Source organism: Flavobacterium pectinovorum (genome assembly GCF_006438875.1).
GTDB classification, from domain to species: Bacteria; Bacteroidota; Bacteroidia; order Flavobacteriales; family Flavobacteriaceae; genus Flavobacterium; species Flavobacterium pectinovorum_A.
Window position 1 is genome coordinate 1 of record NZ_RCZH01000012.1, and the last position, 57,671, is coordinate 57,671.

The 57,671-nt window shown below is 33.2% G+C and carries 54 protein-coding genes, 1 tRNA gene and 2 pseudogenes (1 of these 57 running past the window's edge); 22 read left to right on the forward strand and 35 right to left on the reverse strand.

Features of this window, described 5'->3' with window-relative positions; translation table 11 throughout:
• The 10 genes and pseudogenes from EAH81_RS27750 to EAH81_RS27485 form a co-directional block, all read left to right on the forward strand.
• Window positions 1-189 (forward strand): hypothetical protein (locus EAH81_RS27750; RefSeq protein ID WP_206669089.1); only part of this gene is annotated, 189 nt, incomplete at its 5' end.
• Window positions 190-335: 146 nt separating this feature from the next.
• On the forward strand, window positions 336-1,124 hold the full coding sequence (locus EAH81_RS28065) for an RHS repeat-associated core domain-containing protein (RefSeq protein WP_410501110.1): 789 nt from the start codon (window positions 336-338) through the stop codon (window positions 1,122-1,124).
• Window positions 1,114-1,455: a DUF6984 family protein gene (locus EAH81_RS17245; protein WP_206669090.1), complete on the forward strand. Its 342-nt coding sequence runs from the start codon at window positions 1,114-1,116 to the stop codon at window positions 1,453-1,455. Before EAH81_RS28065 ends, EAH81_RS17245 begins: the two co-directional genes overlap by 11 nt.
• Window positions 1,456-1,817: 362 nt before the next feature.
• A complete protein-coding gene (locus EAH81_RS17250; protein WP_140509403.1) occupies window positions 1,818-2,516 on the forward strand; it encodes an IS1 family transposase in 699 nt (232 codons plus the stop codon).
• Window positions 2,517-2,607: 91 nt separating this feature from the next.
• A pseudogene (locus tag EAH81_RS17255) lies at window positions 2,608-2,802 on the forward strand (RHS repeat domain-containing protein); the annotation flags it as partial.
• 543 nt (window positions 2,803-3,345) lie between these two features.
• Entirely contained in the window at window positions 3,346-3,855 is a 510-nt protein-coding gene (locus tag EAH81_RS17260; protein ID WP_140509405.1) for a hypothetical protein, read from the forward strand.
• Window positions 3,856-4,143: 288 nt separating this feature from the next.
• Entirely contained in the window at window positions 4,144-4,842 is a 699-nt protein-coding gene (locus EAH81_RS17265) for an IS1 family transposase (RefSeq protein WP_140509407.1), read from the forward strand.
• Between the two features lie 96 nt (window positions 4,843-4,938).
• Window positions 4,939-5,748, forward strand: a pseudogene (locus tag EAH81_RS28070) (RHS repeat-associated core domain-containing protein); the annotation flags it as partial.
• A gap of 11 nt (window positions 5,749-5,759) precedes the next feature.
• On the forward strand, window positions 5,760-6,155 hold the full coding sequence (locus EAH81_RS17275; RefSeq protein WP_017495735.1) for a hypothetical protein: 396 nt from the start codon (window positions 5,760-5,762) through the stop codon (window positions 6,153-6,155).
• Window positions 6,156-6,370: 215 nt separating this feature from the next.
• Window positions 6,371-6,790, forward strand: a complete 420-nt coding sequence (locus tag EAH81_RS27485; protein WP_035746320.1) for a hypothetical protein — start codon at window positions 6,371-6,373, stop codon at window positions 6,788-6,790.
• A gap of 69 nt (window positions 6,791-6,859) precedes the next feature.
• Here EAH81_RS27485 and EAH81_RS17285 read toward each other — a convergent pair whose 3' ends face one another.
• The 14 genes from EAH81_RS17285 to EAH81_RS17350 all read right to left on the reverse strand — a co-directional run bounded on the left by EAH81_RS17285 (window position 6,860) and on the right by EAH81_RS17350 (window position 20,828).
• Window positions 6,860-7,138 carry a hypothetical protein gene (locus EAH81_RS17285; RefSeq protein ID WP_140509413.1) on the reverse strand — a complete coding sequence of 93 codons (279 nt, stop codon included), beginning with the start codon at window positions 7,136-7,138 and terminating at the stop codon, window positions 6,860-6,862.
• 82 nt (window positions 7,139-7,220) lie between these two features.
• The gene (locus tag EAH81_RS17290) at window positions 7,221-7,820 is read right to left on the reverse strand and encodes a DUF4240 domain-containing protein (protein WP_140509415.1); all 600 of its coding nucleotides are present in this window, start codon (window positions 7,818-7,820) and stop codon (window positions 7,221-7,223) included.
• Between the two features lie 173 nt (window positions 7,821-7,993).
• A complete protein-coding gene (locus EAH81_RS17295; protein ID WP_140509417.1) occupies window positions 7,994-8,929 on the reverse strand; it encodes a phospholipase D family protein in 936 nt (311 codons plus the stop codon).
• Between the two features lie 180 nt (window positions 8,930-9,109).
• Complete coding sequence (locus EAH81_RS17300; protein WP_140509419.1) at window positions 9,110-9,715, reverse strand: RES domain-containing protein; 606 nt, start codon at window positions 9,713-9,715, stop codon at window positions 9,110-9,112.
• Between the two features lie 439 nt (window positions 9,716-10,154).
• A complete protein-coding gene (locus tag EAH81_RS17305) occupies window positions 10,155-10,490 on the reverse strand; it encodes a hypothetical protein (protein ID WP_140509420.1) in 336 nt (111 codons plus the stop codon).
• On the reverse strand, window positions 10,477-10,797 hold the full coding sequence (locus EAH81_RS17310) for a hypothetical protein (RefSeq protein WP_140509422.1): 321 nt from the start codon (window positions 10,795-10,797) through the stop codon (window positions 10,477-10,479). Before EAH81_RS17310 ends, EAH81_RS17305 begins: the two co-directional genes overlap by 14 nt.
• A gap of 2 nt (window positions 10,798-10,799) precedes the next feature.
• Window positions 10,800-11,540, reverse strand: a complete 741-nt coding sequence (locus EAH81_RS17315; protein WP_140509424.1) for a hypothetical protein — start codon at window positions 11,538-11,540, stop codon at window positions 10,800-10,802.
• A gap of 229 nt (window positions 11,541-11,769) precedes the next feature.
• Window positions 11,770-15,819 carry a hypothetical protein gene (locus tag EAH81_RS17320; RefSeq protein WP_140509426.1) on the reverse strand — a complete coding sequence of 1,350 codons (4,050 nt, stop codon included), beginning with the start codon at window positions 15,817-15,819 and terminating at the stop codon, window positions 11,770-11,772.
• Between the two features lie 73 nt (window positions 15,820-15,892).
• The gene (locus tag EAH81_RS17325) at window positions 15,893-16,153 is read right to left on the reverse strand and encodes a hypothetical protein (RefSeq protein ID WP_140509428.1); all 261 of its coding nucleotides are present in this window, start codon (window positions 16,151-16,153) and stop codon (window positions 15,893-15,895) included.
• Window positions 16,154-16,522: 369 nt separating this feature from the next.
• Window positions 16,523-17,077, reverse strand: a complete 555-nt coding sequence (locus tag EAH81_RS17330; protein WP_140509430.1) for a hypothetical protein — start codon at window positions 17,075-17,077, stop codon at window positions 16,523-16,525.
• 18 nt (window positions 17,078-17,095) lie between these two features.
• Complete coding sequence (locus tag EAH81_RS17335; protein ID WP_140509432.1) at window positions 17,096-18,106, reverse strand: PD-(D/E)XK nuclease family protein; 1,011 nt, start codon at window positions 18,104-18,106, stop codon at window positions 17,096-17,098.
• 24 nt (window positions 18,107-18,130) lie between these two features.
• Window positions 18,131-19,324 (reverse strand): hypothetical protein, encoded by a 1,194-nt coding sequence (locus EAH81_RS17340; RefSeq protein ID WP_140509434.1) that lies wholly within the window; start codon window positions 19,322-19,324, stop codon window positions 18,131-18,133.
• Between the two features lie 60 nt (window positions 19,325-19,384).
• Window positions 19,385-20,356: a hypothetical protein gene (locus tag EAH81_RS17345; protein WP_140509436.1), complete on the reverse strand. Its 972-nt coding sequence runs from the start codon at window positions 20,354-20,356 to the stop codon at window positions 19,385-19,387.
• Between the two features lie 223 nt (window positions 20,357-20,579).
• Window positions 20,580-20,828, reverse strand: coding sequence for a helix-turn-helix domain-containing protein (locus tag EAH81_RS17350; protein WP_140509438.1), 249 nt, complete (start codon window positions 20,826-20,828; stop codon window positions 20,580-20,582).
• Window positions 20,829-21,440: 612 nt separating this feature from the next.
• On the opposite strand from EAH81_RS17350, the gene EAH81_RS17355 reads away from it, so the two are divergent.
• The 3 genes from EAH81_RS17355 to EAH81_RS17365 are packed head-to-tail and all read left to right on the forward strand — an operon-like array spanning window position 21,441 to window position 28,566.
• The gene (locus EAH81_RS17355; protein WP_140509440.1) at window positions 21,441-24,467 is read left to right on the forward strand and encodes a SusC/RagA family TonB-linked outer membrane protein; all 3,027 of its coding nucleotides are present in this window, start codon (window positions 21,441-21,443) and stop codon (window positions 24,465-24,467) included.
• A gap of 18 nt (window positions 24,468-24,485) precedes the next feature.
• Window positions 24,486-25,916: a RagB/SusD family nutrient uptake outer membrane protein gene (locus tag EAH81_RS17360; RefSeq protein ID WP_241676580.1), complete on the forward strand. Its 1,431-nt coding sequence runs from the start codon at window positions 24,486-24,488 to the stop codon at window positions 25,914-25,916.
• Between the two features lies 1 nt (window position 25,917).
• Complete coding sequence (locus tag EAH81_RS17365) at window positions 25,918-28,566, forward strand: S9 family peptidase (RefSeq protein ID WP_140509442.1); 2,649 nt, start codon at window positions 25,918-25,920, stop codon at window positions 28,564-28,566.
• 78 nt (window positions 28,567-28,644) lie between these two features.
• Here the strand turns inward: EAH81_RS17365 and EAH81_RS17370 are convergent, their stop codons facing one another.
• The 4 genes from EAH81_RS17370 to EAH81_RS17385 all read right to left on the reverse strand — a co-directional run bounded on the left by EAH81_RS17370 (window position 28,645) and on the right by EAH81_RS17385 (window position 33,167).
• On the reverse strand, window positions 28,645-28,926 hold the full coding sequence (locus tag EAH81_RS17370; RefSeq protein WP_140509444.1) for a DUF6520 family protein: 282 nt from the start codon (window positions 28,924-28,926) through the stop codon (window positions 28,645-28,647).
• A gap of 95 nt (window positions 28,927-29,021) precedes the next feature.
• On the reverse strand, window positions 29,022-30,533 hold the full coding sequence (locus EAH81_RS17375) for a DoxX family protein (RefSeq protein ID WP_140509446.1): 1,512 nt from the start codon (window positions 30,531-30,533) through the stop codon (window positions 29,022-29,024).
• 1,584 nt (window positions 30,534-32,117) lie between these two features.
• Complete coding sequence (locus tag EAH81_RS17380; RefSeq protein WP_140509448.1) at window positions 32,118-32,429, reverse strand: DUF6922 domain-containing protein; 312 nt, start codon at window positions 32,427-32,429, stop codon at window positions 32,118-32,120.
• Between the two features lie 48 nt (window positions 32,430-32,477).
• On the reverse strand, window positions 32,478-33,167 hold the full coding sequence (locus tag EAH81_RS17385) for a nucleotidyl transferase AbiEii/AbiGii toxin family protein (protein ID WP_140509449.1): 690 nt from the start codon (window positions 33,165-33,167) through the stop codon (window positions 32,478-32,480).
• A gap of 220 nt (window positions 33,168-33,387) precedes the next feature.
• Between EAH81_RS17385 and mobA the strand changes: the two genes are divergently transcribed.
• Together mobA and EAH81_RS17395 are read left to right on the forward strand one after the other, a co-directional pair.
• On the forward strand, window positions 33,388-33,825 hold the full coding sequence (gene mobA, locus EAH81_RS17390; protein WP_140509451.1) for a conjugal transfer protein MobA: 438 nt from the start codon (window positions 33,388-33,390) through the stop codon (window positions 33,823-33,825).
• Between the two features lie 396 nt (window positions 33,826-34,221).
• Entirely contained in the window at window positions 34,222-34,437 is a 216-nt protein-coding gene (locus EAH81_RS17395) for a hypothetical protein (RefSeq protein WP_140509453.1), read from the forward strand.
• 101 nt (window positions 34,438-34,538) lie between these two features.
• On the opposite strand, the gene EAH81_RS17400 is transcribed toward EAH81_RS17395, so the two are convergent.
• The 4 genes from EAH81_RS17400 to EAH81_RS17415 all read right to left on the reverse strand — a co-directional run bounded on the left by EAH81_RS17400 (window position 34,539) and on the right by EAH81_RS17415 (window position 37,387).
• Complete coding sequence (locus tag EAH81_RS17400) at window positions 34,539-34,817, reverse strand: helix-turn-helix domain-containing protein (protein WP_140509455.1); 279 nt, start codon at window positions 34,815-34,817, stop codon at window positions 34,539-34,541.
• A 222-nt stretch (window positions 34,818-35,039) separates the two neighbouring features.
• Complete coding sequence (locus tag EAH81_RS17405) at window positions 35,040-36,284, reverse strand: site-specific integrase (RefSeq protein WP_140509457.1); 1,245 nt, start codon at window positions 36,282-36,284, stop codon at window positions 35,040-35,042.
• Between the two features lie 300 nt (window positions 36,285-36,584).
• A tRNA-Pro gene (locus tag EAH81_RS17410) sits at window positions 36,585-36,659 on the reverse strand.
• 167 nt (window positions 36,660-36,826) lie between these two features.
• Complete coding sequence (locus tag EAH81_RS17415; RefSeq protein WP_206669091.1) at window positions 36,827-37,387, reverse strand: TetR/AcrR family transcriptional regulator; 561 nt, start codon at window positions 37,385-37,387, stop codon at window positions 36,827-36,829.
• Between the two features lie 91 nt (window positions 37,388-37,478).
• Here EAH81_RS17415 and EAH81_RS17420 point away from each other — a divergent pair, with 91 nt between their 5' ends.
• Window positions 37,479-38,066 carry an NAD(P)H-dependent oxidoreductase gene (locus EAH81_RS17420; RefSeq protein WP_140509461.1) on the forward strand — a complete coding sequence of 196 codons (588 nt, stop codon included), beginning with the start codon at window positions 37,479-37,481 and terminating at the stop codon, window positions 38,064-38,066.
• A gap of 230 nt (window positions 38,067-38,296) precedes the next feature.
• Window positions 38,297-39,244: a thioredoxin-disulfide reductase gene (gene trxB, locus EAH81_RS17425; protein WP_140509463.1), complete on the forward strand. Its 948-nt coding sequence runs from the start codon at window positions 38,297-38,299 to the stop codon at window positions 39,242-39,244.
• Between the two features lie 160 nt (window positions 39,245-39,404).
• On the opposite strand, the gene EAH81_RS17430 is transcribed toward trxB, so the two are convergent.
• The 5 genes from EAH81_RS17430 to EAH81_RS17450 form a co-directional block, all read right to left on the reverse strand.
• A complete protein-coding gene (locus EAH81_RS17430; RefSeq protein ID WP_241676582.1) occupies window positions 39,405-40,238 on the reverse strand; it encodes a GIN domain-containing protein in 834 nt (277 codons plus the stop codon).
• A gap of 86 nt (window positions 40,239-40,324) precedes the next feature.
• Entirely contained in the window at window positions 40,325-41,059 is a 735-nt protein-coding gene (locus EAH81_RS17435; protein ID WP_140509467.1) for a head GIN domain-containing protein, read from the reverse strand.
• Between the two features lie 3 nt (window positions 41,060-41,062).
• Window positions 41,063-42,790 (reverse strand): PspC domain-containing protein, encoded by a 1,728-nt coding sequence (locus EAH81_RS17440; RefSeq protein WP_140509469.1) that lies wholly within the window; start codon window positions 42,788-42,790, stop codon window positions 41,063-41,065.
• Window positions 42,791-42,793: 3 nt separating this feature from the next.
• Entirely contained in the window at window positions 42,794-43,126 is a 333-nt protein-coding gene (locus tag EAH81_RS17445) for a PadR family transcriptional regulator (protein ID WP_008464689.1), read from the reverse strand.
• Between the two features lie 226 nt (window positions 43,127-43,352).
• On the reverse strand, window positions 43,353-43,832 hold the full coding sequence (locus tag EAH81_RS17450) for a DUF4870 domain-containing protein (RefSeq protein WP_140509471.1): 480 nt from the start codon (window positions 43,830-43,832) through the stop codon (window positions 43,353-43,355).
• Window positions 43,833-44,063: 231 nt separating this feature from the next.
• On the opposite strand from EAH81_RS17450, the gene EAH81_RS17455 reads away from it, so the two are divergent.
• Window positions 44,064-44,516 (forward strand): DUF4442 domain-containing protein, encoded by a 453-nt coding sequence (locus EAH81_RS17455; protein WP_140509473.1) that lies wholly within the window; start codon window positions 44,064-44,066, stop codon window positions 44,514-44,516.
• 169 nt (window positions 44,517-44,685) lie between these two features.
• Here EAH81_RS17455 and EAH81_RS27490 read toward each other — a convergent pair whose 3' ends face one another.
• The 4 genes from EAH81_RS27490 to EAH81_RS17470 all read right to left on the reverse strand — a co-directional run bounded on the left by EAH81_RS27490 (window position 44,686) and on the right by EAH81_RS17470 (window position 51,068).
• Window positions 44,686-44,844 (reverse strand): hypothetical protein, encoded by a 159-nt coding sequence (locus EAH81_RS27490; protein WP_161595826.1) that lies wholly within the window; start codon window positions 44,842-44,844, stop codon window positions 44,686-44,688.
• A gap of 122 nt (window positions 44,845-44,966) precedes the next feature.
• A complete protein-coding gene (locus EAH81_RS17460; RefSeq protein WP_140509474.1) occupies window positions 44,967-46,118 on the reverse strand; it encodes a hypothetical protein in 1,152 nt (383 codons plus the stop codon).
• 150 nt (window positions 46,119-46,268) lie between these two features.
• Window positions 46,269-48,521, reverse strand: a complete 2,253-nt coding sequence (locus tag EAH81_RS17465) for a multicopper oxidase family protein (RefSeq protein WP_140509476.1) — start codon at window positions 48,519-48,521, stop codon at window positions 46,269-46,271.
• A 9-nt stretch (window positions 48,522-48,530) separates the two neighbouring features.
• Window positions 48,531-51,068 (reverse strand): heavy metal translocating P-type ATPase, encoded by a 2,538-nt coding sequence (locus EAH81_RS17470; protein ID WP_140509478.1) that lies wholly within the window; start codon window positions 51,066-51,068, stop codon window positions 48,531-48,533.
• 382 nt (window positions 51,069-51,450) lie between these two features.
• On the opposite strand from EAH81_RS17470, the gene EAH81_RS17475 reads away from it, so the two are divergent.
• Window positions 51,451-51,681: a DUF2683 family protein gene (locus EAH81_RS17475; protein ID WP_140509480.1), complete on the forward strand. Its 231-nt coding sequence runs from the start codon at window positions 51,451-51,453 to the stop codon at window positions 51,679-51,681.
• Window positions 51,657-51,938, forward strand: coding sequence for a Txe/YoeB family addiction module toxin (locus tag EAH81_RS17480; RefSeq protein ID WP_140509482.1), 282 nt, complete (start codon window positions 51,657-51,659; stop codon window positions 51,936-51,938). The genes EAH81_RS17475 and EAH81_RS17480 overlap by 25 nt, the downstream gene beginning before the upstream one ends.
• 195 nt (window positions 51,939-52,133) lie before the next feature.
• Here EAH81_RS17480 and EAH81_RS17485 read toward each other — a convergent pair whose 3' ends face one another.
• The 4 genes from EAH81_RS17485 to EAH81_RS17500 form a co-directional block, all read right to left on the reverse strand.
• Window positions 52,134-52,652 carry a helix-turn-helix domain-containing protein gene (locus tag EAH81_RS17485; RefSeq protein ID WP_241676583.1) on the reverse strand — a complete coding sequence of 173 codons (519 nt, stop codon included), beginning with the start codon at window positions 52,650-52,652 and terminating at the stop codon, window positions 52,134-52,136.
• Window positions 52,653-52,696: 44 nt separating this feature from the next.
• Window positions 52,697-53,227 (reverse strand): DUF3347 domain-containing protein, encoded by a 531-nt coding sequence (locus EAH81_RS17490; protein ID WP_140509486.1) that lies wholly within the window; start codon window positions 53,225-53,227, stop codon window positions 52,697-52,699.
• Between the two features lie 171 nt (window positions 53,228-53,398).
• Entirely contained in the window at window positions 53,399-53,785 is a 387-nt protein-coding gene (locus EAH81_RS17495) for a hypothetical protein (RefSeq protein WP_241676584.1), read from the reverse strand.
• Window positions 53,786-53,856: 71 nt separating this feature from the next.
• Window positions 53,857-54,690: an AraC family transcriptional regulator gene (locus tag EAH81_RS17500; protein WP_140509488.1), complete on the reverse strand. Its 834-nt coding sequence runs from the start codon at window positions 54,688-54,690 to the stop codon at window positions 53,857-53,859.
• A 102-nt stretch (window positions 54,691-54,792) separates the two neighbouring features.
• Here EAH81_RS17500 and EAH81_RS17505 point away from each other — a divergent pair, with 102 nt between their 5' ends.
• Together EAH81_RS17505 and EAH81_RS17510 are read left to right on the forward strand one after the other, a co-directional pair.
• On the forward strand, window positions 54,793-55,959 hold the full coding sequence (locus EAH81_RS17505) for an MFS transporter (RefSeq protein ID WP_140509490.1): 1,167 nt from the start codon (window positions 54,793-54,795) through the stop codon (window positions 55,957-55,959).
• Window positions 55,960-57,189: 1,230 nt separating this feature from the next.
• Window positions 57,190-57,671: the 5' end (the start) of a SusC/RagA family TonB-linked outer membrane protein gene (locus EAH81_RS17510; RefSeq protein ID WP_140509492.1), read on the forward strand. The gene runs 2,752 nt beyond the window's last position; the window shows 482 of its 3,234 coding nt (coding positions 1-482); its start codon is at window positions 57,190-57,192; its stop codon lies beyond the right edge, outside the window.

Here is a 57,671-nt window from a genome sequence, read left to right on the forward strand (position 1 = left end):
AATAAAATCAACGCTATGAATAATTTTACATTTTTTTTAGGTTTTATTCTGATAATAACCTCAATGTTTATGGCATTTCCAGAAAGAGCAAGAAAAGCTACTAAATGTCTAATCCAATTAGTCGGAGCTTTGTTTATCAGTAAAGCATTTCAAGCAATAACAGCTTATTTCAACCGAAATAAACCGTAATGATTATTTTTTATAAATGAAAAATATTACATTTGAATCGCTAGGATATAGAGAAAAGGACGTTCTTACTACATTATAGAAACTTTGCAGAACCTTATAAGTATAAGTATAATGGTAAGGAGCTCCAAGACGAGCTGGGACTTAACATGTATGACTATAGTGCCCGTAATTATGACCCTGCACTTGGTCGGTGGATGAACATTGACCCGCTGGCGGAGAAAAGTCGTAGATGGTCTCCATATAATTATGCAATGGATAATCCAGTTTATTTTCTTGACCCAGACGGAATGCTTTCGAAATCATTTATGGATGATTTAATAAAAAAATCAAATGCTGACGGAGAAACAAAGTGGACAAACAATGATGACGGGACTTTTTCAGGAAGTAATGGTAAAACTGCTGATACTGGAGAAAGTACTGAGGAAAGCGGTGGAGATAAGGAAGGTCAAGAAGGACCTGGTAAAGGAAAAATCGTTAATTTACCTAAAAAAGGCGACAAAGTTTTAGTTGATGTAACAGCCAAAACTCCCCTAGGGAAAATATGGTCATTTATCCAAGGAGATAGAGATTGGACTGATTCTACTACTGGTCTAACATATGTTGTAGGAGATGACGGTTCAATTTTAAGAATAAAACCATTAGGTGGTGCTGGAGGACTTGAATATATTAGCGGACTTGGTGAAGTAAAACTCGCAATTCAGTTTGGAAAAGACGCAAATCAAGTTTATCATGCTTTTCGACATGTAGAGGAAATGGGACTTGCACAGTCAGCTGTAAAAGCGGCAATAAAAGCTCACTTTCCTACTGTTGTCGCTAGATTAGAAGCTGGAAAACCATTAAATTCAATAATAGAAGTAGCAGGTCATAGAATACAATATACGGCATATAAACTAGCTGATGGAACAATAAATATTGGTAGAATTCATGGAATATAATAAAATGAGGAAACTTTTAAAAGATGAAGTAAGACTTCTAGAGTTATTAATAAAAAAATCATCAATTATAATATCTTATAATTTAGAAGAGGATTTAGAAGCAGAAATAATGAATGATGGTGGAATGGGAAGTTTAAAATTATTTCCAAAAGGCATTTCTTCTGATAATCGAGTATTTGGAAAACAAATTGCTGAATGTATGTTTCTAGATTCAGATGGAATTGATGTTATAGCATCACTTAATATTGATGACAAGGGAGAATTATTTGAATTAGACATTTGGAAGACAGATTTTAGTTCTTTGATTAGAATACCAGAAATAATTAGTTAAATTCAAAAGAAATGATAATATAATTCTTGATGTTTTTAATTACTTAGAATTGAAACCATTCCCTAAAGGAATGGTTTTTTGCTTTTATAACGCCATTTATAATCATTTAAACGTACCTAAAGTCTGAATTTTGTACCTATATTAGCCCGTATCCGCTGGGAAGCCCTAATTAAGAAGCAAATTAAGATTTAAGACTGTACCCTCCTGCCTGCATCGGCTATTCCGGTAGTGTTTCAAAGTTAGTGATATAAGATTTTAGATTTCTAACCTTTTGAAATTGAACAAATTTTAGAAATAAATAATTTTAAGATGAGCAGTGATGCTCATCTTTTTTGTTTTATTATTGCCTTAAATGTGCTAAAATGAATAAAAATTCGACATGGTGTTCCAAAGTTAGTGATGATGTAAATTGTCCAAAATGTAACGAGAAAAAGGTTATTAAAAATGGGAAGACTAAAAATTATAAACAGCAGTACTACTGTAAAATGTGCTGTCACCGTTTTATAGAAAGTTATACAAATCAAGCTTACAAATTAAATATCAATCAAAATATCATTCAATTAACCAAAGAGGGTTTGGGAATAAGAAGCACAGCAAGAATATTAAATATTTCTACTACAACATTATTGAAAAGAATTGTATCAATTGCCGGAAATATTAGCAAACCAATTATCAGTAAAGGTAAAACTTATGAAGTAGATGAACTGTGCACTTATATCAGACACAAGAAAAATTATATATGGCTGGTTTATGCATTGGAAAAGAATTCTAAGACAGTTGTGAGTTTTAATGTTGGGAAACGTACCAATAAAACATTAAGCCGTGTTCTGGAAACTTTAAAATTATCTGATGCTAAAAAGATATTTACGGACAGATTAAAAAACTACAGATATTTGATTGACGAGAAACTGCATTCGGTAAAACGTTTCGGGACAAACCATATTGAAAGGAAGAATCTGACACTCAGAACTCATCTGAAACGACTCAACCGCAGGACAATCTGCTTCAGTAAAAGTTTAGTGATTTTTACTGCTGTTTTGAAGATTTATTTTTGGATTTGAGCAATAAAACAGTAAGTTTATCTTCTAAAATCATGTTCTTAAAAATTTTGTATTTAACAGGTAAAACCTTGTAAAAATAGTCGAAAAACCTTATAAGTATAAGTACAACGGAAAAGAGCTGCAAGACGAGTTAAACCTGAATGTTTACGATTATGGAGCACGTAATTATGACCCTGCTCTTGGTCGTTGGATGAACATTGACCCGTTGGCAGAACAAATGCGCCGTCACAGTCCTTATAATTATGCTTTTAATAATCCTATCTATTTTATTGATCCCGATGGAATGAGTCCTGAAGAAGGGCCAGGACCAGGTCGTGGTGCTGCAATCATTGCTGCAGGCTTAGGTGGTGCAGGTGCAATAGCAATAGCTGGCGCAGGTCCACAAGGAATTGTTTTAGAGCCAGCAGCTGCTGTAGTTGCTGTTGGTTCTCTTGTAGTTGGTGGTTTAGTAATGATTTGGGATTCCGCAACAAGTCGTGATGAGTCTGCCAGTACACCTATCTACAATGCAACCGCTGGTAGCGTAAACAATAAAAGCACTTCAGAGCCTAGTAAAGCAGAAACCGATTCAAACGGAAAAGTGAAAGATGGCAATAATAAGCCTACAAAAAACGAAAGAGCACAAGCGAAAAAAAATAAAAGCAGTACTGATTCGGATTATGGAGTGGTTAATCCGCATACAACACAATCTAATGGTAATCGAAGACAAAAACATGAAAAAGGTGAGGCAACTAATCAAAGAAATCAAGGTGGTGAAAAAGCCGACAAAAATAGACAAAGAACTCAAGATTCGAAAAAAAGAAAATAATTAAATAAAAGTATGCACTTTATGAAAGATTATGTCGATAAATTAGTAGAAATTAAAATTAGAGGGTACGAATATTTTATAGGTGTGTTTATAAATTATGGAAAGGAGTGGGTTATTATTAGGAATATTTCAGGGGATTATATAATTGACGGATTCAAAATAATAAATAGAAAGTTCATTGTTTCTATTAGTTTAATTAATTCAGAACCATTGAAAACTATAGTCAAATTAAAGCATTTAAATTTTGTTTATAAATTGGATTATGATTTGAATAATACTGTAAGTTTAATTAGAGATATAAAAAAAAATGGGGATTTGATTTTTGTATTATTAGCCAATGAAGATATGGCCTTTGTAGGATTTGTTGATGAAATTCATCAAAAATCCTTAAATTTAAGAGATTTAACATCAAAAGGAGAGATGTCAGGATTTGTTAAAAATTATAAATTTGATAAAATAAGAATAATTGAAACTAAAACTGATTATTTAGATTCCTTGGAAATTTACTTAAAATATACTCAAAAAGGTTAATGCTAGATATTAGATATTTTTACAAAATAGTAATGTAACTAACTGAAAAAATTATCCCCGCTCCCGCACGAATCCTTTCGTGTGGCGCAAGAAATCGCTAGTGTTACAGATTAGGTGTTTTTATAATTTAACCACTTAACTAACTGAAAAGGTAGTGTTTCAAAGTTAGTGATATAAGATTTTAGATTTCTAACCTTTTGAAATTGAACAAATTTTAGAAATAAATAATTTTAAGATGAGCAGTGATGCTCATCTTTTTTGTTTTATTATTTTCTTAAATGTGCTAAAATGAATAAAAATTCGACATGGTGTTCCAAAGTTAGTGATGATGTAAATTGTCCAAAATGTAACGAGAAAAAGGTTATTAAAAATGGGAAGACTAAAAATTATAAACAGCAGTACTACTGTAAAATGTGCTGTCACCGTTTTATAGAAAGTTATACAAATCAAGCTTACAAATTAAATATCAATCAAAATATCATTCAATTAACCAAAGAGGGTTTGGGAATAAGAAGCACAGCAAGAATATTAAATATTTCTACTACAACATTATTGAAAAGGATTGTTTCTATTGCAAGAAGTATTTCCAAGCCAATTATCAGCAAAGGCAAAACTTATGAAGTCGATGAGCTGTGTACTTATATCAGACACAAGAAAAATTATATCTGGCTGGTTTATGCATTGGAAAAGAATTCTAAAAGAGTTGTGAGTTTTAATGTTGGAAAACGAACCAATAAAACTCTGAACTGTGTTCTGGAAACTTTAAAATTATCTGACGCTAAAAAGATATTTACGGACAGATTAAAAAACTACAGGTATCTGATTGATGAGAAAATGCATTCTATCAAACGTTTCGGAACAAATCATATTGAAAGAAAGAATCTGACACTCAGAACTCATCTGAAACGACTCAACCGCAGGACAATCTGCTTCAGTAAAAGTTTAGTGATTTTTACTGCTGTTTTGAAGATTTATTTTTGGATTTGAGCAATAAAACAGTAAGTTTATCTTCTAAAATCATGTTCTTAAAAATTTTGTATTTAACAGGTAAAACCTTGCGAAAATAGTCGCAAACCCTATAAGTATAAGTATAACGGAAAAGAGCTGCAAGACGAACTGGGGCTTGGGATGTATGATTATGGAAGCAGACTTTACGACCCAGCAAGAGCGGGTTGGAGTAATATTGACCCGTTAGCAGAGAAAATGAGAAGATACAGTCCATATAACTATGCGTTTGATAATCCGATGAGATTTACTGACCCTGATGGAATGGCTCCAAATGATGTTATAATTAAAGGACAAGGAGCAGATAAAACATTAGCGCAATTACAAAAGTCCACAAGTTTAAAATTGACAATGGATGATAAAGGAAAAGTAACTGCAACAGGCGAAGCAAAAACTAAAGCAGATAAAGAATTAAAAGCAGCTACAACAGATAAAAATGTAACAGTTAATTTAAATTCAACATTAGGACCTCAAATTATGGATGGTAGTGGCGATTATTTATCCAGTTCAGGTTCTTTTGATGGAAGTACTGTCAATGGAGACGGAACTGCTACTGCGAACCAAACTGTTAATCCAGATTATGCTAAAGCAGTTGATGAATTTGAAGGAACTCCTGAAGGAACAGGTGTTTTACACGAAACTCTAGAAGGATATCAAGAAGGAAAAAGAGCTCAAGAAACGCAAACCCCTTCTGGACCAGCAATACCAGGAACAGATGGTTATAAAAATTATGATGCAGCTCATAACAAAGCAGATGCAATAGACCCTAGGCATGTTAGAACTGCTGATTCATTTACTGGTAAAAACCCTAGGACTGGTGAACAAGCAAGAGTGCTACAGAAACCTAATGGACAAACAATGGTATTATATAAACTTCCAAAAAAATAATAAAAACGATTATGAAAAATATATTTTTAATATTTCTTTTTACACTTTCTTTCTCTTCATATTGTCAAGATTTTAGTGGTGTTTATTCCGTTACTAAAATTATAACCTCAGATGACGGTGACAAAATATTGTTTATTAAGAATGATAAAATCAAAGGAATAATTGTAATGGATAACGATGATTTAAAAGTTAATTCGTCATTTACAAAAATCAAAAAAGGCAAAGATTATTATTTTAATCTTGAAGTTGATGCTAAAAAGTACCGAGGACAAAATGACGGTTATGCAATAATATCATCAAGCGGAAAAATAAAACGAATTTGGGACGTTAAAAAAGACGGAGCAATGCCATTTATATTTACGGCAAAAAACTTAAAAGGTTTGTATGTAAAGAATAAAAGAGAATAAACTTTCCATTTCTTTTAGAAGAATCTCAACATCTGAAACAAATCAAAAAAGAGTAGTTAGTTATTGAATTCGAAAAATAAAACCTAATACTAGACAACAATCGAGTATTAGGTTTTTTGTTTTAAAAAACTTTATAAGTAATGAAAATCAGTATAATTACGTAGTGATTTAAATGAGTTTGTCGCTATATTTGAGAAATAACAAATGAGTCATAAATGAAACTATTCTTATTTTCAATATTTTCCATTTTAATGTTGAATTGCTCAGACATTAAAAAAGATAATCAAAGTGAGAAATATTTAGATTTTTTTTATTTCAAAGGGAATAAACTTTTTCCTTTTAGACTTAATTGTAAATCTATTCGAAGTGAAATGTTTAGAGATGATGTAAAATATAAAAAAATAGAAGATAGAGAGTACATCAAGAGATTCATAAAGGAATATGAAAAATTGAAAACTGAAAAAAAACAAAATGAGATAGATGTGCGTATGCAAATAATTTTTCATAATGGTAAAATCACAGATACCATTTGCATGGGAAGTCATTTTGGTATTAAAATTAATGGAGTAAAGAAAAATGATTCTAAGTCTTTTTTAAATTTAATTCAAGAAAAAATGTATGAATCAGAAAAATAGATAAAGGATGACGAGTATGAAAAAAATATAGATTTAGCTATATAAAGTACTTTAAAATTATTTTAAGAGTTATTTGTCACCGCATAAAGTTTTAAATTCTGCTCGAACATCTTCAAAAGTTGGTGCGCCAATATTCGAAATTTTATGGTAGGAATCTATTCCATTATCTGATGCCATTGCACTCCAAAAATATTGTCTAACTTTTTCTGCGCTTACTTGGTTATTTAATCTAGTTCTGGTTAAGTTAATTTTCCTCTTGATTGTTATGTCTGCGTCTGGGTTGGTTTCTGTCGGAGTCAGTACATTCTCTTCTAAAAATCTTATTAATTCTTCTTTTGTTGCGTTCATCTTATTCAATTTTTCTCGTTAAGATTTTGGTGTGACACTTGCTGCTAACGTTATAGTAGTTTGGTGATAACTGTTTTCTCTGTTAAATGTTATCCGGATATTTAGCATAAAGTTTAGGAAACAAATTTTTCAAGTCATTTCCATCTTCTTCCCATTCATTTCCAGTCGTATTATGGTTTTCTTGAAACGGATAAGGCATTTCTTGTCCCGTTAATTCTTTAAAAATTGTTCTTGGAATATAGCCTAAACCTTCCCAATCACAGTCTTCAATTTTTTCAGTTTCAACTTCTACAAGAGTTTCAGGATTTTTAATTGTTTTATTATAGAAGTCTTTACCCTGTCCAATTACCCATTCTCTAAAATCATTAAAACTATCATCTCCGCATCCACCGTGAATAATATAAATTGCCCCCCAAAGTTCCCAAGTGTTAGCTAAACCTCTATAACTTCTAAATCGGTTCCCAAATAAAATAATTTCCTCAGGAGTTAATTTGCGAAGTTCATTTGCTAATGCTACTTGCTGTAATTCAAAATTATCTTTTGAATTGTCTTTTGTTATTTTAATTATTGACCAAAATTTTTCTTCTTCCATTAATTCATCTGAGGATACAAAATTTGTAATTTTAGGCTTTTCAACTTTTACATTTTTTTTTCCTCCAAAGAGTTTGTCAAATATTCCCATAGATATTTTTTTAGTGTAATTTCTGTTTATAATGACCGTCAACGTTATGCGGCTTCACGCAGTAGCGGCTAGTTAATGGATTAGTTGTAAATATATGTAAATTTCCGGTTGAGTAATTCCGACTTAGAAAGATAAAACCAGCTATTGCGCGAACCCGCTATTGTGAGTAGTGTTCATTTTTTTGACTTTTCAATCGATGGTTTTAGTTTTTTAAAAACCTCATTTAAACCAAGGAAAAATTTAGAGTAGAATTCATCACTTTTATCTATGTTCCACAATTCATGGTGATTTAATGGATAAAGATAAATAGCCGATTTATGATAAGTCCAATACATTCTAAAACAGTAGACGACTTCAAAATCACCTTTATTTCTTTTTGTATTCAAAACATTAAATATCTCTTCGCAACGTTTTTCATCAAAGTTTAAATAAATAAGAGATCTTCGTCCCTCAATAACCAAATCTACCTTATCCAAAAAATTTTCGCATTTGGGGTACCAATCCTCTCCAGATTGAAATGGGACAAATTTTTTATTTTTTGAATACTTATTATACAAATTACATTTTTCTAATATTAAGTCATAATTAGTTTTTGCAATCTGAATTTCGAATCCTTTTTCTTTTGTTTTTTGACCTTCTTTTTCTACATCAGAACCATTAATTATACTTTTCATTTCAAGTATAGCATCTTGAAAAAAACTGTCGTCATCTTGCCCAGTTTTATAATCACTCAAACCATTTCTTTCTTCGTCTGTGCGACGAAAAAGAACTCCCATTTCGCGATTATTACGCTGAGAATAATCATAAAGATTTAAACTGGTAATAATAAGGTAAATTTCGTTGAAATAACATTTACTGTGTAGATTCGGATGAGATAAGAGATTTAGATTTTTAAACTTAATGAGTTTCTTTCTCTCAAAATCGCTTAGTTTACCTTCTTTGTAAACAATCGTAATAACCACTCCACGATTGTCAGCTTTTTCTAATTCCTCAAGCAATAAAGTATTTGTTTGTATGTAAGGGCTTATCAAAACTACTTCATCTTGAGCTGTTTCAATTATTTTGATAAGTTGTTCTCTTAATTTGTCAGTATTTAAGAATTCTGCCATTTATTATGATAATTTTTCGTTTTAGGATTTTAGCATTGCTCACAACGTTTCGCCGCTTTGCCCAGTCGCGGAAGAAAGCGAGCTGAATTCCTTCCGCCAAGATAATTATTTTTCGTGAAGAAAATCATGAAGGAACCAGAAAACCGCGATTAGGAGAAACGGCTGTTGGCAGCTGTGTATTTATTTTGACCAAAGAATTATGTTATCATTTCCTTGATGAAATTCAGATTCTATAAACTCAGTTTCAACATATTTTTTATTGCCAGCATATTCCATTTTTCGTCTGTTTGCAACTAAAAATTTTAATTTTTTGTTTGCTACTTCGGGTTTCAAAGCAAAGTTAAAACCTTTGTGAGTTACAACTGTACTTGGATAAAGTATACCATCAGCATTTTTAACGGAATCAAAAATATAATTTGTAAAAGCAGATGTGATTTTATAATGGTTTGAATTCCCTGCCATAGCCTGTGAAAACTCTCTTGATAAAAATTGCATTAATTGACTTACAGCTTGTGCACTTTCATCAGCTTGTGTTTTTACGATATATTCAAAATCTTTACTTAAGTCGTCAATTGCTTTGTGATTACCTCTTATATTGTCATTAGTTAGAACACTAGCAACTAAGATTTCTTCTGTGGAAATCCATAAACTAGTGGTAATATATTCTAGCGGTTGATTATCATTTTGCTTTGGAAGTTTGCTTGTTTCAAAAAGACTTAATGAATCATCATCTGAACAATAGAAAACTGACTGTCCTGGCTCGTTTGCTCTTCCAAAATTTTTTATATTTTGAACATCAGTTCTATAAGAAGATCAGTTATTTTATTGAAAAAAGGATTGAGTTCATCATTAACTCTGCATCGAACAAACTTTGAGCCTTTCGGATAAATTACACATGGAATAGCAAATTCTATTGTGTTAAGAATGTTTTTTATATAAATGTAGCTTTCAATCGAAACTTCATCTTTGGCATTTTTTAGAAGTCCTAAAAAATAACTTATTTCTTTTGTGTCGAAATTCTTATTCTGATTAGACAAAATTACAATCTTTAGATGTTAGATAATGATTTGGTTGGCGTTTGCATTGCTGCCAACGTTCTGGCGCTTGGCGAGGTTTGGACTAAATTAAGATTTATTTTTCGGTTAAACACAAAATTTCGAAATACAAGATCAACTTTAAATTAAGTCTAAAACCCAAATCTTGCGAAACCGCTGTTTGGCGGTAGTTATTTTATGTTCAATTTGTTGATTAGTAATATTTTGGGTGATTTTAGAGTCAATTTTATAAAACTTAAATCTTCACTAAATTCTTCTTCAGATAATAATTGGATTGATAATTCTAATTCAAAATTAGTGTAAAACTTTTGTTTTAGAACTTCATTCTCCATCCTCATTAATTTCCATAAGTCAGAGTTTGTTTGAAGCTTTGTAACTAACAATAAATCACAATCATTTGGGTTTTCAACATTTCTTACTACTGAACCAAAAACAAAGGCTAAAAGAAAATTTTCGCTATTTATATTATCAGAGATCCATTTAGTATAAATTTCAAAGTTCTTCATTCTTCATAATTTTTCTTATGAAAGTTTTCAAAGGATAAACGCTAATTTTTTGACCATTTTCAGCAGTTTTGTATCCTTCACCAGTTATTTGACACCAAGGTTCGCAAATCACCAAATTAGCACCTTTTTCAATAGCTTTTGTTACGACATCCGAACTAACAAGATATTCGCTACTCATTGGTGTGTAAATAGTATATTTTTTTGATGATGATTTTAGAGAAAAGCTAAGCATAAACTCACTTATTATCTCTACTTCTGAAATATTTTGTTTATCTGCTAATACTTCTTTTATATATTTTGCTGGCATCGTTAACTTTTTAGTTCGTTCAAAATAGTCTTTACATTATTTTCAATAGATTCAATTTCAGATATTATTTCTGCACGTCTTGTTGAAGTTGATTCCAATATTGTAGCTGGATAAGGAAATTCGGAATGTCTTTCACTTGGGTTTTTTATAAAATGTTCATATGAAGTTGAGTGTTTTATAAAGTTTAAATAAATATTTAAATCATCGTTGGATGAAATTAAATGAGAATGGCTCTTAATTATTTCATCAATCTTGGAATTGTTTTGTACAATTATTGATTCTCTCATTCCAAGCCATAGATTTGCCGCAACTTCTTTTTTAATATCCTCACTAGGAAAAGATTTTGGTCCAAATGAATTGAAAATACTTTCGTTAATTGATAAATATGCAATGATTGGGTCGTAATATTTTTCTAATTGCTCCTTCTTGTTTTTTATTAAGGTAATGATTAGTTCTTTTCTAATAGATTCTTTTGTTTCTTTTCTAATCTTACCTAATGTAACCAAGTTTGTAATGAAAAGAACAAATAACGGAATGAAAATAACTGCAAATGTTTTCCATTCTTCTAAAGTAAAACCTGCATATTTTTCAATTGGTTTAATTATTTCGGCTATTTTTGACTGCTCTATTTTTATTACAATTGTGTCATTTTTCGCTTCTTTCTTAATAACAATTGTACTGTCCTTTCCAGATGAGAAAGAAAAAAAAAGAAGTAGAAATAATATAAATGTCTTTTTTAGCACGATTTCTTAATAATTACTGCCAACTTGTTTATATAAATGATAAAACTAGATAAAATTATCGGAAATGAGTTAGATATGTATGACTTTTAATTTAATTCACAAAAGTCTAAACATCAAGAACAGAGATGCATTTATAAAAGATTCTATAGCTGATTCCAAAAAGCCTGCTTTTATTAACTAAATAGATAATATATCAAGTGATTGTAATGATTTCTGATATAGTTCATAATCAATTTAAAGAAATATTTTTATATTTATTAATATACTTACCATGTAATAAGATTAGAAATATCCCCCAGTTTTCGGTACATATTTTTAATCTTTCAACCCATTTAGATATTAGCTCTAAATTGATCAAAACCTGATAATCCTCTTCATCTGCTTTTGGTTCTGGAAATATATTATCTTTTATATTTATCATAGCTTTAAAATACTCTTGCTCTTCTTCATTATCAATGTAAGTCGTTTCATCGAATGGGAACATATTCATCCACATTACTAATGAATCCAGTACATTTTGAAAAGATTGTTGTAATTCTAAACTAACTTTTTCAAAGTGTTGCTGTACTCTCTTTTGATCTAACTCTTTCAATTTAATTTTATCAAGTAATCTTAAATCGTTAAGATGGTCAACTAAAAGAACCAATCTACTATAATTTTCTGAAGCCTTGCTGATCTCATTAAACTCAGGATACATCTTGGACCAGCTATCAATTTTAAGATTTTCGAGAATTTTATAATCTATCAATTGGGAGCCAAAGCCAATGATGTTTAAATTTTCATACGGATTATCCATAATGGTATAAAGCCTTACTTCATTCCAGTTCTTTTCGATAATTTTATTATCTGTAGTCTGAATAAAATAAATTCTGGAAAACCATAATTTCAGCATTAAGTATTTTAGGCTTGTATATTCTGGCTTGTTGATTACTTCATGGATAATATCATAAGCTGTTTTCATACCAAGTAGTGACCAAAAAGGACTTATGCCATCAGTGACTACTATCGGTTTTTCTTCATTTAGATTATTGTTAATATATTTAATAGTAAAGGAGTTAGATTTAGAGATAAGCTTAAATTCTTTAACAATTTTACTCTCAAAATCTTCTTTAAGTTTTAGTATTCGTTTATATGAATGGTCTGCTTTAGTACTGTTATTCAAAAAATCTTTCCAATAGGCTGCCGTAGTCAATAAAGTATTAAAGTCTATTTGGCTAGTATGATTTATATCTATATTGCCTAAGGTGTTTTTATATTGTGAATTATATTCCCTGAGTCTTTGAATCGCATCGTACAAATTAATTTGGGACACACGTTCTATATTTTCATCGTGTATATGCCCTTCATCAGTTGTTAATTGAATCCTTGATGTCAATGTTTGGGCAGATTGATTTATAAAACTCTCGATACTGGTTTTAAAGTCAGAAAAGCTTTTAAAGAATTTCTCATACTTTGACTCTAATCTCTTTTTTAATTGCTCTCTTTCATTTTCAGCATTTGAATCATTTTTCTTTCCTCCATATATACCTAAAGGATCCGTGATTGATTTTGGTTCTTTAATTTTATCAAATTTCTTAAATGATACATTCTGCATAACAGGAATCATAGGAGCATATGTTTTACTTCCTTTGAATAACTGATTAAACGAATCATTAATCTTATTAACTCTTTCTTTGATTAGAATCTCCCACTCATTTAATGCTTCGCAGTAATCATTCCAATCCGTCGGCCTATAGTTATATTCATAGAGTTTTACAATACTTGCGTTTATGCTTACCCATTCTTCTAGAGGCATATTTTCTAGGGGCATAGTTTTATGGGTGGAATCATGATCGATAGAAATTGTTTGTAATCTGTGACCATAACCTTGAGAATTGAATTGTTTTTTATCTGGAAGAGCAGATCTTATTATATTCAAAATGTTGACAATAAAATCATTGGTTGATCTTTTACTGTCAATCGTTAGAATATTTATAATGTAATGTAAATCCACTTCATCACCATTTACAGATAAATGAATAACATCAAAATCAGTTTTTATCCGGTCAACAAAATAATTGATGTTTTTTTTTCTTATCACATCTAATTCCGGTGAATATGTATACATTCCTAACATTAGTTTTGATAAATTTTTACTATCCAGTAATTTAAACGCTGATTCAAATTCACCGTCTGCAAATAATGGTATCTTTTCCTTCTTATTATCAATATTCTTTAACCAAAATAAGCTCTCCCCAAAAGATTTCCATTCAATTTCTGTAACAGGTATTTCTTTAGGAAAAGGAAGTTTATTTATGACATTGGATACTAAGTTGAAGACATACTGCTTATGTACTAATCTGTTATTAATATCATCAATTTTTTTTCTACGTTCTTCATCTATTTTAAGCAAGTCAAGTAACCCGCTTCTGTCATAATTACTGCCAAATAAAAAATCTGTAAACATTGTCCATGCTTCACCAAAAATCAATTTGCAGTCATCTATTACCTCCCGATTTTTTTCAACATATTCACGAGTGCCAGCCCATATAAAAGCTTTTAATATAGATATATATATTGACCAGTTACTAACAGAAATTTTATTATCTATATCTAAAATAAATTGGTCAGGCTTAAAGATTTCGAGATGAATCAACTGTAATAGAAATAAATACAAATCTTGTTCAGCTAATAAAGAAATGCATTTGTACCCATATTCTTCTTTGCTTTTGGTGAATTCATCAAAAAGTATCTCAACCAATTTTTGTGAACGAACGATATGCAATCCTTGTATATATTTTCTGTCGGGTGATTTTTTAACCAGATATTCGTTTGAAAGTTTTTCAATTATAAACTGATAATCAATACCGGAATCCAGTTTCGAAACATCTATTTTAGCTCCTAAAGAATCTGCAAGAGTAACGATTCTTAAAAATTCAATCTGTTGATTATTGCTTAATCCGTTTTCATTTAAAATTTGCCTGACTTGTTGCTTCAATTTATTATGTAAGGAATCTCCTTGAGTAAGAGAGTATACAAATTCTAATAATGGGGTATTACTGCCTAGTTGAATCCAAGCTTCTTCAAAATCTGTAAAATGACTGATCTTATTTCTTTCATGCAATCTGGAATAAATAATTTCCGCTTCTTCTTTTGAAAGAATTAAATCAATCTCCTTGTGTTCAAATTCAATTCCGATTGCAGAAGCTCTATACCAGTCTTCGTTTCTGATTGCTACCAAAAACTTTATGTGATTAATGTGTGCTGATTCTTTAATTACTTGTAACCAATCTGTTGTGTTTGGATTTACATTAATTATAAAGACTGTTGGAATGTCTAATTTTTTACTTATTGATGCAATAGACTGAATCGATTTTTGAGTACTGATTGGATCTTGTTGAATATTTAGCTCAAAGCAAAGCGAATTATTGATATATTTATATATGTAACTATATAGTAAGGCTGTCTTTCCTTGTCCAGATGCTCCTTTTATTATAACAGTATTATTTTTACTTATTTCTTCATTAATTATACCCAGTAGTTTATCTCTATTTATATCAAGTCCTAGTAAAATATGTTCATATCTTGTCAAAGTAGCATTGTAAAATTCTTTTTCTAATAATTCATGATTTAAATTCTCGATTGAAACTTTATGCAATGGTTTCAATACTAATCCATATTGCTCGCTTATTGCAATTCTTTCTGTTATATATTTTGCAAAATCTTCAACCTTATTGAAAAAATCATTTGAGGTGATAGGTTGTTGTTTCTCAGCAATGAACTGTAGCCAATTTAATAGAAAACCAATTGTTGGTAATGGGTCAATAAGTAGGAAATTATCCTTCATCATTTTTTCGACATCCTCGGCAATTTTCTCTTCATTAATTTCCTGAAATTGAGTTTTACTCTTAACTAACTTCCAATTTTCAATGGTTAACTTATACTTTTTTAAAAGATTTTTTTCTTTTCCATCAATACTATTATTTTGCTCTGCCCACTTTTTAAGATCACTACTTATTTCACCATAGGAAACAAGTATAGGAATTGCATCAGTATAATTATCCAAGAATCTTTTTATAAATGATGTTTTTTTATCAGATAAAATATCTGATAGTGTAATTCTTCTTCCTAGATTTTTTAATTGAATGGCATATAAAAGTTGTCCATTAGTATTTAAAATATCTAAATCTTCTTCTCCTTCTAAGCGAAATATAAGATTGTCCGTCATATTTGACAGAATGAAATGTAATGAATATAAAAACTGAGTTCTATAACCTTTTAAAGCTGCAATTGCTGACATATTAAAAATCGATATTATTATTGTTTTAAGTCTTTACCTTATTTTGAGAAATAACCAATTATGATTGATAGTTTTAGATATTTTTATCTCTAATAAGACTTTGTAAATCTTCCAAAATTATAATTTTAATCTGTCCTGTCAATTCATTCTTGTTGTAATAAATCAAATACATCTTATCAAGTTTGAAAAGAACTTTAAAGCCATAATCGGAGTCTAATTTAATAACTTCATGATATATCCGATTCCAGGATCTTAAATAATAGATTGCTTTAAGAAAATTAATTTCGTCTTTATCTAATTCTTTCCATAACTGATATTTAAAACTCAATCTCATCCATACATTTTTGGTTTGAGAGTCATCAAGGTTCTCACAAAATTTCTCCGCTCTCTTCCTGCATGCAAAACAAAAAAAATAGTAATGGAAATTTTCGAAAACTTGTTTTGCTCTTGTTCTATTTTCTACACAAGTATAGTTCATTCCGCTACATGCATTACAAACACCAAAATCAATATGGGAATTACTGTTAGAAACAATTGTAGTTATTTCATTTGAACTTAATTCAAATCTCTTTCTAATTTCATCTATACTTGAAGTAAATTTGCCAGTATGCTTCCAAAATTGAATGTGAAAGAACTGAAGTATAAGTTTCTTTATCAAAATAGATCTTGGGTTGTTTCATCTCTCTAGATTGATGATATATAATTAATTATGTTTTCCCAAAATTGGTTTCAATTCTTTTGCGAGCTTATGCTCTAAAACTCCCATATAGTCAGCCATTTCGTGCTCAAATTCAAATATATTCATTCTCAAAGAAACATTTGTTCCTTTCGTCCAATAGAAAAGTTGGAGTCCTTGTGTTCCATGAACTTTATAATAGCCTAAGTGTTGAACTAGTCTTCCCCAAATTCCTTTCTTGACTTTACCAACATAGAGAACTCTACTATGTGGGAAATTCTTTTTGATAGCAGGTACGGCTTTTGAATTTTGGGTCAATTTGTATTTTGTGACTCTATTTACTATTTCTTCGGCAGAATGACCTGATACAATTTCAAAATAATAAAGACATGGCCCAGATATTTTTGTAACTATATCAAAAACATGTGAAAAATCACTTTCTTTTAAAACATTTACAAAATTGTAATCTTTCATTTCGAAACAGTCGATATCAAATTGATATATTTGCTTTGCCCCTTTTTCTGAAACATTTAGTAATGGCGCTATAGCACTTGTACTGAATTCTTTAATCCTATCGTTCATTTTTTATAGCTCCTTTTATTAAATAATATTTTTTAAAAAGTGTAAATATCCTTCTAATCTTTCCAGTGTTTTTTCTTTTTCAATAATCATATCATCTGCACCTAACCAGTCTTTTTTATTCACTAATGCTACAGTCATATATTTACCATTGCCGAATTTCGATGGTCGTTGAATTTTTAAAATGCCATATTCTTTCGCTTTATTGATTATTAAATTATGAAACGTATTTCGTATTTCTGCCCTAGTGACATTGTCTGGCATTTCAACTTCGTCAGGATCTGTTGAAATTTTAAAGCATAATTTCCCTTCTTCAATTTGAAGATATGCTGGATAAATCCCCCAATAATCCCAGTTTAGTACTGCATTCCAAAAGCCACCGTTAGGATTGTTTACATAATTCCAATTTACTAATTTCATGTTTTTTTCTAAATGCTGAAAATATCCCTGCCAATCATTTCCATCCCATTTTCCAAGGACCTTTGTTTCAAATTGGTTATTAACGTTTTCTAAACGTGTTAGCCTTTCAAAAAAATCGATGAAAATATCATTGGTTATATTCGAATAATTAGATAATAATTTAATGAGATCTTGTCTATTATATATGGCAAACCCTTGTGTAATAATATGTTTAAGACTAGTCAGCGACTCATTTCCTGTTTTCAGATAGATGCAGATAGGAGTTTGATAACCATTTTCATTGCACCATTTAATTGATAAAGTTTTGTAGCGTGTCAATTGATTAGAATGATGAGATGTATTCGTTTTGTCTTCTATAACCAATAAATATTTATCATTGATTTCTGCCCATACATCTATGTTTTGCCATTGTCTGCCAGCTTTTACTTTTACAATATCTTCATTGAAATTTGGTAATTGTTTATGGATTAATTGTTTGACAAAATCAGTTGCACAATTATGTATATTTACGTCATGCTTTTTATTTTCAGGATCCGCATATTGCAATAACCAAGTGATGAAAGAATCTTGGTTTAATTCTTTAGTAGCGATTTCAAAAATGTTTGGTTTCATGTATAAATTGTTCGTGAATTTGTTCTATGTATGTTTGAGTCCATTTTCAACTTGTCGTTTTAGTTCGTTTAAATTTTTTGCTGTCTCTCTGAATAATCTAGCATCTTTTTTTAATTGCTTGAACCAATAGTCAACTGAGGCATTTAAACGCTGGTCGCGTGATAGAAGTATTTCATTATACAGAGCAGCAATACAATGGCTAGAATCTAACACAATGCCACCAGAAGGAATTTTGCCAGCTGTGAATCCTTTTTCAAGGTCTTTAATAATTATGTAGTTACTCACACGTGTAAAAGTTGTTTGAGTATAAAATCTGTCTATTAAAGATTTCAAAATAGCTTTACAATCAGATATTGTTTGATTTTTTTGTGCAAACTTTTCTGCAAGTTCCTTGTCTAATGGTTTAACAGATAAACTTTTGTCACGCTCTACATAACTTTTAGTTGACCATTCTTTGACTATTTTGGGAAAGTCAATTATAGTTGCAGCCAAATCTTCCCAGTATACAAATACTTGGTCGGCTGAGAAAGAAAGTTCTTCAAGGGAATACCCTTCAATAAGCATCTCTTTGTTTTTTTGAAGTGTAGTTATAGCATTTTGGGGAACTTTATAACTTTTTTCTTCATATTCTATTTGTTGCTGTTTTAATTCCTCAATAGTTAATTCTGTCAAACTCTCAAAATAATCAATATGAGTATATTTTTTGGTTTTAATTGCATCTATTCTTTTTTCAATTTCTTCCTTTGGATTTTCCAATATTTGAGAATGAATTATTTGAGTTGCAAGTTTAGGTGCAATCACACCAATAAAACCTTTACTGCAATCATAGTCTTTGAGTGCAGCCAATTGTCCTAGTAAAGCAATGTATATTCTTGAAGAATTCGCTTTTAGAAAATCCAACCTTTCCGTTTTAATTGTTCCACTCCAAGTATGTTCAATTAAAGCTAAAAAATCGTCTATAATGTAATACTCTTTTGAAGCCATCATTCGCTGTCCTCGGATAAGAGTATTTAATGCCCTAGCCATATTGTTTCTTTGATCAAGGTCTTTGTTAAGGGCTATTTCAATTACTCCGGCTGGGCTTGAAAAAACTTCAATTTCTCCACTCAAAGATTTCTCTAGTAAATATTTTCCAAGGTCTGTGTCAATCCAATTTGTCTCTTTTGGAGCAATATCGTTTAATGAGCAATTATCAATGTATATTTTTAGCGGTTTCATTGGAGATTATTTTGTTTCGTTAGATATATCTTTTGGCGCAAACTCATCTGTGTTAGTTTTTTATAAATCGTATTTAGAATAATTCTGCATCATTAAGCTCTTAAGTTTTATTGCTTCATCATAAATTTCTCCTATATAATTATTTATTTGTGGAATTTGCTCTTGATACAAATCTAAATAATCAGTAAAAAACTTTGGATTGTCAAAATATATTGCGGATATCTCAAATGCTTCTTTTAACAGATCGACTATTTTAAAATCTATGTGATTAGCTTTTGCTATTTCATGATAATGTTCAAGAATATAGGAAATTTTAACAATATGGTGTGGATGGGTTCCTTCATTTAGATAAAAGGGCTCGATTTCAGTATCTGTTTTGAATTCTTTTTTATAGAATAATAAAATTGTTATTAGAATACCAGATAATCCAACAGCTAAAAGTTTAAAAACATCATCATTTGAATTTATGCTTTTTAATTCACATAAATCAATAATCTTTAGACAAACAAATTGACAACCGTTTAAATCAGAATCATATTCAGAAATATGATTATACGAAATGAGGTTGCTAATATTTGAAATTTGATTATCAAATTGACCTTCTCTTTTCTGAACTAAATGGGCAAATTCATGGTAGTAAGTAAAAATTATTGAAGTTTGAAACATTAAATATTCAAGGTCAATACATTGTGATAAACTAAAATATCTTTTTAATCTATAATTTGTAAAAAATTTATTTTCATTTAATTTCTCGTTTAATTTAATAATTTGTTCTTTAGAAACATACATAATATAACTTCCATTATTGTAAGTTCCTCCAGAATTTACATCTTCTTTATCCCAATAAAAAAAATATGAATTTTCTAAACCGAATTTTGATGAATTCAATTCTAAATCATTTGTACAAAATTCAAAATAAGTTAAAAAAATGTCCTCAATAGGATTTCCTATTATGTTAAAAATATCCGATTTAGATATGGCAGTATTACGCAAAATGTTTTCTGAATTTTCGTTATAAAGACTTCTATTCATATTTTATTGATATTTTGTTAGGTATTTTAAAGTGACGTATAATTTGTTTATAAACAGTCGTTATAAATCCTTGCCATATGATTTTGTGCCAAAATGTAGCTTTATATTGCACTATATCAAACATACAAAATAGTTATAATTATGTATTACGGTTTTCCGTATAATAAAATAAGATGCTTTTAAGCATCTTATTTTTATGGAATATTTAAATAATCTGATGGAATTATTCCTTGTCTAAATGAAACTCAAAGTTGAATAATTCTGAGGGATGGATATTTAAACCTTTTGAAAGTTGTAACACTGATGAAAGTTGAATATTGGTTTCTCCTTTTTCAATTTTACTAATATCACTATGATCGAGGTCGCATCTTTGTGCTAATTGCCTATAGCTTAAATTTTTTGCTGTTCGAAATTTCTCCAATTGCTTTCCAAATAATATTTGAAAATCTTTCTTGTCAAGACTGTTACTCATTGTTGTTAGTTGAATAAGCAATTTCAGTAGTTTTATAAAAAATAGTGTGGGTTTTACGACCCACGTGTATATTTTTTAATATATTTGTTTATAATTACTAAATTTGCGATTCTTCAAATAAAATATTGAAGCATTCGCTTTGAATCCCGACCTAAAAACTGGTAATTTTTGTACACGGGATGATAAGTAAGATGCTCACGTCTATTGGCGTGGGCTCACTTATTCGTGTACAGGTATACCAGTACCTTAGGTCGATATAAGCTGAGTTCCATGCCATTTTTTTTTGGTTCTTATTAAAATTTTCTTCAGCTTTTATTCTTAGCGTATTTCACTATTTCAGAGTCTCGTAATTAGTTATTATCTAACCAATAAACCTACGTGCTTATGAACTAAAAAAGATTAAAGCCATATTTAATGCCTGCGCTGTCCTATTTTTCATTTTGAGTTAGTCATTGTACAGTTGCAGGCTATAAAACTGGTAAATTTTGTAGTGATGTCTACTGCTTCCAAATGGATATCGCACAAAAAAAGGCCCTCTATCTCACGTCGTCAAACAAGTAATAGAGGACCAAAGCTAATAAAACTAACGTCTCATTAAACTAACCCAATATTATGAAAACTTTTTCATTAAATAAAGGGTTGGCGGCACTTTGGTATCCGTTTATTTTCGGGTTTTACCTTTTTTGCACGCCAGCCTTAGCACGGAATCCCTTGCGGTTTTCCGCTTTACAACAACAATTTCAAGTCACGGGTACCATTACCGATGGTACAAATCCTCTTCCCGGAGTCAGCATTACAGTCAAAGGCCAGCAAAAAACGGTCTTTTCGGATTTTGATGGCAAATTTGCCATAAATGTATCTCATAACGACACCCTGATTTTTACTTACCTTGGTTTTAAGACAGTCACAATTTCTGTTGGGGATCTCAAAATAATTAATGTGCAAATGCGGGAAGATGCGACCTCCTTATTGGAAGTCAAGATCAATGCCGGTTACTATTCTGTAAAGAACAGTGAACGCACCGGAAGCATTTCGAAAATCAGTTCAAAAGATATCGAAAAACAACCTGTCACCAATGTGCTTGCAACTATGCAGGGACGAATGGCAGGTGTTAATATTACTCAAAACACAGGTGTGGCTGGAGGCGGTTTCGATATACAAATAAGGGGACAGAACAGTTTGCGCTCTGATGGGAACAGACCGTTATATATCGTTGATGGTGTTCCTTATTCCTCAGATGCCGTAGGTTCTGATCTGACAGGGATTGTTCTGCCCGGTGCAACAAGTCCTCTAAGCAGTATCAATCCAACAGAGATAGAAAGTATTGAAGTCCTTAAAGATGCAGATGCAACGGCGATTTATGGTTCAAGGGGAGCCAATGGAGTGGTACTTATCACCACTAAAAAAGGCAAAGAGGGCAAAACAAGATTTACTGCAAATGTATCGGGTGGATTTGGCTCAGTGACACGCCTTATGGAACTTATGAATACACAGCAGTATCTGCAAATGCGCAGAGAAGCGTTCATCAATGATGGCATTTCTTATGGTCCAACCGATTATGATGTCAATGGAACATGGGATCAAAACCGTTATACAGATTGGCAAGAAGTACTCATTGGAGGAACTTCAGAGATCAATGATGTGCAGGCATCGGTATCAGGAGGCTCATCCGGGACACAATTCCTTATCAACGGCAATTTTCATAAGGAAACCACGGTTTTTCCCGGCAACTACAATTACCGTAAAGGAAATCTCCATGCGAATCTGAACCATGAATCCGAAAATAAAAAATTCCACATCAATTTTTCTATGGGCTACACTGCTCAGGAAAATAACCAGCCAGGAATTGATATAACCCAACAAGTTATTCTTCTACCACCCAATGCTCCGGCATTATATGATGAAAATGGCAATTTAAACTGGGAAAACAGCACTTGGAATAATCCCATGAGTAATCTGGAAGGAAAATACACTTCAAGATCTAATGACCTTTTTGCCAATAGTCTATTATCCTATAATATCCTGCCGAGTTTAATTGCTAAAGCGAGTTTTGGTTTTACCGATACGCGTTTTGATGATAGTCGGACTCAGCCATCCACCATGTATGATCCAGCTTATGGATTAGGTAGTGAATACTCCTCCATTTATGTCAATAACACTACAAGAAAATCATGGATTATGGAACCCCAAATATCATGGTCGAAAAAATTTGGCAGAGGAAAAACCGAAATCCTCATTGGAAGTACATTTCAACAGCAGACAGCAAACCAATTGGTACAGGAAGCGGACGGATTTAGTAGCAACAGCCTGATCTATAACCTTTCCTCAGCATTTCATGTATTTGACTTGGTAGATAGTGAATCGATCTATAAATATCAGGCTTTTTTCGGGAGGGTTAATTTTTCGTGGAATGAGAAGTACATTGTAAACCTTACCGGACGCAGGGATGGTTCAAGCAGATTTGGTCCCGGAAGGCAGTTCGCAACTTTTGGAGCGATTGGAAGCGCATGGCTGTTTTCAAATGAAACATTCGTAAAAGAGAATCTTGGTTTCTTAAGTTTTGGAAAATTAAGAGCCAGTTATGGTACCACCGGAAATGACCAGATTGGTGACTACCAGTTTTTAGATACCTATGGTTCTTCGGGAAACAACTATGGTGGTATAAATGGTTTGGAACCGACACGTTTGTTTAATCCCAATTTTGGTTGGGAAATCAATAAAAAATTGGAGTTGGCACTGGAAACAGGTTTTTTAAAAGACCGTATTTTTATAACGGCGGGCTGGTACAGCAACCGTTCTTCCAACCAATTGGTAGGAATTCCTCTTCCTGCTACAACTGGATTTAATTCGATACAGGCAAATTTAGATGCCACAGTACAAAACAGAGGGATCGAGCTTACCCTTAGAACGGTAAATTTTCAAAAAGAATCCTTTAACTGGACAAGCAGTTTTAATTTGACAATCGCCCGAAATAAACTATTGTCTTTTCCTGATCTGAAAGGATCAACTTATGAGAACCAATATGTAATAGGCCAGCCTTTAAACATTAAGAAATTATACCACTATACGGGAATAGATCCCACAACAGGAATTTACCAGTTTGAGGATTTCAATGCAGACGGTTTAATTACATCGCCACAGGATAAGCAGGCTATCCGTGATTTGAATCCAAAATATTTCGGAGGATTTCAAAATACCATTACCTATAAAAACTGGCAATTGGATTTTCTTTTTCAGTTTGTCAATCAGCTGAACTATAACGGATCATATAGTACTGGACTACCCGGCGCTATGGCCAATCAGCCTGTGCAGGTCATGAACCACTGGCAAAACCCTGGAGATAAGGCCACCTATCAACAGTACACCACAGGGGTAAATAGTGAAGCTATGGATGCATTTTACAAGTTTTATGCCAGTGATGCCATGATAACGGATGCCTCTTACATACGGCTTAAAAATTTGTCATTGTCATATACTATCCCTGAGCAGTGGCTTAAAGGAGTAAAATGCCGACTGGTATTTCAGGGACAGAATCTTTTCACGATCACTTCCTATAAGGGTGCTGACCCCGAATCCAGATTCACAACAAGCCTTCCACCTTTAAAGGTATTTACAACCGGGCTTCAGCTTACTTTTTAACTTCTTAATTTAAACATTATGAAAAAGAAATCATTTTTACGTTTTATCCAAAACTATAAAATAAAAATAGTAAACCACAGACTTCTAATAGGATTACTTGTGTCCTGTATGATACTTCTAGGTGGCTGTGATAATTTTGTTGAGGTTGACCTTCCGTCCTCACAACTAACAGCAAGCGCCGTTTTTCAGGACAGAGCTACTGCCAATGCAGCGATGGTAAGCATTTATGCTAAAATGCGCGACGAGGGTATTTTAAGCGGGAGTGTCGCAGGAATCTCCAATCAAATGGGAAACTATGCAGATGAGCTTGTGTATTACGGCGATATTTCCGGCACAACCCGAAACTTTTACAACAATACGCTACTTGCTTCCAATTCGGAGGTCTTTAACTGGTGGAGCAGCAGTTACAACCAAATTTATGCTGCAAATGCCATTATTGAAGGAGTGAATGCTTCTACGGCGCTCAATACTGTAGATAAAAACCAGCTTACAGGAGAGGCTTTGTTTGTACGATCACTGTTGCATTTTTATCTTCTTAATCTCTATGGGGATGTGCCTTATATCACCACAACAGACTATCAGCAAAATAAAGTGGCGCACAGAATGCCTTCTGCTGAGCTGTATTCCCATATCATAAGTGATCTGGAACTGGCCGTTTCATTATTACCGGAAGATTATATTTCCAGTGACCGTGTGCGTCCAAATAAATCCGTAGCGATGGCATTATTGGCAAGGGTTTATCTTTATAAAGGCATGTGGGCGGAAGCATCAAATGCGGCTTCATATACCCTAAACAATACAGGAATGTACACTTGGGAGGCCAATCTGGACGCCATATTTCTCAAAGAAAGTACCACAACGATTTGGCAGTTTATGCCTAGAGCGGATGGGCAGAATACACAGGAAGGCGAAACATTCATCTTTACGGCACCACCGCCATCACTTGTTGCTTTAAGTACTGAACTTATAAGTGAATTTGAACCGGGTGACCAGCGAAAGGATCATTGGACTCATGCCATTACAAACGGAACAGACACTTGGTATCATGCCAATAAGTACAAACAGAAATCAAATACTTCTAGTTCATTAGAGTATTCTATAGTATTTCGTTTGGCCGAGCAATACCTGATTCGCTCTGAAGCCCGCGCACAGCAAGGTGATCTTATAGGCGCGAAAGAAGATTTGGATAAAATCAGAAACACAGCCGGACTTGCTGGAACCACTGCCGTGAGCCAGCAAGATATACTTAGTGCCATATTACATGAGAGAAGAGTGGAATTTTTCACAGAATTGGGACACCGCTTTTTCGACCTGAAAAGAACGAATCATTTGGATGATGCATTATCATCTGTAAAAGTAGGATGGAATACTACAGACAGATTGTTACCACTGCCTGAATCAGAACTTACGCTGAATCCGAATCTTAATCCTCAAAATCCGGGCTACTAAAATGAGACCTAATAATATAAAATATAACAGGAAAACTGATACTCTCAGAAAGAGGGTGCCAGTTTTTTATATAGTGCTCATCGTTTTGCTGATCTCATTTTTTGGTTTTGCGCAAAACAATAATAAAAAACAGCTTACGGCTGTCGATTACCAGTTATGGAGTTATCTCAAAGCCGAGAAACTATCAGAAGAGGCAAAGTGGGTAAGTTTTTCTGTTTCGTATGAAAATGGCAGCGACACTTTATTTGTTAAAAACACTAAAGCAACAAGAACCTTTAGTTTTCCCGGAGCAGGCAAAGGAGAATTTATCGGTGACAATTGGTTTTGTATGATGAGTTCAAAGCAAGAATTGAAAATTGTCAACTTGCATACTTCCAAACAAGAAACTTTACAAGAGGTAATCAAGTATGATTTAAGTACGGAGGCTCACGAAATAATCATCTTGAAAAAAAGTGATGCCGGGAAAAAACAGTTACTAATAAAAGTTTTAGGAACTGATAAATCTATCATTTTAAGTGATATTGGTAACTACTGGTACAATCAAAAGACCAGTGCAATAGTATATACTACAATGTCCGGGAATGCAACAACAATTGCCATCATGAATCTACGCGATAAGACAACAAGTGTAATAGCCAGTTGTATAAATGCGGTTGAATATTCCGATATCGTTTGGCAGGAAAATGGAAATTCCATTGCTTTTTTAGAACAGCCTCTGGACAATAAAACAGCTCGTACCTACGTCGGTTATTACAAAATTTCGGAACATGAATTATCCATTTTCAATCCTGCTTTACAAGAAGATTTTCCAATAAACATGCAAATTATTTCCTCGTCTTTTGCCAATCTACAGATTGCTAAGGATGGACAAAGAATATTTTTCGGATTACAGAAGACTATTATACCACCCGATATTACTCAGGTTCAAATTTGGAGCACGGCAGATAAATTTATTTATCCATCAAAAGTCCAGATTGACGGCTGGGATAAAATAGCCAAAGTAGCGGTATGGTGGCCCCGGCAGAATAGGTTTAGCTGTATTACTAACAATGAACTCCCGCACCTGATGTTAAGCGGAGACCAAAAACAAGCCTTGCTTTACAATCCACAACAATATGAACCGCAGGCAAATTATGATGGCAATTTGGATTTTTATATTTCGGAACTGGAAACGGGAAATCGGAAATTAGTGCTTCAAAATCAGTCAGGAAATTCCCAGTGGACTTCTGTGTCTCCCGGCGGAAAGTATGTGGTTTATTTTAAAAGCAACCATTGGTGGGTTTATGATATACTGACGGGGCTGAACAGGAATCTCACCAAAGAACTTGGAGTGTTTTTTTCAGATAATGAGTCAGACTGTCCTGAAGAAGCAAACCCTTTTGGCAATCCAGGATGGATGGAAGGAGATAAAACACTTTTTGTTTATGACAAGTATGATATTTGGAGCCTTGCCAGTGACGGTTCAACTTCTTTACGATTGACTAGGGGACGCGAAAATAAAAATACCTTTAGGATTGTTTCCCAATCTAAGGAAGGGTCCGATAAAATGAATTATGATGGTACTTGTAAAGGACTAATTGGATCTAATGACAGATTACTGATTAAAACCGAAGCACTGGAACATACAGGATATTGTTTTTGGGATAAGGAAAATGGTTTACAGCCTTTATTGGACAAGAAAATGCACACCAGCCAGTTTATAACCTCTGCAAAGAGTGAGGCTTACGTTTATGTTGAGGAAAACTTTAATTTACCACCGAGATTACTCGTAAAAGAAAGCTTAACTTCAAAAGAAAAAGTACTGTTTCAAAGCAACCCACAGCATTTTAAATACAATTGGGGAAGCTCCAAGCTGATAACCTATACCAACTCCAATGGCACGGTTTTAAATGGCGTTTTATTCTATCCGGCAAATTATCATGCTACTACAAAATATCCTATGGTGGTGCATGTGTACGAAAAGCAATCAAAAGAATTGTATAATTATGTAACCCCATCACAGAGAAACCCAACAGGATTTAATATTGCCAATTTTACCTCAAAAGGATATTTCGTGTTTTTACCTGATATTGCTTATGAAATTGGAAATCCGGGATCTTCGGCAGTAGATTGTGTTGTTTCCGCTACCAGAAAAGTCATTGCCAGTGAATCATCCATTGACAGTACTCGAGTAGGTCTTACTGGTCATTCTTATGGCGGGTATGAAACGGATTACATAATCACGCAGACTAACATGTTTAAAGCCGCAGTGGCAGGCGCAGCCATTACAGATTATGTAAGCGGTTATCTGTATATATCGGATATGCAAAAGCCTAATTTTTGGCACTATGAATTCGGTCAATTAAGAATAGGTAAATCACTGTATGAAAATTATGCAGGATACCTGCATAATTCTCCCATATATCATGCCGACAAAGTAAGCACACCTCTGTTGTCATGGGCTGGAGAACAGGACTACCATGTGCATTATTATCAGAGTATTGAGTTTTATCTGGCTTTAAGGCGCCTTGGTAAAACCAATACGATGTTGCTTTATCCAGGAGAAGGTCATGTGCTCTCAGATCCTATTCAGCAACAGCATCTTACCCAAAGGATTGAACAGTGGTTTGACTATTATTTAAAAGGAGAAAAAAAGCCACAATGGTTTTAAAAAAAGAAGACAGCCAATCATAAAAAAACAATGCAGTTCCCATAAGGAACTGCATTGCCATTTCTACGAGCAATGGAATCAAGGTTTGTAAACCGGAACCTTACATTCGTTAGCCGAATTTTTACCAAATAATTGCGCACCAGTTGGCAGCAAACCAACTCTACAGATGGTTCCATTATTTGTTGTTGAACACATATCATGCTCCTCACAAGAGGTTGCTTCAGCGTTCAATTTGATGTACCCACGAATTGGCGCTGCTGCTTTAGAACGCACATTCATGGCATGGGTTGTATAAGCGCTTGCTATCGCAAGAGCAAATACTGCAACAGGTAAAACCTGTTTTGCAAAATTTGTTTTCATGATTTATAATTTTAATGTTAGTGATCTACTCTTTCGCAGGTTTTCGATCTTTTCCCTGACACAGCGCTGTATATTTTCATATAGTGATTTCAGTTTTATTTTTGATACGAGTTTGTGAGTTTCCTGCTTAATTTATAATGAACCAAATACGGTCCTATAAATCCATAAAAATTATCATTGAGAATAAAGAAATTTTTTAGCTTTTCATTTTTAATATGGTAGATGTAAAAGCTGCCCTGATAGGAATTGGTATTGAGATCGTATATATCAATTACACTGGCATCCTTCCACATTTCAGTAGGTTCATATTTTCCTAACAGTGCTGAATTGACAAATAATAAATTTTTATAAACGGCGCTTGTTTTATTGACAATTACGGGAGGTGCTGAAAATTTCATTTCCTGCTGGCTTGCCACGGTAGTCACTTTAATTTGAGCTTTACTAATGGTGTCGATGGTCTTGCCACGATAGATTAAATTAAGCGTACTGTCTGCTACGATAAACTCATTACGGTAGAGATAAATGTATACGAGCTTCTGAATGTCTTGGTCATAATGCAAGGTTCCATCAACGTCAAAAATTCCATCAATCTGTTTCTGTAACAGGCTTGTATTGAAACGTGTTTTTGGTTTGCTGCCAAAATGAAGAGACCCCAATACACTTTCCCCATTTATATTACTGTTGGAGCGGAATGCCAATGTGAGCGAATCCATGAGCTGATAATGGGAAAAAGTTGTAGACCCGTTCCATTTTACAAAGCCCTTCCAGTTGTTTATATTTCCTTTAAAAATAACAGGAACATATCCGTCAATAAGATAAAAATTCGGAGGTGAAACTCGGATTTGGACAGACTGAAATAAAAAATCTGTCCTATTGGGATGAATCTTAAATTCATTTTTGTTCTGTAAGGCTGTATCTAACATTGTAACAAGTAAAGGCGCAGTATGACTGCCCAGGTATATCTTGTCTTTTGAAGCTCCGGCAAAATAATAGGAACTAAACTTTAGATCGATGTCATTCACTTTTACAGCATTTCCGGGAAAACGACGAACAAAATTATTTCGGTGATGAATGATGTCTTCTGACAACATAAATAGCAAGGCAACAATACCAATACTAAAAAGAACAGTTAACAAAAAGGCACTGGCGAGTGCAGCAGGCTTTGAAATTAGGTGCACTTTTGGCACCCCTACGGCCAATAGCAGGATACCTGCTGCTGCCAGCATTATGAAAACTAAATTAAAAAAAAGATGTTCTGTCCATCCTAACTTTTCAAGAATTCCTCCACAGGAACAAGGGACAAAGGAGCTGTAATTTAAAATAATGAAAATGTATGCGGTAAACATAATCATTAGACCCAGAGCGCCAAAAAGACCAATAATCTTCCATCTTTTTGAAACGATGAGCAATGCGATAAATAATTCAAGCGCAGGTACAATCCATGCAATTACCCCTGCAAAAGCACTTAATAAAGGGGACTGCCCCAATTGTACGCGGAAGTTCTCAAAGTCAAGCAATTTACTTACCGCCGCATATACAAATAGCACTACATATAGGAAGGAGATTACTTCTATAAAAATATACTTATATCGTAGGTTAAATTTCATTGTAATGTAATTGAAAATTTGTGATGTAAAATTGTATAAAATAAATAATTAACTCTTGTCAATTCGGGATAATCGTATGCCAAAAACGGACAGTAACTGCCATCTTTGACTTTAGTTGAATAACAAAATTTTCAAAATCTAATATTTCGCTTATGGCTGCATATACAATAGCAAAATATAAAGCCGTCAGATTATATTGATTATAGTGTTTAAAAAAAACACTCCTGTTTTCGTGTCTCTCTTTTTAACCTCTCAATAGATAATAATTACTAATTACGATACTTGTATACAACCTAGATGGTTTAAGCGTTGTTTAACAGTCAGATTGTAGTGTTTTGTAAGTGCTAAATTAGTTCAACCCTTTTGAAGTCCAGTTGCTAAAATCCCGCCAACTTATATCATTTTCAGACATTTTTATCATTTTCGCCTATCAAAATATCTTGATTTATGTAATCTATGAATAACTAATTATCACATTGTAAATATTTTATAGCGCTAAATTAAGTCAATATCTTTGAAGGATTGTTACGAAAAACGATCCAAAATTTGTAAAAAACGATCCATTTTACACCATTTTAAATGGTCACACAATTCATTAAAAAACGACTTTGGAGTTTTTTTTAGCTCCCTGCAGGGGCAAGTGGTTTTGAGCTGCGGAAAGTATTTCAAGCAGCTCAGAACACAACTTGCCGTGTTCTGGTGAACACATTATTAAGTATGTTTTAATTGAAAGGGCTTGAAGCCCTTTTTTTGTTGTAATATTTTAAAATTTATTTTATAAATGCAAGCAATGACGGACTATACTGTACAGCCTGAGAACATCGAAGGTTTTAAAATAAAGCTGAAGATATGCCGATAACTAACTTATGTATTATTGTTTATGTATGCAGGCAGACATGTCTTCAGGCATTCAAGCATTCAGGCATTCCGGCATTGAAGTATGCATGTTTTCATATAACTATGTAGGCAGGTGTGCATGTAGGCAGGTGTGCATTCCTGCCTGCAAGCCGGCAGGCAGTCATACAGTCAAGCCTGCAGGAATACGCGCAGGTCATAAGGTGCTCCAGCAGTCCAGCATTACCAAGAAGAAAAAAAATATTTTTCGAAAAGAAAACAGAAAAAGGGAAAAAAAGAAAAAGAAAGCAATCTAAAAGGACGGGATGCAGTCAGGCCAAAAGGAATCGGAATAAGTCCCGAAGGGTGTCTTGTGAGGAACGAGCAAGGCATTATGCCGAAGTCTTTTTGCCAGACTGGAACAGCCCGTCATACCTTCGGTTTCTTTTTATTATTTCTTTTGATAAAAATATAAATACAATCGGTAGATAAATGATCGCTTGTAAAGTTAAATGACTATTTGGAAATTTTGTAATTACAATCTTAGCAGATATTCGGATATTGCAGACAGCTTTCTAAAACAAATGTTTTAAGCTTGTAATATATTATTTAGATAATCGTTTAAAAGCAAACGCCATAGTGCGGATAGTAAACATAAAATTGGAAGATTATGTTTATGGATATGCCCTTCACACTGTAATGAAGTGATTAGCATTATGTGTCGGAGTGCTTAATTTATTAAAGGCAGAATTAAATCCAATGATAGGGTTTGTCCTTGCGGTTGAGGTAGCAGTACATTTCTTCCTTTTTGAGTTCGGGAAAGAATTTAAGGGCATCTTCAATGGCATAGTTGGGCAGAAAGTAAATCTCTTCACGAACTGCCTTAATTACTTTTTCACGACCATAAAAACGCACGATTTCGTCAATTTGATCCTGACCTCCACGCTCAACAATACGCGCAATAACCATTTTATATCCTCCATGCCAGTCAATACTGTCGAATCTAAAATCCCAAAAGAATTTAGGATGAAGATTGGGTATGTTTTTAGTTAACTTCTTCATTGTTTTTTATATAATGGTTAGTATCAAATATAAGCAATTTCTGCTGAATTACCTGCAAAAAACTCTCTTTTTATTGGGGTTAATTGGTAAATCCTGGCTTTCTGATTTAAATTTATATAAAGGATTTTTTACTGCCAGTTCCAGACGGTTTTTGATGTTTTTCCAGTTCTGCTCTTTTTCTTTGAGCATGTCTACACCTTCAAATGTGGTAATCTTGTCATAAGTATTAAGGCCTCCGCAAGCCCAGTACGGATCTTTGTCATATTTTCTCTGATAGGCTTGCAGATAAAACTTTAGAGGTTCTTGCTCAAGCATAAAGTACATGTCGACAAAATCCTTGTATCTGGTACCGCTCTGATGGATTGCATGGAGTTTCATTGCCCCAATATCTTCATTGGAAATCATGCGGACTCCTTCCGTTGTTTCCACAGAATTCAGAATAGGATAATTGTGTGTAACAATATCGACTTTTATATTATCGATGAAGGTAAGAACTGTGTTATTGAAGAGTCTGCTTATCTCTTTATTTGCGTTGTAAGTGACATGTAAATATTTGAGCATCGCCTGCGGATCAAAATCTTTTGTTGTAAAAAGATCTATGTCTACCGATAAGCGGTGTACTAATCTTAAGACCAGCGCCGTACCACCAACTAATATGTGGTCTTTCAAATTTTCATCTTTCATAAGCCTTTGGAGAAGTTCCCACATCTCCGAAGTAACAGTTTCTTTGCAGAGCATAATTTATATTTTCAGAAAAATTAATTCTGAAAAGGCCCTGCCCTTTTGAAGTGGCCTCTGATGGCTTTGTTTGACAGCGAATGTCAAATTCTAAAGGTCTAAGACTAGGTTAGGAACACATAAGACAATTTCTTCCAAGTACTTCCAAAAACTTCCACATTGGATTGTAACTGCTGAGTATAAATTATATTGGTTTTAAGTAATACTATTAATTGAAATCATGGAAAATGAAGAAAAAAAGAACCCGCATAAAGGAGGCAGGCCTTCCAAAATAGATCCCGCCGTCCATCGCTATTCCATCAGTCTTACTGCAGAAGAAAATGCACGTTTCCTGACTCTTTTTGAAACATCAGGAATGCATGTAATGGCTCACTTTATTACAGCGTGTGTTTTTCAAAAAGGGATCAAAACAGTTAAGATCGATAAAGCTACAATGGATTACTATATGCGACTGACTTCCTTTTACAGCCAGTTTCGGGCTGTTGGGGTTAATTACAATCAAGTTGTGAAGATTTTATATCAAAAATTTTCCGAAAAGAAAGCTTCGGCATATCTGTACAAACTCGAAAAGCAGACAATTGAATTAGCTGTTATATCCAAAAAGATAATACAGCTCACAGAGGAATTTGAAGAAAAGCATATGAAAAAAGAGTCTTGATATGACAGCGAAATTTTAAGAATAGTAAATTTATACTAGTGTCGATTCATGTACAATGTATGAAACATGATTTTTTAGTGTACCCTATATAAAGAATTGATAAGATACATTCGTAAGATTTTATTAATTGCTGTTTATCAAACGAATGGCTATAACTGCCACAGCTTTAATTTATACCATCATAAAGTGTCAGTCTGCATTTTTTGTTTTGAAGATTGCGATGCTAAAAGATAAAGATTACAAGCGAAACTATTATTGAAATGACTTTAAGCATGCATTTTTATATTCATTAAAATAAGTAATGATGTGTAAGTAGTAAAGATCGTGAAAATGGTCTTTGCCTTTTATGGCAGGAGGTGAAAGATAGCAAATAAATAAATTATTAAAAGAAGAATCATGGCAGGTAGAAATTTGGTAAAGCCACAGGCTAAAAGTCGGGATATAAGACTCGAACAAAAAGAAAGCAATTTTTGCGATCAGAAACAAAAAGCTGAAAAATTAACTATTGAAGAATTAAGAAGCTGTAAAGGTTTTGAAACAGTATCAGAATCGGAGGGACAAGATATAATTGAAAGCCTGTTTCGGTTAGCAGTAATAGTTTATAATTTTTAAACTAAAATTATGAGTATTGAATGCTTTTATTAAGTGGCTCGAAAGATTCACAAGAAAAAATTTTGTAAAATTATTGGAAGAATGTAAATCAGAATCTCAATTTACTTAGTATTGCTTACACCGTCCATCAGTTTTTGGATATCGTCATAGCGGTAATACATAAGCCCGCCAATTTTATTGTAGGGAAGAGTGCCGTTTACTCTAAGATTCTGAAGCGTTCCAGCCGAAATATTTAGAAGTTTACGCACCTCATAACTTTTAAGCCATACGCGGGTTTCTTCGCCTTTCTTGCGAGGGTATTGTTGATATCGCTTGATTTCTTCCAGTAATTCTTTTTTAAACTTTTCAAGGTCATCTCTTGTAATAAGATCTACATTCATAATACTCAGTTTTACATTATTATGTCATCACCATAATAGTATTGGCTTCAGATCGAAACAAAATAAAAGTATAGTAGCATTAGAAAGCACAAATGTGTTCTGTTTGGCAGGCATTTGCTCTTTTTTTCTGCTAAAAAAAATCATGACCAAATCAAATTAGATTAAACCAATAAAAAAGGCAGTCATTAATTTTAGACTGCCTTTGTCAAAATATCCATGCTTTCAATCGTCTAATAAATGAGTAAACATCCGCTGTTCAAGTTTGTGCATATCCTCGCTGAGTTTTTGTTCAACCACCTTAGCATAGATTTGAGTGGTGCGAATGCTTGTATGTCCCAACATTTTGGATACACTCTCAATTGGTACGCCGTTACTCAGAGTAACGGTCGTTGCAAAAGTATGGCGAGCGATATGAAAGGTTAGTGTTTTAGTTATACCACTAATGTCAGCGATCTCTTTAAGGTATCCGTTCATTCGCTGGTTTGAAATTACGGGGAATACTGTTCCGTTATTGAGAGCCCTTGGATCATCACGGTATATTTCCATTAAATCCGTCGCCTGAGGCAGTAGAGGCACGCGTACCCCTGTGTCTGTCTTTGCCCTGCTTGTAGATATCCATAGACCACCGTCTATGCCTGTAACAATCTTGTTTGGAGTTAGTTCAGCGAGCTCAATATACGAAAGACCCGTATAACAGCTGAACAGAAACATATCCCTAACATGTCTAAGACGTTCAATAGGAAACTCTTTGTTTGTCAATGCTGTAAGCTCTTTACCGTTCAATGAATGCCGTTCCACTTTGTCAAAATGTTTTTTGAAGCTGGCAAAAGGATCTTTAGCAAGCCAATCCAGCTTGACAGCCATATTTATCATTTTTCGCAGCCTTTCGATATGCTTCATGATGCCGTTGTTATTAAGTGGCTTCTGGTGATCCTTGGGAACATAATTAAATAGATAGCGTTCAAAATCCAGAATAAATTTGTACTTAAGCTGCGAAAGGGCAATATCATTTCTGTAGAGTTTCTCCCTCAGGAATATTTTTAAATACCGTTGCGTGGTATGGTAATTCTTCATGGTTCCCTGAGCAAGTTTATGTCTCTGCTGTTCATTATGATATTCCATCAGAGCCATTAGAGTTGGAGTTGTGTTGTCCGTGCCCATTACACGGTCGCGTATCGCAGGGCCGTCTATAGCAGCATCATTCAGTAGCATCTGCTGATAGGTATTTATGATTTTTGCCTTGAACTGGTTAAGAAAAATGTTGAGTTCAGTAATTTCTTTGCGGTTTCCCTTAGCCATGCCTTTTCTTTCATCCCATTCAGCTGCCTTAACGGAACGCTTGACTGAAATCTCAGTCCGTTTTCCATTTACCGTTACTCGGGCACAGATAGGAGCCGAACCTTGGATCGTGGTTTTTTGGGTCTTTAGGTAAAAGAGGACCCCGAATGTAATTCCTGCTGTTTTCATATCTCAAAAATTTAATGTTTCAGATCAATTGCACATCAAAATGGGTCTCAAGAAAGCTGGATTTTCTTTTGAAAAACTGCATAATTTGAGAAGCACCAAATGTTAAGATTTTAGTACAACTGACTGATTTTTAAAATATTAAAATGAATTTTGGGACCTAAAGGTAAAAAAAGAAAAAGGGTAGCCGAATAGGTCCCATTTTCTTTGATATAACTTGAATATTTTGGAGTTGAATAAAAAGAAAAACCCCTTAAATCATACGATTTAAGGGGTTTTGACTGCCTTTGAAAGGCTCTTTAGTCGGGGTGGCAGGATTCGAACCTGCGGCCTCCTGCTCCCAAAGCAGGCGCGATAACCGGGCTACGCTACACCCCGTAAGCGGGTGCAAATATAGAACTATTTTTTGCTTATCCAAAACAATTTAAGAATTAAAAAAAAAATATTTCAAAACGACCTTACACCCCAAGGGAGGCCAATATATCTATAGTATGTTTATCAAGAAAATCTGAGTCAATCTTAAACGCTATCTGCGTTCGATATTTTTATTCAAAATTCTGGATGATTTTTTCCAACATTTCAATTGTTTTGTTTTTGGTAAGAGGAATACTCTTTCCAATTATAGAATAACCTTCAGCATAAGGCGTCAAAAGACTAACAATTTCTTCTGGAGAGTTCTTAATTACTGCGACTATATTGATGAGCTTATTATTGTAATCTTCATAGTACTTTTGTAGTGATGACTTAAGTTGTTCATCCCTCATGGAGAGTGCCCAAATTTCTCTGAATACAAAACTTTCTAAACTTGTATCATCGTATTTCAATAATATTTCCAGTAATTTTTTGATAAATTGTTTTTCTTCGGTTTTATTTTTTGGAGTTAGTGCTTTCAATTCTTCTTCAATATTTTCTTCACATTTCTTGCAGAAATATTGGGCAACTGTTTGCAATAATATCGATTTATCAGGATAATGATACTGAAGATTACTCAACGTAATGCTGCATCTCGCAGCTATTTTGCGCATTGTTATGCCACTACTGCCTTCTTCCTTAAGTAAATTAATAGTCTCTTTTACAATAGTTTCCTTGGTATTTAGCTTGTTCATTTCAGATAATGTGTTTGATATTTGCATATTTAGGTCAAATGACCTAATTTTGTTCGGTCATTTGACCTAAAATGTAAAATTAAAAAAAAATATGGACACACAAAATGTATTAGTAATTAACGGGCATCCTGATAAAATTAGCTTTAATGAAGAAATTGCCCAAACCTACATTCAAACAATGAAAAATGCGGGAATAGAAGTGAACTATCTTCCTCTAAGAGATTTGAATTTTGATCTAAATTTAAAAAATGGTTTCAGAATACCGCAAGAGTTAGAGCCGGATTTGGTTAAATCCGTTGAATTATTAAGGAAAAGTACACATACGGTTTGGATACATCCTTTGTGGTGGTATGGTTTACCGGCATTATTGAAGGGATTTATAGACAGAACATTTCTTTCTGGAATTGCTTATAAATTTACTGATAATGGAATGGAAAAGCTATTCGCGGGGCGTTCGGCAAGAATCATTTATACTGCTGACACTCCAGAAGCCGAATATGAAAAAAACTTTTCTAAATCGGGGCTTAAGCAACTGAAAACAGGAGTACTGGAGTTTTCGGGGTTTTCTCCTGTTACTCATAATCATTTATCAACCTTCTTTGATGCTGATAGAGCCAGAAAAGATAGTTTCCTAAAGCAAGTACAAGAAATAGCAATGGAAGATATTACAAGTAAATAAGAGGAAAGGTTAATATTAATTTATATTGCTGTATGACAGATTCTAATAAAATACGATGCATAAATATGCTACGCGTTAGCAAAAGTGAATAGAATTTAAAGTTCCTGCTTAATTAATGTACTCTGTTCATTATTCTCTATTTTAGAATAGTAAAAACTGATTAATTGAGTTCTTTTTTCCAACAATAAAAACTTACTTTTGCACCATCAATTATTAATATAATCATTATTATGTCAGATACAATCGAAAAAATTAAATGCCTAATTATAGGTTCTGGTCCTGCAGGTTATACTGCTGCTATTTATGCTGCCAGAGCAAATATGAACCCTATATTATATCAAGGAATGCAGCCTGGAGGTCAATTGACTACAACAAATGAGGTGGAAAATTTCCCTGGTTATGTTGATGGTGTTACAGGACCGGAAATGATGATTCAGTTACAAGAACAAGCAAAACGTTTTGGTGCTGATATTCGTGATGGTTGGGCTACTAAAGTTGATTTTTCAGGAGATATTCATAAAGTTTGGATTAACGATACAATCGAATTGCACTGCGAAACTGTTATTATTTCTACAGGAGCAACAGCAAAATATTTAGGATTACCATCAGAACAACATTATTTGCAAATGGGTGGCGGAGTTTCTGCTTGTGCTGTTTGCGACGGATTTTTCTACCGTAATCAAGAAGTTGTAATTGTAGGAGCAGGAGATTCAGCTTGCGAAGAAGCACATTACTTATCTAAGCTTTGTAAAAAAGTAACGATGTTGGTAAGAAGCGAAAAATTCAGAGCTTCTAAAATTATGGAAGATCGCGTTCGTAAAACTGAGAATATCGAGATTTTAATGAACCACGATACAATTGAAGTTTTGGGAGATCAAAATGTTGTTCACGCAATTAAAGCAATGAACAAAACTACAGGTGAAGTTTTTGAGATTCCTGCAACAGGATTTTTCGTTGCAATTGGTCACAAACCAAACACAGATATCTTTAAAGATTACATCACACTTGATGAAACAGGTTACATCATCAATACTCCGGGAACTTCTAATACAAATGTAGCAGGTGTTTTTGTAGCTGGTGACGCTGCAGATCATGTATACCGTCAGGCAATTACGGCTGCCGGAACAGGATGTATGGCTGCACTTGATGCTGAGAGATATTTGGCATCTAAGGAGTGATTTTTTAGTCGCAGTTTTCAGTTTTCAGTCGCAGTTTTCAGTACTGATAATCTTGAGAAGTTTTATATAAAAAAAGTCCCAATCATTATGATTGGGACTTTTTTTATATTCACATTTCAGCAGAAAACTGCGACTGAAAACTGCGACTGAAAACTGAAAACTACTTTATCTTCTTAAATAATTTTGCTTCTTCAGAGAAACGGGTTAATTGAATTGCCGGATTTCCAAAAAGAGAAAGTTCCGCTTTATCTCCAACCGCTAACGAAATTGTAGTTTCAGCCAAAATACTTCCAACAGAGTAACTTTCGGCAGTAACATTTGCATCTTTTAAGGTGAATTTTGTTCCTGTAAATATTGAATTGTTATCTAAACGTATTGTCGCTTTTTCGGCAATTCCCTCAATAGTAGCATTAGATTTTTGATACAAATCACATTTGAATTTTATTGCTGATACTAATGATTTAACAACAGCATATTTGCTCAATTGTAAACTTGCATCTTCAGATTTTAAATTCAATTCCGTTTTTGATTTATCATCAGCAATTAAAGTGAATTTTTTTGAATTTATATTTAGGAATAATTTAGAAAAATCAAAACTATTAAACGTGATATCATCCAGTTGAACTTCCTGAATAGCATAAATGACAGCATCATTTTTAGCAATTACGTTCTTTAATGAACTCGTGTATGTAATACGTATGCTAAGTTTTTTAAAGATGGTACTTTCTTTTGAAGTATATAAGCGAAGTGTTTTATCTCTTAAATCCATTCCAATGATATCGTGTAGATTGTCATCGGCTTCAATTTTAATTTCGTTTTTCTCTCCTTTTTCCAAATAAACTTCCAGATTGTCATCGGCTTCAATACCATCAAATTCTCCTACTTCTTTCATTGAAGTAGTAACAATTTTAGAGCCTTTTATTTTTTCTCTTTTTTGAGCGAAAGTTAATGTTGTAACCAGTAATAGTAGAAGTAGAGCTGCTTGTTTTTTCATTAATTCTAGATTTGATTTTGACAAATATAAAAAAATCATCCACTGTTAATGAATGATTTCTTTTATATTTAACACATAAATAAAGTTTAGCCCTGACTGATGCTTCCTCCTGAACTAGAAGTTTTTTCGATTGTTTTAGGAGCATTGTTGTAATTAATGCTTCCGCCACTTGATGCACCGGCTTTCAAACTCACAATTGGGTGAACTTCCATATTTCCTCCGCTTGAAACATCTGCTTCAATTGCGTTTGCCATTAATTTTCCGGCATTAACACTAGAACCGCTTGACGCTTTTGCTACAGTTTTCAATGCTTTTCCTTGAATCGTAATAGAACTTCCGCTGCTTGTAATGCAGGAAATATTATCTGATTCTACATTTACATCCATCGTTGCGGCACTTGATGTTTCTAATTCAATATCTTGTCCCTGAATAACATTTTTACTCGATACAGATGCAGCGCTCGAAGCGTCTATTTTATTGATAACAGGCATTTTAACCGTTACCCTTTTTTGTGATATATTGCGGAAAGAATTGAATTTACATCTAATTACCAAAGTTCCATTTTCAACCTTTGTTTCAATTTCTTTTTGCAAATTGTCATCCGCTTCTACTATAATTTCAGTCGAGTCAGATTGTACAATAACTAAATCGATCGCATTGCTCACTCTGATATTTTTAAAATCTCCCTGAACAATTCTTTTTTCGGTTGTTACCTTTCCGCTGCCTTCAATCGTATTCATGTTAAAATTACAAGAGGCAAATAATAATGCAGTAATCGTGATAACAATTAATTTCGTAATATGAATGATTATTTTTATCATGGCTTAGTTAATTTTGATTATAACTCCGTTTTTATCAGTGGTTAATTTTCCTGATGTTTTTTTTCCGTTAAGGACTTCTTTTCCATTTATTTTAATCGATACTTCTTTTACAGTATCGTTGTCCATTGTATTGTCTTCGCTGTTATAGTCCATATCATCATGGTCATTTTCATCTGCAGGACAATTCAGGCATTTAATTTTTGATCCTTCAACTTTGTAGTTATAGTTTCCACTAAAGTGTAAGTTGAAAAAATCATCATCAGAATCATCATAATCCTGAACAGAAGAATCTGGTTTAAACAATTGTCCTTCTGGCAAGTACAAATATACATCAACTTCCTGTCCTCTAAATTTGTTTTTTACATCTGTCAAAAAGTAATTATCAAGAACCAAATGATTCCCTGTAATCTCATATTTGTAATTGATTTTTTCGGCTCTTTGTCTCGCATTTACAAATGAATTTCCTCTCGCGCTTTTCTCTATTTGCAAGTAAGCAGTAGCATTATCAGTGTGTAAAACATGTAAACGAACATCAGTAGAATAAATCAATTGATTGTTGGCAGAATCCTGAACAAATTCAAAATCACTGTGTTGATTCAGGCTTTTAGCGTAATAATCATTGTATCTGAATTTTACATAAAGCGTATCTGTTGCACGAGCGCTAATATCTTTTTTCTCAATTGTTTTGTTGTCATAAGAAAGCTCAGTCGCTTGTTTGATTCCAACACTAATTGCAATTGCAATAGCAATAATCCAGATTGCCAACAAAGTATATTTTGTTATGTTTCCAATTGATTTTAAGTTTGGAGATAACAATTTGAAACCTAAAAGGGTCAAAAAGAAAAACGGAATTCCAACAGCAAAGAACATCAATAAACCAAATGACCAAATAGGATAATCTGTAAAGTTTCCGGCTTCGATAAAGTTTTGCCAAGGAAAATCAATAAAGATATTAGTTCCCAAAGTAAAAACTCCAATCAATAATCCGATCAAAACACTAATCCCTGATATGATTAAGATTACTCCTAAAAATTTTGCAAAGATTTTAAAAACCGTCATTACAAAGTCTCCAAACGAGCTACTTATTCTCTCAGCTCCCGACTTTACCTGGTTTCCCATTGCATCATAATCTGCATTTTTAAATTTATTAGATAATGATTCAATTTCTTCACGAACTTTTTTCTCAATGTTCGAAATCGTAACCGGTTCTCCGGTCATTTCAAGTTTCTCAGAAGTTGTAATCGCTTCCGGAGTTACAATCCAAAGAACAAAATATGCTAAAATACCAGTTCCAAAACCTGCAAAAACAAATATTAAGAAATTGATTTTTATCCAAACAGGGTCAATTCCAAAATAATGACCTAAACCTGTTGCAACACCACCAATCATACCTTTTTCTTTATCGCGGTATAATTTTTTATGTTTTCTGGTTGCATTATTAAAAGACTGATTAGATCTTTCTTCGTCTTCAAGAATATAATCTTCAGGTTGCCCCATCACTACAATCACTTCATCAACATCTTTCAATCCCACAACATGTTTGTCGCTTTTTTGTTTCTCTGTTAATAATTCAGAAACACGCATTTCGATATCTTTAATAATTTCATCCTGACCAGATGAGTTGTTTAGTGATCGTTTTATAGCGTCAAAATAGCGTGTCAATTTTAAATATGCGTCTTCATCGATGTGAAAAACCATACCGCCTAAGTTAATATTTACTGTTTTGTTCATGACTTATTGATTTTGATTGGTGATTAGATTTACGGCGTCAGACAATTCTGTCCAGGTTCCGCTAAGTTCGTTTAAAAATGTTTGTCCTATTTCGGTTAATCCATAATATTTTCGTGGTGGCCCAGAGGTCGATTCTTCCCAACGATAATTTAGCAAACCGTCGTTTTTCAGCCTAGTCAAAAGCGGGTAAACTGTTCCCTCAACAACTAGTAATTTTGCGTTTTTCAAAGTGTCTAATATTTCTGATGTGTAAGCGTCTTTTTCTTTCAATACAGATAAGATGCAAAACTCAAGAACACCTTTGCGCATCTGTGCTTTTGTGTTTTCAATGTTCATAATTTCATTTTGTTTTTTTTAGATTGAACAATTCGTTTTTTGATTGATGATGATTGATTGATGATTGTTTTTTTTGAAGCTATTTCCTGCTATCCGTTTCAATCTTTTATGCCGAACACCGGCACAAAAGGATTTCCACTACTATCAGGGCTAGAACTCCTCTTTATCTATAACTTTTAATTTTTTATGTCACACTGAGCGAAGTCGAAGTGCTTCATAATATTGATTACTTTATAAAAGGAATCGTAAGCGGATATTTATACAATTCTCCGTTTGAAGCTTTTATCGAAGCATAAATCACTAAAAAGAATTCAACAAATTTCATTACTCCAAAAAGCACTACCGCTGTCGCTCCAATACTTAATAATCCAATATTTCCTTGAAAATTAATATTTCTGATATAGAAATCGTCGTTGTTAAAAACAGCTTCCATTGGAAGATTTTGAAAAATAACAGCAATAAAAATCGGAATTGCGATCAAAGCCAAAATCAAAGAGTAAAGCAATATGCTTAACTGAAAATTCAGCGTTTGTTTTCCGTGGTGATTTACAAATTCTGATTTGTCTTTGTAACTCGTCCAGATCAATATTGGGAAAATATAATTCCCAAACGGAATGATATATTGACTTAAAGTACTTAAATGTGTGAACGTTGCAGTGTTCTTTTCTGATGTTGTTTCCATGATGAGTGGTGTTGTTGTTTCCATGATTAAAAGTATATAGTATTTTCTTATGCAAATATATGGCTAAAAGACAGTATCTTGTTTTGCATAGTACTAATTATTAACAAAATTTTAACAAGTTTGAAATTTAAAAGTAAACTATAATGAACTGAAAATCATCGTTAAGCTTTGATTTTATTGGATGTTTAGGAAAGTAATTGTAATTTATTGTGCGCGCATAGTTTTTTTGTATTTTTACATAAAAAAATAAATATCATGGCAATATCAGTTTCTAAACTCAACAAATTTGTATTATTCAAAATACCATCGGCATACATTTGTGGTGTACGTGTAAAGGCAATCGACGAAGATAGATGCGTGGTAAGCGTAAAACACAGATGGATTAATCAGAATCCTTTTAATTCGATGTACTTTGCAGTTCAGGCAATGGCTGCCGAATTAACAACAGGAGCTTTAGTGATTTCTCAAATTCAGCAAAGCGGAAAAAAGATCTCAATGCTGGTTGCTAATAATAAAGGTAACTTCACAAAAAAAGCAACCGGAAGAATAACATTTGTTTGTAACGACGGACATTTAATTGCCGAAGCTATTCAAAGAACAATCGCAACAGGTGAGGGGCAAACCTTCTGGATGAAATCTATTGGAACAAATGAAGAAGGTGTTCAGGTTTCTGAAATGGATTTTGAGTGGAGTGTAAGATTGAAATAGTTTTTAAAAGGTTTTTTGCCACGAATTCCACGAATTTTCACTAATTAGAAATGCTTAATGCAGTTTGTAAATAAAAAATAATTCGTGCTAATTCGTGGAATTCGTGGCGAAAAAATATAAAAAAAGGTCTCAAATATTTGAGACCTTTTACATTTAATAAATGTTGAGATTATTTTTTAGCGCAACATTTTTTGTCTTTTTTGTCAGCTGTTTTTTTGCAGCAAGATTCCTTTTTGGCAGGTTCTTTTTTAGGAGCTGGTTTTGTGTCTTGTGCTTGTACACCAATTGTAAATAATGCGATTGCTAAAACGGCAAATAATTTTTTCATTTTTGTTATAATTTAATTGTTAGGTATTCTTCATTTTTTGATTGACGATCGTGTTTCAAATATAATACGATTTAGTGTTGGAAATTGTCAACAATAAGTTAATGATTTATAAATGACCTATATTACACAATCCAGCCATCTTCTATTTTATCAATAACCCATTTATCTTTTACTTTTTTAATATAGATTAGATAGCCGTATCCGCACATATCACCACATTCAATTCCTACAGTAAGTACACCATATTTTTTTTTATCATCAAATTGAATTCTGCTCAGGATTATTATACCTCGTATAGAATAGCAACATTCATTATAAAATCTTCTGTCGTTTCCGCGAGGTATTCTAGGAACATATTTAAGGTGAAAGGCAGTATAGGCATCTAATTTTTTTCTGTTTAGTTTATATTCGAGTGTATCTGTATTATTGTTTTTTGATATTACAGCATCTTTAAAATGCTCCTGAAGTTCTTTAGAATTGTCTCTTACAACCACTTTATCAAAAAAAATAAGATCAACAGGAAATTTCTTTTGTTTAAATTCTGCTAGTTCTTTATTAAATCGCTTGTTTGATTCATTTCGCCGATTCAATTTATATTCGGACGGATCTATTCCTGGCGGTGCAGGCGGAACATAAGTTAGCACAGCATTTACCCAAATAGAATCAATAAGAGCTGGATAAACCTCATACATTACATCTTTTTCAAATTGTAAATCTTTCTCTTTTTTATTGCAGCTAGTAATCAAAGTGATAAACAATAATAATATAGCTGTTCTAAAAAGGTTTTTTAAGAAAAGAAAATTCCATCTTGATTTCTTAGTTTTAGTCACTTTCTCATAAGCATAATTATAAATTCCAGTTCCATCATCGTATAATTTCGGATTACAATTAAAAGATTCTAGAAATACAATAAGTCCGGTTATTCCTCCATATGGATAAGAATATGCATCATATATAAGTGTACCTCGATTATTGGTGGTCTTTTTTAAATCGATATATTCTATTTCATAATTTATAGATAATAACTCAATAAGTGAATAGAAATGCCAACTTAGATTAGTTTCTTTAGCTGTTTCAAAATTTGGTTTTAAATCAGATTTAGAGAAAATGAACTTTTCTAAACTACATTTAGGGAATGTTTCAATCCAAAATTTATCATCTCTTTCAATAGAATTATTTTTAGAATCTTTTATAATTTTGAATGTATCTTTTAGATCTTCAAAATTTGTTTCATTTGTAAAATCGAATTCTATATAACAATATTGATTTTCCATAATTAAGCTCATTAAAAAGTTTTAATTGTTCTTTTAAAGGATGAATTAAACTTTTTTTAGCTAATATATAATTTATTCCCTGCTAAAATCCGTTTTTTTTAGACACACTTTTGATATGAACTTAAATTACTTACATGGTTTAAAAACTTTTTAATAATTCAAATTCACTCCAAAACCAACTCCCATATCACTATCATAATGTGTCGTGATCCCAAAGTTTCTGGCTACGATATATTTTAGACCAGCCATATATTCTTTATCGGTATTCCACATTAAATTCATTCGCAAACGTCTGGAAAGCGGAATATCTTTTCTTTCAAATTGTACTCTCACATTACCATCGGTATAAACCTCAACTTGTGCTTTTACAAGCATTGGCAGCGTATATTCCATACCGGCACTAAAAACCGAACGATTGTCTTTCGTATTCTTTTGTCCAAACATATTTTGTTCCTGTTCGTCCATTCCCATTTTTCTGTAACGCCAGTCAAAACCTATAAAAGGCATAAACCATTGCATTTTGCCAATATAACGGCCAATATGCGTTTCGGTTTCATAACCGTGTTCATTGTTATAACCCAATCTCCATTCAGTTCCAATGCTCCAACGGGTGTTACCTAACATTGCTTCACCATCGTTTCCGTTTGTGGCAAAATCATTTTCAACCATAAAATGAAACATACGATCGTCCATTTTTAGCATTTTATACGCCATTTTAGGATCATGAATCAACGGATTCGGTGCTGAATTTTCATAACTAAAAATACGTCCCATTCCAGCCATCATGTGATATAAAATATGACAATGAAAAAACCAGTCACCATCAGCATTTGCCTGAAATTCGATTGTATCGGTTTCCATTGGCATAATATCAATTACATTTTTTAGCGGAGAATACTCGCCATGTTCATTTATGATTCTGAAGTCATGCCCGTGTAAATGCATTGGGTGACGCATCATCGATCCGTTGTACAAAACAATCCTGACGTTTTCCCCTTTTTTGATTAAGATTTTATCCGTTTCAGAAATCACTTTATTGTCTAAACTCCAAACATAACGGTTCATGTTTCCGGACAATTCAAAACGTAATTCTTTTACAGGAGCGTCTTTTGGTAACGTTGTTTTTGTTGGCGATTTTAGCATACCATAATTCAGAGTTGTTATTTGGGCAACTTCTGTAGTATCGCTTGACATTTTCATATCGTCCATTTTCATGCCATCCATGTTATGATTAGAATGATCTTCGGCTTTTACAGATTCATCTTCTCCTGAAATTTCAGGATACATCACAGCATTCATGTCCATTTTGTTAAGAGACATTTTCATACCCATATCATTCATTTCGCCGTTCATCTTCATCATATCATTCATCATTTTCATACCTTCAAAATATTTCAATTTTGGAAGATGAGAAACGGGTTGCTTAGTTCCTTCGCCTAAAAACAAAGAAGCTGATCCGGTTCTGTCCTCGGCTGTAGCCAAAAAAGCGAAGGATTTATGATCTTCTGGAATCGTAACTACAATATCATACGTTTCAGAAACAGCAATAATCAATCGGTCGACTTCTACAGGTTCAACATCGTTACCGTCGCTGGCAACAACCATAATTTTTCCGCCGCCATAATTTAGCCAGAAATAACTTGAAGCACCTCCGTTTGCAATTCGCAATCGGACTTTATCACCAGCTTTAAATTGCGAAAGCTGATCTTCGTTTTTCCCATTAATCAAGAATTTTTCATAATAAACATCACTTACGTCCATAGCATTCATACGTTTCCATTCGTTGGTGACTTTTGTCGAAAATTGACCATGTTTAATGGCCTCGGCATAACTTTGCGTTGTTCCTTTTTTTATGGCAAACCAATCGTTGGCATTGTGCAGCATTCGCTGAACATTCTCCGGTTTTAGATCTGTCCATTCGCTTAAAATGACTGGAATCGTCGGTAAATCGTCAATTCCTTTTCTAAAAGTCGTATCGTCTTTCTTTTTGTTGATAATGAAAAGTCCGTACAAACCAATTTGTTCCTGCAAGCCCGAATGGCTGTGATACCAATAAGTACCATTCTGAATAATCGGGAAAGTATATTTGTGCGTTGTTCCGGGTTTTATTGGCATTTGAGTCAAATAAGGAACTCCGTCTTCTTTATTGGGTAAAAATAATCCGTGCCAATGCAGTGCCGTATCCTCGTTTTTTAAATCATTATGCACATAAATTTCCGCAATATCCCCTTCCGTAAAAGTCAATGTTGGCATCGGAATTTGTCCGTTAACGCTGATTGCGCGTTTTTCTTTTCCGGAAAAATTGACAATAGTATCGCGAACGTGTAAATCATAACGAACTACTTTTTGAGCCTTTGCAGTAAAGACAATCAAAAAGGAAATAAGAATAGTATATAGTCTCATAATGATTTTTTAAAGGTTTAGATTTCTCAATCGCAAAGCATTTACAATTACCGAAACCGAACTTAAACTCATCGCCAGCGCCGCCAACATCGGCGAAAGCAAAATCCCGAATACCGGATATAAAATCCCTGCTGCAATTGGAACGCCTAATATATTGTATATAAAAGCAAAAAATAGATTCTGTTTGATATTTTTCATAACCGAAAAACTTAGTTTTTTAGCTTTTACGATTCCGTTTAAGTCGCCTTTTACAAGCGTAATTTTAGCACTTTCGATGGCAACATCAGTTCCGGTTCCCATTGCGATTCCTATATTCGCTTGTGCTAAAGCAGGGGCGTCGTTGATTCCATCACCCGCCATCGCTACGATTTTACCTTCGGCTTGCAAACGCTGAATTTCTTTTAGTTTATCTTCTGGCAAACAATCTGCTTTAAACGAACTTAGATGCAAATGATCTGCAACCGCTTTGGCAGTATTGCCATTATCGCCTGTCATCATAATTACTTCAACTCCCTGATCGATTAACTCCTTTATGGCTTTTGCACTGTTTTCTTTTATTGCATCTGTAATCGCAACATAACCTAAAATAAATTTATCGACTGAGATATAAGAAACCGTTTTACCTAGATTTTGTTCGGCAACAATCTTGTTTTCAATATCCTCAGAAATCGAAGCACCAATCTGAATCATTAGTTTTTTATTTCCTAATGCCACTTTTGAGTGGTTTACAGTTCCTATAACTCCTTTTCCGGCGATGGCTTCAAAGTCAGGAACTTCAAGTAACGTTTGATTTTTAGCTTTAGCGAAATTAACTACGGCTTGCGCCAAAGGATGTTCGCTATGTTGATTAAGTGAAGCGATGTTTTGCAATAAAATATCTTCGTTATTATTAACCGAATAGATTTTTTCTACAGATGGTTTTCCTTCGGTAATAGTTCCGGTTTTATCAGTGATTAAAACATCGATTTTACTCATGTTTTCCAGCGCTTCGGCGTTTTTTATTAGTATTCCGAATTGCGCTCCTTTACCCACACCAACCATAACCGACATTGGAGTTGCTAATCCTAAAGCACAAGGACAAGCAATAATCAATACCGCAATGGCATTAATTAATCCGTAAATGTAAGCGGGTTCCGGACCAAATTTTGCCCAGACAAAAAAGGTGATTATTGAGATAATAACAACCGTTGGCACAAAATATTTTGCTACTCGGTCCGCTAATTTCTGGATTGGAGCTCTTGAACGGCTTGCATCATTTACCATTTGAATAATTTGCGAAAGCAAGGTTTCTGAACCTACTTTTTCGGCAATCATCACAAACGATTTTGTTCCGTTTATAGTTCCTGCAATTACGTTATCGCCTGTTTTTTTATCAACCGGAATTGGTTCTCCCGTTATCATGGCTTCATCTATACTGCTTTCTCCAGTGGTGATTTTCCCGTCAACCGGAATTTTTTCTCCTGGTTTTACACGTAATAAATCTCCCTTTTTAATATTGTGAATAGAGATTACTTTATCATTTCCGTTTTCTACCAAAGTTGCTTCGGTTGGAGCCAATTTCAATAATGCTTTTATGGCTCCGTTGGTTTGTCCGTGCGCTTTGGCTTCTAATAATTGTCCTAATAAAACCAATGTTATGATAACCGTTGCAGCTTCAAAATAAAGATGAATGGTTCCGTGATGTGATTTGAATTCAGAGGGGAAAATATTAGGAAAAAACATTCCCGCAATACTAAATAAGAAAGCAACTCCGGTTCCAATGCCAATTAGCGTAAACATATTCAGATTCCAGGTGATAATTGATTTATAGGCACGAACAAAAAACATCCAGCCAGCATAAAAAAGTACCGGAATCGAAAATAAGAACTGAACCCAATTCCAACTTTCAATAGACATTATAGTATATAGAGGATTATTCGGAATCATTTCTGACATCGAAATAATAAAGATTGGAAGCGTAAACAGAATCGCAATCTTCATTTTCTTTAATAAGTCAGTATAGGTTTTGTTTTCTTCCGATTCAGAAGCTTGCATCGGAACCAAATCCATGCCGCAAATTGGACAGTCGCCAGGTTCGTTCGACACGATTTCCGGATGCATCGGACAGGTAAATTGTGTAGCGTTTATAGCAACTTCGGGAACTAAGTCCATTCCGCAAACTGGACAATCCCCAGGTTTACTGTATGTTTTGTCGCCTTCGCAATGCATCGGGCAATAAAAAACTCCGGTTGTATTATGATTATGAGTTACAACTTTTTTTTTATGTTCATGACCATCATGACTGTCTTTCTTCTGACTTGAACAACATGATTTAACAGCAGGTTCTTCGGTCTTTTTAGAAGAAGTCATCTCAATAGTATATTTTCCGGCTTCGGTTAAGGCTTCCTGAAATTTTTCAGTCGGAACATGTTTTTCCATTGTTATAGTTGCCAATGGAGGATTTAAAGTTACTTCTGCCTGAATTCCTTCAATCGTATTCAAAGTTTTTTCGACTTTTTTACGGCAGCCATCGCACGACATTCCTGAAATTATATATTGATGAGTCATTGTTTTTGTTTTTAAAGTATTACAATGCAAATTTCCGAAGTAATGATTGCTTCGAGTTGTATAATTTTGAGAATGATTTGTAAGATTTATAAAAATGTTTAATTACAGCGGTCTTTTACAAAGTTTTTTAATAATCTCGCAAAGGCGCTAAGTCGCAAAGTTTAATGCCACAGATTAAAGGATTTAAAAGATTAAAAAAATCTGCTCGATCTGCTAAATCTGCGTGAGAAAAAAACTTTGCGCTTTGCGACTCTTTGCGCGAAATTTACTTTTTACAAATTCTCATTTTAATACGTATAAATTTAACCATATTTTAGTTCCGATTTGCATCGTAAGAAAGCAGCATGATTTTTGTATCTTTGTAGTGATAAAATTTAAGATTATGACAACTATAACCATAAACGAGCGAACAAAAGCGGGCAAAACATTGCTTGAACTTGCAAAGTTGTTAGCTGCTACAAATAAAGGTGTCAAAATAGAGGAAGATGAAAGTCCGTACAATTCTGAATTTGTTGAAAAAATAAAAAAGATAGAGGCAGATTATAATAGTGGAAAATCTAAGAGTATAACACTCGATCCAAAAGATATATGGGGAAGTTTAGGATTGAAGTAACGGCAGAAGCTCAAATACATATTTCTAAGCATTTAAAATCAGGTAATCAATCCAGTATAAAAAAGATTGCAAAGATATTAGAGGAATTAGCTGAAAATCCATTTGAAGGAGTTGGAAAACCTGAGGCATTAAAACATGATCTTTTAGGATTATGGTCAAGGGAAATAAATAAAAAAGATAGACTTTTATATAGAGTTAAAGAAGAAATTGTAACTGTTGTTGTAATCTCAGCAATGGGACATTATTCAGATAAATAAAAAACGTGCTAAATCATTAGCACGTTTTTTTATAAAATCAATTCTAAATTATCTGAAAAAAAGTCTCAAGGTTACATCGACGTTAATGTTTCAGATTAAACTATAAAAATCTGCTTAAATCTGTAGAATCTGCGTGAAACAAAAAAACTTTGCGAGCCCTGCGTAAATCCTTGCGACCTTGCGGTTAAAAAAAAACTACAGATTCTCAATTTGAATCCGTTTTTTATCTTTCAATTGTTTGAAGTAAGTAGGAGTAAAGCCTGTAACTTTTTTAAACTGATTGCTTAAGTGCGCTACATTACTGTAGTTTAAAATATCAGCAATTTCGCTTAACGAAAGTTCATTGTAGATCAATAACTCTTTTACTTTCTCTATTTTTTGGCTGATAAAATATTTTTCGATGGTCGTGTTTTCAATTTCAGAGAATAGATTACTTAACGTGCTGTAATCCTGATTTAGATTTTCGACTAAATAATCAGACAAATTAACTTTGAGATCATTGTTTTTATGATGAACCAAATCAACAATAAGAGTTTTGATTTTCTCGATTGCTTTACTTTTTTTATCATCAATAAAATCGAAACCTAGCGCTTGTAGATTTTTAAGTAAAACTTCTTTTTGAATATCAGCAATTGGATTTTGTAGTTCGACTTCGCCTAATTCAACAGAAATAGTTTGAAGTCCGAGTTTTTCAAACTCAGACTTCACAACCATTTTACAGCGACTACACACCATGTTTTTGATGTAGAGCGTCATATTTATTTGATAGTTTCTACGACATTTCCGCAAGTAAGCATCGATGAACCATAATACGGATTTTTAACTGCTTTTTCTTTGCTTAACCAATCAGCATCAGCCATTGGGCAATATTGTTTGTAGACAACGGCATCAGATTTTGAAACTTTAATTAATTCGTAAGTACTTTTTGAAAGTGATTTAAAAGTTTCGCGTTGTTTTTTGATATCAGTGCTAGCCGAAATACTTTTTGCGTCGGCAGTTATTTTTTTCATGACTTTCATCCATGCAGTATGTTCGTCACTTTTTAATTTATCCATTTTTACTGCGGTAATTGCCGTCAATAAATCTTTGGCTTTCGCCGAAGTTAATTTTGCATCGCTTTTAATCAATGCATCTTTTACATTAAAATAAGCATCGTAAACAGTTTGCAACTGACTTGAATCAGCAATCTCAATTGGAGTTGTTTCAGTTTTTATTGTATTTGCCTGAACGAAATTTGCAGAGAATAATACTGTAATTACTGCTGCTATAGTTGAAATTGAATTTTTCATTTTATGTGATTTTATAGAGAATGTATTTTTTCTCTAAGTTAAATAATTTTAATCTTTATCGGAAGTTATTGTCTCGCAATCCCGATAGCTATCGGAAGCAAAGCATATTATTTTTTCTTTGTGACTTAGTGCCTTTGTGGCAAAACCCAACTATGGCTGTCAGAAATACGGTTATTTTATTTTAGGCGGTAACCAAATCGAAGTAAAACCAGCAGAAACACTGGCGGTTTTATGGTCTAAAGTTGTTTTCTCAGTAGAGAAATTGAACAAGTTATTATCAAAATCAAATTCATTTACTGCCATCAAACTAAACGAAAGCCCGGAAGTTGTACAGCCGGAATGATCACATTTTCCGCTGCAGCCGTGTTGGTCTTTTTTAGAATCGTGATTTTTCGTGCAGCAATCTTTCTGACAAGAATCTGCTGTTTCTTTTTCTGAAACTGTTTTCTTTTCACACGAAGTTTTTTCTTCAGCTTTTCCACAAGCATAACCCGAATTGGACATCAAAAAGAAGCCAAGAGTTACAAAAAGGAATAGTATGTGGAATTTTTTTGACAATGAAATTAATTTTAGAAATACAAATTTAGATATTTTTTTTAAGAGCTGCTACATATTTAAGATTTCCAATTTTAAGTTTTCTTAAAATCTGTTGGCTTCATGTTTTTTCTCTTTTTAAAATAGTTTGACAAATGGCTTTCATCGGTAAAACCAAATTCATAAGCAATTTGCTTAATCGGTAACTGATTGTTGTGAATTCGTTTTTCGATTAAAGTCGTTCTCAGATTATGAATATAATCACGATAATTAATGGTAAAAGTTCTTTTGAAGTAAGCGCTAAAATAAGTTTCAGCTATATTAAAATGACTCGCAATAACTTTAATCTGAACTAATTTAGGATTGTATATATTCTGATGAATATATGAAGTGATTTGCTCGTTGTCGATAGAATTTCCTTTAATGACAAGATTCTGACCGCGCATGGTTTCTTTGATTAATCCAAAAATAGAAAGAATTTGGTAAAATACAATTGGTGAAGTCGAAACATCGGTTTTGCAATTATAAGCGGCAATATTTTCGATCGTATTTCTTAATATTGTTTTGCAGGGATCATCCAATTTAAGAACTGTTTCTTTGAGTGTTTTATCACGCATGAAACTTTCCGGAGTATGAATTAAAAATTCGTCACAAGTAAGATTCTGTTTTGAATTAAAATAGTTGTCGGTGAACTTAATATAAAAGAAACGCGTACTTTTTTTAATATCAAAATAATGTTCGTCTTCCGGTGAAATCACAAACAGATCTCCCGATTTATATGGTAATAGGTTGTTATTCAGATGATGAACTCCGATCCCTTTTTTGATATAAATAATTTCATAATACGTATGCGTGTGTGGCGGAAGGTGAAATTTCTCATCTTCAAATTCATCAATAACCAATGTCTTGAATTGATTTAATATTGGCATAGCATAAATTTACAAGTTTATATCGCAAATGTACAACTTTTTTCACGTTTAACAGCGTTAACTTTGCATCATAGAAAGGCTATTCCTTTCTTACCAAACAAAATGAAAAAAAGTCTTATTGCACTCTCATTAGGAGGTTTAACAATTGGTATTACCGAGTTTGTTATGATGGGTTTGTTGCCGGATATTGCCTCAGATATGAAAGTTTCGATTCCGGTTGCGGGATATTTAATTTCTGCTTACGCACTTGGCGTTGTAATTGGAGCACCTTTATTAGTAATCTTAGGGAGAAACTTAGCTCCTAAGAAAATGCTTTTAATATTAGCTTTGATGTTAACTGTTTTTAATGCGCTTTCTATTATTGCACCTACGTATAATTTTCTGTTCGCATCGAGATTCCTTTCGGGATTACCGCACGGCGCCTTTTTTGGAGTTGGAGCTGTAGTCGCAAGCCGATTGGCAGACAAAGGCAAAGAAGCTCAGGCAATTGCTATTATGTTTTCGGGTTTAACGCTGGCTAATTTAATTGGTGTTCCAATTGGTACTTATATAGGGCATAATTTTATATGGCGTTACACCTTTATCTTAATTGCAATTGTAGGTATGCTTACGTTTTTGTTTATTACTTTATGGATGCCAAATCTGGAGAAAAGCGGAAATGTAAATATGAAAACGCAACTGCTATTTTTTAAGAAAACAGAAGCCTGGCTGATTATCGGAATTACTGCGATTGGGTTTGCAGGATTATTTGCCTGGATTAGTTATATCGCGCCTTTATTAACGAATGTTTCTAAGTTCTCGGCTGAAGATGTTTCTTATATTCTGATTCTGGCAGGACTTGGAATGGTTGTTGGAAATTTTGCCGGCGGTAAATTAGCCGATAAATTTTCTCCTGCACCAACCGTATTGGCTTTATTATTTGTAATGTCGATCGATTTAATTTTAGTTTATCTGTTCTCTTATAATCAATATATCTCTTTGTTTTTGACATTCTTAACCGGAGCAATTTCTTTTTCAGTTATCGCACCTATTCAGATGTTAATGATTAAAACGGCTAAGGGTGCTGAGATGATTGCTTCGGCAGCACTTCAGGGAAGTTTTAATATTGGGAATGCTTTGGGAGCTTTCTTAGGTGGATTACCATTGGCAGCTGGTTACAGTTATGCTTCTCCAAATCTTATTGGCGTAGGAATGGCGATTACCGGTATGATTATCACTTTTGCTTTAATGCAGAAACATAAAAGCAATTTGCAGTTACAGAATGCTTAAAAAATAATATTCTTTCATCGGGAACATTACATCGGTAGAAAAAGAATGTTTCGCGATTTGATATCATCCCTTAGCGTAATGTTAAGTTAAGGGGAAATCTATAAAACTACTTAACAGTTTAATCAAGAAAGTAATTAGAAAAATCTGTTTTTATCAGCGTTTTATTTTGACGCGGATAAAACAGATTTACTTCGTAAAAACGCGGATAAAAACGGATTTGATCTGCAATAATTTTATTTTTTAACAGCTTAACTTAATGAAATTGCTCTTAGGGATGTTTGATGATTGTATGTGCATATATAATATTGGTTATGAAACAAACGTTCCTACGGAACGTAAAAAAAGCGCATTATGACTGGTTTTACCAATGAGATGTTCCGATGGAACAAAAACTGTTTACAATATTTCATCAGATTGTTTTTTTTATATTCTGATTATTAAAAAACAAAAAATCATATTTATTTTTGTTCCATCGGAACATCTCATCGGTAGAAAAAGAATGTTTCGCGATTTGATATCATCCCTTAGGGATGTTTGATGAATTGTATGTGCATATAATATTGGTTATGAAACAAACGTTTCTAGGGAACGTAAAAAAAGCGCATTATTATTGGTTTTACCGATGAGATGTTCCGCTGGAACAAAAATATTGTTTACATACAAAAGCCCTTAAACCTAATTTGGTTTAAGGGCTTTTTTGTGTTTATTATTGATTGGTTAATCTTTTTTTTAGCGTGAATTTATCTCTTCTCAAATTTGAATAGGTAAAATCATTATTCATTTTCTTTCTTAAAATTATTTTCTTCTTTTTTGATTCGGCACACTTATTTATTCCTACTATTAATTTTGCAATATTTATTTATGTAATCGATTGTTTTATCTGAAAAAGTGAAGTAAATGTATATTCTATAATAATATATTTAATATTTATTAGTGTTATAAATTGCATATGTAATAGAAATAAGTGCTTTTATTTTTGATATATAATTTTATTTATGAAATTTTTAGGAAAATTAATTTTTTATATAAAAAAAATATCTATGTTTGTGTAATCGATTACAATATTGCAATTGTAAGAGATGTAGTAATCTCAAAATATCATTTGAGGGACGGAAGAAGTAGACTGCTACTACAAAATTGAGATTTTAAATCGGAAATAGGAGCTTTTATAAAAAGAGTAAAAAATATACAAACAACGATATAACCAATTAGTAATTAAAACAATTAACCATGAATTTTAAAGATTTATTTAATAAAGGAGCAAATTGTTCTTTTGCAGTTGTTTTCTTATTGTGCCTGCTAACGTGCAATCGTATGAGCGCACAAAATTTAGCAGTTGAAGGTACTGTTAAGGATGCTGCAGGATTGACTTTGCCAGGTGTTAATATAATTGAAAAAGGAACTAAGAATAGTGCTTCTACTGATTTTGACGGGCATTATAAAATAAAGCTGACGAATGCGAAAGCGGTATTGGCTTTTTCATTTATAGGGTTTCAAACCAAAGAGATAGCTGTAGCAGGTAAAAGTAAACTTGATATTAATTTAAGCGAAGATTCACATGCGTTAAACGAAGTAGTAGTTGTTGGATATGGATCCGTAAAAAAATCAGATTTAACCGGTGCTGTTTCTTCAATCTCCGGAAATGACCTGAAGAAAATTCCGGTTTCTAATATTGCCGAAGCTTTAACGGGAAGAATAGCCGGAGTTCAGGT

Coding starts and splice junctions, on each gene's coding strand:
- EAH81_RS28065 (WP_410501110.1), top strand. CDS start 336: ATGTATGACTATAGTGCCCGTAATTATGACCCTGCACTTGGTCGGTGG.
- EAH81_RS17245 (WP_206669090.1), top strand. CDS start 1,114: ATGGAATATAATAAAATGAGGAAACTTTTAAAAGATGAAGTAAGACTT.
- EAH81_RS17250 (WP_140509403.1), top strand. CDS start 1,818: ATGAATAAAAATTCGACATGGTGTTCCAAAGTTAGTGATGATGTAAAT.
- EAH81_RS17260 (WP_140509405.1), top strand. CDS start 3,346: ATGAAAGATTATGTCGATAAATTAGTAGAAATTAAAATTAGAGGGTAC.
- EAH81_RS17265 (WP_140509407.1), top strand. CDS start 4,144: ATGAATAAAAATTCGACATGGTGTTCCAAAGTTAGTGATGATGTAAAT.
- EAH81_RS17275 (WP_017495735.1), top strand. CDS start 5,760: ATGAAAAATATATTTTTAATATTTCTTTTTACACTTTCTTTCTCTTCA.
- EAH81_RS27485 (WP_035746320.1), top strand. CDS start 6,371: ATGAAACTATTCTTATTTTCAATATTTTCCATTTTAATGTTGAATTGC.
- EAH81_RS17285 (WP_140509413.1), bottom strand. CDS start 7,138: ATGAACGCAACAAAAGAAGAATTAATAAGATTTTTAGAAGAGAATGTA.
- EAH81_RS17290 (WP_140509415.1), bottom strand. CDS start 7,820: ATGGGAATATTTGACAAACTCTTTGGAGGAAAAAAAAATGTAAAAGTT.
- EAH81_RS17295 (WP_140509417.1), bottom strand. CDS start 8,929: ATGGCAGAATTCTTAAATACTGACAAATTAAGAGAACAACTTATCAAA.
- EAH81_RS17305 (WP_140509420.1), bottom strand. CDS start 10,490: ATGAAGAACTTTGAAATTTATACTAAATGGATCTCTGATAATATAAAT.
- EAH81_RS17310 (WP_140509422.1), bottom strand. CDS start 10,797: ATGCCAGCAAAATATATAAAAGAAGTATTAGCAGATAAACAAAATATT.
- EAH81_RS17320 (WP_140509426.1), bottom strand. CDS start 15,819: ATGTCAGCAATTGCAGCTTTAAAAGGTTATAGAACTCAGTTTTTATAT.
- EAH81_RS17325 (WP_140509428.1), bottom strand. CDS start 16,153: ATGAGATTGAGTTTTAAATATCAGTTATGGAAAGAATTAGATAAAGAC.
- EAH81_RS17330 (WP_140509430.1), bottom strand. CDS start 17,077: ATGAACGATAGGATTAAAGAATTCAGTACAAGTGCTATAGCGCCATTA.
- EAH81_RS17335 (WP_140509432.1), bottom strand. CDS start 18,106: ATGAAACCAAACATTTTTGAAATCGCTACTAAAGAATTAAACCAAGAT.
- EAH81_RS17340 (WP_140509434.1), bottom strand. CDS start 19,324: ATGAAACCGCTAAAAATATACATTGATAATTGCTCATTAAACGATATT.
- EAH81_RS17345 (WP_140509436.1), bottom strand. CDS start 20,356: ATGAATAGAAGTCTTTATAACGAAAATTCAGAAAACATTTTGCGTAAT.
- EAH81_RS17350 (WP_140509438.1), bottom strand. CDS start 20,828: ATGAGTAACAGTCTTGACAAGAAAGATTTTCAAATATTATTTGGAAAG.
- EAH81_RS17355 (WP_140509440.1), top strand. CDS start 21,441: ATGAAAACTTTTTCATTAAATAAAGGGTTGGCGGCACTTTGGTATCCG.
- EAH81_RS17360 (WP_241676580.1), top strand. CDS start 24,486: ATGAAAAAGAAATCATTTTTACGTTTTATCCAAAACTATAAAATAAAA.
- EAH81_RS17365 (WP_140509442.1), top strand. CDS start 25,918: ATGAGACCTAATAATATAAAATATAACAGGAAAACTGATACTCTCAGA.
- EAH81_RS17370 (WP_140509444.1), bottom strand. CDS start 28,926: ATGAAAACAAATTTTGCAAAACAGGTTTTACCTGTTGCAGTATTTGCT.
- EAH81_RS17375 (WP_140509446.1), bottom strand. CDS start 30,533: ATGAAATTTAACCTACGATATAAGTATATTTTTATAGAAGTAATCTCC.
- EAH81_RS17380 (WP_140509448.1), bottom strand. CDS start 32,429: ATGAAGAAGTTAACTAAAAACATACCCAATCTTCATCCTAAATTCTTT.
- EAH81_RS17385 (WP_140509449.1), bottom strand. CDS start 33,167: ATGCTCTGCAAAGAAACTGTTACTTCGGAGATGTGGGAACTTCTCCAA.
- mobA (WP_140509451.1), top strand. CDS start 33,388: ATGGAAAATGAAGAAAAAAAGAACCCGCATAAAGGAGGCAGGCCTTCC.
- EAH81_RS17395 (WP_140509453.1), top strand. CDS start 34,222: ATGGCAGGTAGAAATTTGGTAAAGCCACAGGCTAAAAGTCGGGATATA.
- EAH81_RS17400 (WP_140509455.1), bottom strand. CDS start 34,817: ATGAATGTAGATCTTATTACAAGAGATGACCTTGAAAAGTTTAAAAAA.
- EAH81_RS17405 (WP_140509457.1), bottom strand. CDS start 36,284: ATGAAAACAGCAGGAATTACATTCGGGGTCCTCTTTTACCTAAAGACC.
- EAH81_RS17415 (WP_206669091.1), bottom strand. CDS start 37,387: ATGAACAAGCTAAATACCAAGGAAACTATTGTAAAAGAGACTATTAAT.
- EAH81_RS17420 (WP_140509461.1), top strand. CDS start 37,479: ATGGACACACAAAATGTATTAGTAATTAACGGGCATCCTGATAAAATT.
- trxB (WP_140509463.1), top strand. CDS start 38,297: ATGTCAGATACAATCGAAAAAATTAAATGCCTAATTATAGGTTCTGGT.
- EAH81_RS17430 (WP_241676582.1), bottom strand. CDS start 40,238: ATGAAAAAACAAGCAGCTCTACTTCTACTATTACTGGTTACAACATTA.
- EAH81_RS17435 (WP_140509467.1), bottom strand. CDS start 41,059: ATGATAAAAATAATCATTCATATTACGAAATTAATTGTTATCACGATT.
- EAH81_RS17440 (WP_140509469.1), bottom strand. CDS start 42,790: ATGAACAAAACAGTAAATATTAACTTAGGCGGTATGGTTTTTCACATC.
- EAH81_RS17445 (WP_008464689.1), bottom strand. CDS start 43,126: ATGAACATTGAAAACACAAAAGCACAGATGCGCAAAGGTGTTCTTGAG.
- EAH81_RS17450 (WP_140509471.1), bottom strand. CDS start 43,832: ATGGAAACAACAACACCACTCATCATGGAAACAACATCAGAAAAGAAC.
- EAH81_RS17455 (WP_140509473.1), top strand. CDS start 44,064: ATGGCAATATCAGTTTCTAAACTCAACAAATTTGTATTATTCAAAATA.
- EAH81_RS27490 (WP_161595826.1), bottom strand. CDS start 44,844: ATGAAAAAATTATTTGCCGTTTTAGCAATCGCATTATTTACAATTGGT.
- EAH81_RS17460 (WP_140509474.1), bottom strand. CDS start 46,118: ATGGAAAATCAATATTGTTATATAGAATTCGATTTTACAAATGAAACA.
- EAH81_RS17465 (WP_140509476.1), bottom strand. CDS start 48,521: ATGAGACTATATACTATTCTTATTTCCTTTTTGATTGTCTTTACTGCA.
- EAH81_RS17470 (WP_140509478.1), bottom strand. CDS start 51,068: ATGACTCATCAATATATAATTTCAGGAATGTCGTGCGATGGCTGCCGT.
- EAH81_RS17475 (WP_140509480.1), top strand. CDS start 51,451: ATGACAACTATAACCATAAACGAGCGAACAAAAGCGGGCAAAACATTG.
- EAH81_RS17480 (WP_140509482.1), top strand. CDS start 51,657: ATGGGGAAGTTTAGGATTGAAGTAACGGCAGAAGCTCAAATACATATT.
- EAH81_RS17485 (WP_241676583.1), bottom strand. CDS start 52,652: ATGGTTGTGAAGTCTGAGTTTGAAAAACTCGGACTTCAAACTATTTCT.
- EAH81_RS17490 (WP_140509486.1), bottom strand. CDS start 53,227: ATGAAAAATTCAATTTCAACTATAGCAGCAGTAATTACAGTATTATTC.
- EAH81_RS17500 (WP_140509488.1), bottom strand. CDS start 54,690: ATGCCAATATTAAATCAATTCAAGACATTGGTTATTGATGAATTTGAA.
- EAH81_RS17505 (WP_140509490.1), top strand. CDS start 54,793: ATGAAAAAAAGTCTTATTGCACTCTCATTAGGAGGTTTAACAATTGGT.